The sequence below is a fragment of the Collimonas rhizosphaerae genome (assembly GCF_038896935.1).
GTDB lineage: Bacteria > Pseudomonadota > Gammaproteobacteria > Burkholderiales > Burkholderiaceae_D > Collimonas > Collimonas rhizosphaerae.
The window spans coordinates 339,235-381,341 of record NZ_JBANDC010000004.1 but is presented as its reverse complement, the minus strand read 5'-3'; the positions used below and the strand labels follow the sequence as shown (position 1 = coordinate 381,341).

At 55.6% G+C, this 42,107-nt stretch carries 39 protein-coding genes and 4 tRNA genes (1 of these 43 running past the window's edge); 23 read left to right on the top strand and 20 right to left on the bottom strand.

Going from position 1 to position 42,107, the window contains the following annotated elements; translation table 11 throughout:
- Positions 1–111 precede the first annotated feature (111 nt).
- From V8G57_RS08155 to V8G57_RS08130, 6 genes are all read right to left on the bottom strand, one after another.
- The gene (locus V8G57_RS08155; protein WP_342828928.1) at positions 112–459 is read right to left on the bottom strand and encodes a hypothetical protein; all 348 of its coding nucleotides are present in this window, start codon (positions 457–459) and stop codon (positions 112–114) included.
- A gap of 331 nt (positions 460–790) precedes the next feature.
- Positions 791–1,300 carry a tetratricopeptide repeat protein gene (locus tag V8G57_RS08150; RefSeq protein WP_342828927.1) on the bottom strand — a complete coding sequence of 170 codons (510 nt, stop codon included), beginning with the start codon at positions 1,298–1,300 and terminating at the stop codon, positions 791–793.
- Between the two features lie 322 nt (positions 1,301–1,622).
- The gene (locus tag V8G57_RS08145) at positions 1,623–2,255 is read right to left on the bottom strand and encodes a DUF1444 family protein (RefSeq protein WP_342828926.1); all 633 of its coding nucleotides are present in this window, start codon (positions 2,253–2,255) and stop codon (positions 1,623–1,625) included.
- A gap of 191 nt (positions 2,256–2,446) precedes the next feature.
- Complete coding sequence (locus V8G57_RS08140) at positions 2,447–2,812, bottom strand: hypothetical protein (RefSeq protein WP_342828925.1); 366 nt, start codon at positions 2,810–2,812, stop codon at positions 2,447–2,449.
- A gap of 164 nt (positions 2,813–2,976) precedes the next feature.
- A complete protein-coding gene (locus tag V8G57_RS08135) occupies positions 2,977–3,354 on the bottom strand; it encodes a DUF4272 domain-containing protein (RefSeq protein WP_342828943.1) in 378 nt (125 codons plus the stop codon).
- 191 nt (positions 3,355–3,545) lie between these two features.
- Entirely contained in the window at positions 3,546–3,836 is a 291-nt protein-coding gene (locus V8G57_RS08130) for a toxin-antitoxin system YwqK family antitoxin (protein ID WP_342828924.1), read from the bottom strand.
- A gap of 353 nt (positions 3,837–4,189) precedes the next feature.
- Between V8G57_RS08130 and V8G57_RS08125 the strand changes: the two genes are divergently transcribed.
- Positions 4,190–4,831 carry a hypothetical protein gene (locus V8G57_RS08125; RefSeq protein ID WP_342828923.1) on the top strand — a complete coding sequence of 214 codons (642 nt, stop codon included), beginning with the start codon at positions 4,190–4,192 and terminating at the stop codon, positions 4,829–4,831.
- 487 nt (positions 4,832–5,318) lie between these two features.
- Here V8G57_RS08125 and V8G57_RS08120 read toward each other — a convergent pair whose 3' ends face one another.
- Complete coding sequence (locus tag V8G57_RS08120; RefSeq protein WP_342828922.1) at positions 5,319–6,200, bottom strand: SDR family oxidoreductase; 882 nt, start codon at positions 6,198–6,200, stop codon at positions 5,319–5,321.
- A 93-nt stretch (positions 6,201–6,293) separates the two neighbouring features.
- Here V8G57_RS08120 and V8G57_RS08115 point away from each other — a divergent pair, with 93 nt between their 5' ends.
- Complete coding sequence (locus V8G57_RS08115; RefSeq protein ID WP_342828921.1) at positions 6,294–6,902, top strand: TetR/AcrR family transcriptional regulator; 609 nt, start codon at positions 6,294–6,296, stop codon at positions 6,900–6,902.
- Between the two features lie 129 nt (positions 6,903–7,031).
- On the opposite strand, the gene V8G57_RS08110 is transcribed toward V8G57_RS08115, so the two are convergent.
- The 3 genes from V8G57_RS08110 to glmS all read right to left on the bottom strand — a co-directional run bounded on the left by V8G57_RS08110 (position 7,032) and on the right by glmS (position 10,790).
- Positions 7,032–7,247 (bottom strand): hypothetical protein, encoded by a 216-nt coding sequence (locus tag V8G57_RS08110; RefSeq protein ID WP_342828920.1) that lies wholly within the window; start codon positions 7,245–7,247, stop codon positions 7,032–7,034.
- Between the two features lie 42 nt (positions 7,248–7,289).
- Positions 7,290–8,453 carry a hypothetical protein gene (locus V8G57_RS08105; protein ID WP_342828919.1) on the bottom strand — a complete coding sequence of 388 codons (1,164 nt, stop codon included), beginning with the start codon at positions 8,451–8,453 and terminating at the stop codon, positions 7,290–7,292.
- A 519-nt stretch (positions 8,454–8,972) separates the two neighbouring features.
- Positions 8,973–10,790, bottom strand: a complete 1,818-nt coding sequence (gene glmS, locus V8G57_RS08100; RefSeq protein ID WP_342828918.1) for a glutamine--fructose-6-phosphate transaminase (isomerizing) — start codon at positions 10,788–10,790, stop codon at positions 8,973–8,975.
- Positions 10,791–10,950: 160 nt separating this feature from the next.
- Between glmS and V8G57_RS08095 the strand changes: the two genes are divergently transcribed.
- Positions 10,951–11,415 (top strand): Lrp/AsnC family transcriptional regulator, encoded by a 465-nt coding sequence (locus V8G57_RS08095; RefSeq protein ID WP_342828916.1) that lies wholly within the window; start codon positions 10,951–10,953, stop codon positions 11,413–11,415.
- Positions 11,416–11,452: 37 nt separating this feature from the next.
- On the opposite strand, the gene glmU is transcribed toward V8G57_RS08095, so the two are convergent.
- From glmU to V8G57_RS08065, 6 genes are all read right to left on the bottom strand, one after another.
- Positions 11,453–12,811 (bottom strand): bifunctional UDP-N-acetylglucosamine diphosphorylase/glucosamine-1-phosphate N-acetyltransferase GlmU, encoded by a 1,359-nt coding sequence (gene glmU, locus V8G57_RS08090; RefSeq protein ID WP_342828915.1) that lies wholly within the window; start codon positions 12,809–12,811, stop codon positions 11,453–11,455.
- A gap of 188 nt (positions 12,812–12,999) precedes the next feature.
- Positions 13,000–13,590, bottom strand: a complete 591-nt coding sequence (locus tag V8G57_RS08085; protein ID WP_092394379.1) for a YXWGXW repeat-containing protein — start codon at positions 13,588–13,590, stop codon at positions 13,000–13,002.
- A gap of 104 nt (positions 13,591–13,694) precedes the next feature.
- Positions 13,695–14,027 carry a YegP family protein gene (locus V8G57_RS08080; protein ID WP_092394382.1) on the bottom strand — a complete coding sequence of 111 codons (333 nt, stop codon included), beginning with the start codon at positions 14,025–14,027 and terminating at the stop codon, positions 13,695–13,697.
- Positions 14,028–14,146: 119 nt separating this feature from the next.
- Positions 14,147–15,094, bottom strand: coding sequence for a tRNA 2-thiocytidine(32) synthetase TtcA (gene ttcA / locus V8G57_RS08075; RefSeq protein ID WP_425458248.1), 948 nt, complete (start codon positions 15,092–15,094; stop codon positions 14,147–14,149).
- Positions 15,095–15,137: 43 nt separating this feature from the next.
- A complete protein-coding gene (locus V8G57_RS08070; RefSeq protein WP_144737926.1) occupies positions 15,138–15,536 on the bottom strand; it encodes a dihydroneopterin aldolase in 399 nt (132 codons plus the stop codon).
- Between the two features lie 7 nt (positions 15,537–15,543).
- The gene (locus V8G57_RS08065; protein WP_342828911.1) at positions 15,544–16,302 is read right to left on the bottom strand and encodes an SDR family oxidoreductase; all 759 of its coding nucleotides are present in this window, start codon (positions 16,300–16,302) and stop codon (positions 15,544–15,546) included.
- A gap of 128 nt (positions 16,303–16,430) precedes the next feature.
- Here V8G57_RS08065 and V8G57_RS08060 point away from each other — a divergent pair, with 128 nt between their 5' ends.
- Both V8G57_RS08060 and V8G57_RS08055 read left to right on the top strand, forming a co-directional pair.
- The gene (locus V8G57_RS08060) at positions 16,431–17,615 is read left to right on the top strand and encodes a class I SAM-dependent methyltransferase (protein WP_342828910.1); all 1,185 of its coding nucleotides are present in this window, start codon (positions 16,431–16,433) and stop codon (positions 17,613–17,615) included.
- Between the two features lie 22 nt (positions 17,616–17,637).
- Positions 17,638–17,832, top strand: coding sequence for a DUF2905 domain-containing protein (locus V8G57_RS08055; RefSeq protein WP_092394394.1), 195 nt, complete (start codon positions 17,638–17,640; stop codon positions 17,830–17,832).
- Here V8G57_RS08055 and arsC read toward each other — a convergent pair whose 3' ends face one another.
- From arsC to kefF, 3 genes are read right to left on the bottom strand one after another with little or no spacing between them, the layout of a single operon-like run.
- Positions 17,833–18,189, bottom strand: a complete 357-nt coding sequence (gene arsC / locus V8G57_RS08050; RefSeq protein WP_342828909.1) for an arsenate reductase (glutaredoxin) — start codon at positions 18,187–18,189, stop codon at positions 17,833–17,835. It lies immediately after the preceding gene.
- Positions 18,186–20,030: a glutathione-regulated potassium-efflux system protein KefC gene (gene kefC / locus V8G57_RS08045; protein ID WP_342828908.1), complete on the bottom strand. Its 1,845-nt coding sequence runs from the start codon at positions 20,028–20,030 to the stop codon at positions 18,186–18,188. Before kefC ends, arsC begins: the two co-directional genes overlap by 4 nt.
- 5 nt (positions 20,031–20,035) lie before the next feature.
- The gene (gene kefF / locus V8G57_RS08040; RefSeq protein WP_342828906.1) at positions 20,036–20,623 is read right to left on the bottom strand and encodes a glutathione-regulated potassium-efflux system oxidoreductase KefF; all 588 of its coding nucleotides are present in this window, start codon (positions 20,621–20,623) and stop codon (positions 20,036–20,038) included.
- A gap of 211 nt (positions 20,624–20,834) precedes the next feature.
- Here kefF and V8G57_RS08035 point away from each other — a divergent pair, with 211 nt between their 5' ends.
- From V8G57_RS08035 to rpoC, 14 genes are all read left to right on the top strand, one after another.
- Positions 20,835–21,908, top strand: coding sequence for a gamma-glutamyl-gamma-aminobutyrate hydrolase family protein (locus V8G57_RS08035; protein ID WP_342828904.1), 1,074 nt, complete (start codon positions 20,835–20,837; stop codon positions 21,906–21,908).
- 170 nt (positions 21,909–22,078) lie between these two features.
- Positions 22,079–22,164 (top strand) — tRNA-Tyr (locus V8G57_RS08030).
- Positions 22,165–22,222: 58 nt separating this feature from the next.
- Positions 22,223–22,296 (top strand) — tRNA-Gly (locus V8G57_RS08025).
- Positions 22,297–22,358: 62 nt separating this feature from the next.
- Positions 22,359–22,433: transfer RNA gene (locus V8G57_RS08020), tRNA-Thr, on the top strand.
- 164 nt (positions 22,434–22,597) lie between these two features.
- Positions 22,598–23,791 (top strand): elongation factor Tu, encoded by a 1,194-nt coding sequence (gene tuf, locus V8G57_RS08015; RefSeq protein WP_342828898.1) that lies wholly within the window; start codon positions 22,598–22,600, stop codon positions 23,789–23,791.
- A gap of 126 nt (positions 23,792–23,917) precedes the next feature.
- Positions 23,918–23,993: transfer RNA gene (locus V8G57_RS08010), tRNA-Trp, on the top strand.
- A gap of 36 nt (positions 23,994–24,029) precedes the next feature.
- Complete coding sequence (gene secE / locus V8G57_RS08005) at positions 24,030–24,413, top strand: preprotein translocase subunit SecE (protein ID WP_014004380.1); 384 nt, start codon at positions 24,030–24,032, stop codon at positions 24,411–24,413.
- Entirely contained in the window at positions 24,413–25,024 is a 612-nt protein-coding gene (nusG, locus tag V8G57_RS08000; RefSeq protein ID WP_092402179.1) for a transcription termination/antitermination protein NusG, read from the top strand. Before secE ends, nusG begins: the two co-directional genes overlap by 1 nt.
- A 147-nt stretch (positions 25,025–25,171) precedes the next feature.
- Positions 25,172–25,603: a 50S ribosomal protein L11 gene (gene rplK / locus V8G57_RS07995; RefSeq protein ID WP_038484621.1), complete on the top strand. Its 432-nt coding sequence runs from the start codon at positions 25,172–25,174 to the stop codon at positions 25,601–25,603.
- Positions 25,603–26,298 carry a 50S ribosomal protein L1 gene (gene rplA / locus V8G57_RS07990; protein ID WP_092402176.1) on the top strand — a complete coding sequence of 232 codons (696 nt, stop codon included), beginning with the start codon at positions 25,603–25,605 and terminating at the stop codon, positions 26,296–26,298. Before rplK ends, rplA begins: the two co-directional genes overlap by 1 nt.
- Positions 26,299–26,683: 385 nt before the next feature.
- Positions 26,684–27,181 carry a 50S ribosomal protein L10 gene (rplJ, locus tag V8G57_RS07985; RefSeq protein WP_092402182.1) on the top strand — a complete coding sequence of 166 codons (498 nt, stop codon included), beginning with the start codon at positions 26,684–26,686 and terminating at the stop codon, positions 27,179–27,181.
- Positions 27,182–27,253: 72 nt separating this feature from the next.
- Positions 27,254–27,628 (top strand): 50S ribosomal protein L7/L12, encoded by a 375-nt coding sequence (gene rplL, locus V8G57_RS07980; RefSeq protein ID WP_092402173.1) that lies wholly within the window; start codon positions 27,254–27,256, stop codon positions 27,626–27,628.
- Between the two features lie 268 nt (positions 27,629–27,896).
- Positions 27,897–32,003, top strand: a complete 4,107-nt coding sequence (gene rpoB, locus V8G57_RS07975; RefSeq protein WP_144742755.1) for a DNA-directed RNA polymerase subunit beta — start codon at positions 27,897–27,899, stop codon at positions 32,001–32,003.
- 104 nt (positions 32,004–32,107) lie between these two features.
- A complete protein-coding gene (gene rpoC / locus V8G57_RS07970; RefSeq protein ID WP_342828902.1) occupies positions 32,108–36,343 on the top strand; it encodes a DNA-directed RNA polymerase subunit beta' in 4,236 nt (1,411 codons plus the stop codon).
- A gap of 101 nt (positions 36,344–36,444) precedes the next feature.
- On the opposite strand, the gene V8G57_RS07965 is transcribed toward rpoC, so the two are convergent.
- The gene (locus tag V8G57_RS07965) at positions 36,445–38,238 is read right to left on the bottom strand and encodes a phosphoethanolamine transferase (protein ID WP_342828901.1); all 1,794 of its coding nucleotides are present in this window, start codon (positions 38,236–38,238) and stop codon (positions 36,445–36,447) included.
- A gap of 409 nt (positions 38,239–38,647) precedes the next feature.
- Here V8G57_RS07965 and rpsL point away from each other — a divergent pair, with 409 nt between their 5' ends.
- From rpsL to tuf (V8G57_RS07945), 4 genes are all read left to right on the top strand, one after another.
- The gene (gene rpsL / locus V8G57_RS07960) at positions 38,648–39,031 is read left to right on the top strand and encodes a 30S ribosomal protein S12 (protein ID WP_014004389.1); all 384 of its coding nucleotides are present in this window, start codon (positions 38,648–38,650) and stop codon (positions 39,029–39,031) included.
- Between the two features lie 138 nt (positions 39,032–39,169).
- The gene (gene rpsG, locus V8G57_RS07955; protein WP_061538666.1) at positions 39,170–39,640 is read left to right on the top strand and encodes a 30S ribosomal protein S7; all 471 of its coding nucleotides are present in this window, start codon (positions 39,170–39,172) and stop codon (positions 39,638–39,640) included.
- A 125-nt stretch (positions 39,641–39,765) separates the two neighbouring features.
- The gene (gene fusA, locus V8G57_RS07950) at positions 39,766–41,871 is read left to right on the top strand and encodes an elongation factor G (protein WP_092402163.1); all 2,106 of its coding nucleotides are present in this window, start codon (positions 39,766–39,768) and stop codon (positions 41,869–41,871) included.
- A 94-nt stretch (positions 41,872–41,965) separates the two neighbouring features.
- On the top strand, positions 41,966–42,107 hold the 5' portion of the coding sequence (gene tuf, locus V8G57_RS07945; RefSeq protein WP_342828898.1) for an elongation factor Tu. The gene runs 1,052 nt beyond the window's last position; only the first 142 of its 1,194 coding nucleotides appear in the window; the start codon lies at positions 41,966–41,968; the stop codon falls past the right edge of the window.

Genomic DNA, 42,107 nt, shown 5'->3' with positions numbered 1-42,107 from the left:
TCCTGGGTAAAGTGAGGTTCGCACCATGACTTTATCGCTCGGCGCTTGCCGAGGGAGGACGGCTAGATGATTATCAGCTATTGGCCGATTTGCGCCATTGAGACCTTTGGCCTATGCCCATTCTGTGACCCACGAAAAGCTGATTGTTGGCTTTAATTGTAACGAGAAAAAACCAATACCCGGTTGCTGAAATTTGAGAAATAGGACTTCTCTTTGGGCGTTGCACTCTAGGTTCCAATCGACCACGCCCTTCAAGTTAAAATCTGCACGAAGCGTACCGTTGTGCCACCACCTGAATGATATCTCACCATCATCAGGTGCAATGATGGCGACTATCCGATCACAGTTGCGAACCGACACAAATTTCGCGCCGTAATACCACCCCACTTCAGGATGGAGTATCTCGGGCTCAGCTTCAAAAAAACCTAAGTAGTCAGTTAGTTCAGGACGATCTGACATAGAGTTCTAACGAATATGCAGTAAAGAGGGGGGCGTTCATCGTCTAGCATCATAGCCGCATTAAAGGACTACAATTGGCCGATTGCAGGCAATCGTAAATACTCCTATAGCAGCCCGCATAACTCGTCATCTAGGTACTCTGTAAGGTGTCGGCACATTGTCATAGCTTCACTAGGTAAAATCAAAATTCGAGACTCCCGGCAATCTCGTCATACCAATGAAATAATAGCAATCTATGAGCGCCTTTGTATAAACCGAATAAAATTTTTGATGATTTGGTTCAGCGTTAAGGGAATCTGGCGTTAACTTAGCGGTGTCCTAGTGTCCTGAACTACAAGGGCAAATTCAGTTCTGCCAAAGCCAAATTTCTTTTTGCCTTACGTTTTATTAAGGCCGGGGCATCTGCAAGTTTTATGTAGAATTTAATTGCCTCGGTCATACGGCCTTGATCAAATAGAGAATTCGCTAAGTTGAGTGTGATTGCGAAACGTCTATCTCCCTTATTATCGGTAGTTAGGACGCTTAACGCATGTCGGTAATAGCGTTCAGCGAACTTGGGTTTATTCAATTCATCATAACAATCTCCGATTGCCATCAGTCCTTGCTCATCGTCAGGACGAGTACGAATGCCTCGCTTAAATGCCTTCTTTGCCTCGTCGAACCGCTTCTGTCTATAAAGAATATCTCCTACACAATACCAAGCGTGATTTCTGTCGAATCGAAACGCACTGTTTATCTGCTTTGTATTTGCATCAAGCAGTAAGCCCAATGCAGTAGACAATTTACCCTGTCTCAACAGGGTATGAATTCTTGCAAAGGGGTCCTTAGTAACTATAGCCATATGCCGCTCGTAGGTAAGTCGTCCAATTGATGGCACGCATCCTCTGGCGCCTCACCGAACCATGCTGCGGCGAACTTTCCAGTCGGAAGGCAAGTCGATTTAATGCGATAAATCACCATCGGTGAGAAGCGCTTAATGCAAAAATGAAGGGAGTCGCGAGACGAAACATTTGAGTGACTGCTTTCAGGGGAGTTTATGAATGCCCGCTCCTGGCCGAACTGAGCCATGCACAAAAGGTAGGCTTCGACCCAAAGCGGAAGTTCAGTTTTCTCAAAAGCGGCCATTCGTTTGTGCAGCTATCGTTAACTCAAATGCAGCTAAATCAGTCAGTCGTATAGGGCATCCATTGGCCATTGCGACGAACGAAGATACATTTCGAGAGCGCATATCGATCTTCCGGTAGAACGCGGCTACTTGCTTCCCGCAGGAATGTTTTCGCCCCCTCCCAACCGGAGGCCGACACGAACAATAAATCTCGAGCGGGTACCACTGCAAGCAACTCTCCTGGCATCTCCTGCTCGAATTGGTCCCACATCGAGTCAAAAAGTAAGAGAGTAGCTTCGAAGTTGCCGCCCGCAATGACCATGTATTGGGGTGCTTGCCCATGAAGCTCGATTTTCGGGACCCGATTTGGCAAATTGCGCAGCGCAATTGAGTGAAGCTCTTCCGATGTCAGAGAGGAATTTTTCAGATCCCTGAAGGTAACAAACTGAAAGTGTGTTGGCAGGTCCAACGCATACATGACAATTAAGTCAGCAGAAAACGGCTTGATTACGGGCGAGTCATCGTGAGACAGCGCGACAACGGGTGAGGAATACGTATCGAACTCCGCCACCTTGATTATCGGCACCAGGAGACTCTGGTCAAGAACCTTAGGCGTTTCGCCAGCCACGCGATTTTCTCTATCGGTTATCGGCACGCTTTTCCCTTTGCGCCCCTTTAAAAATCCAAACATCTGCAATCCTCTCCAGTCCGCAATAGGGAATCTGCGGCATTGATTAATGCCTATATCAGATGACCTACATATTCTCTTGAACACCGTCTGCATCTGGCCGTTTTGAGCCAGCCGCCACAGGTCGATTTCGACCCCAAGCGGTCGGTCAGTTTGCTCAAAAGCAGACGGTCAACGCTTATCCGTGCAGAAATTTATATTGTCGTGAAAATCACTTGGGGTTCTCCGCCACAGTCAGCGATTAAAACGAGCGGCCCAGAGCTTTTTGTGATTTCTCTGAGGATTGATACGATTAAACTTTCCCAGCCTTTCTCGAACCAAAGTTTTTGCTGCTCATCGTCACCCGAATATTCTTGAATATTGAGTAAGGTCCACTCACCGCTGTCGCCGCCAGACTTGGAAACGATTGAAGCCTGCCAAGAGGAACCTGTTCCATTGTCATTTATTTTTACATCGAATCCCTGTAAACCAGCAATGACCTCTTTGATTTCACGTCCAGTCGGAAATCGAGATGGTTCTTTCGGATAGTCGACTCCTGTTTCATCAAGCCATGATTTCATCTCATCGTCTAGCGGCCAGACTGTCCAAAGTATTCCCATTTCTGCGCCCCACATTCACATAAAAAAATAATATAGTGTGTAAAACACTGGAACTCAGTCGATATGAAGCGCCGTCAGTTTAGCAGGGACCTTCGACCGCCCCGTATTGGCCGATTGCGGCGCTATTAGCATTGCCAAAGCATCTTTGCCTGATGGGTTCTACAGGTGCATCGATAAACGTATGCACAGCCACCGCCTCCAAAATTCATAGCTGTCGTCCAATCCGGCCCCTGTTCTAATTGAGCCACAAAGGACATAGGATTGTTGCATGAGTCGCAGACGGGAATCCGTTCGACCACAGGCTGCTCCAACCCCTCGCCCTTGACCGCGGCAAGAAGGACACAGAGAGCTCGTTGAGAAATTTCGGCTTTCGAGCGCCGTTTAGTCTCATCTTCAGTTTCAATAACCGGAAGGTATTGGTTAATTGGGACGCCATCTGCCCTCAGTACAGCTTCGGAGCGCGCGCGTCGTTGTACAGCTTCTTGAGAATTTTTTTGATCCATGGACTTAATCTTTTTCCTTCGATCTTCGACCGACGGGGCACAAATTGCCAAAGGTAGTACTCCAAACAGCGCCGCACCAATGACTATCCTTCGCTTTAAACCAGCGTGAGAACTATCAAGCATCCTGCAAATCCCTCCATTTTATTGTTGGTCACCAGCTATACATGTCCACTTCTGGCCGATACTTGCCATTAACCGCACGCGCTGCCGTCGTCGTTCCAATACAGCCAATCACCTACCTCCACGCCGTCTCTGTAAGAACCTTCTGCCGCAAGTTGAGCGTTAGAATGATAGTCACGCCACAAGCCATCCTCTTTACCATTGACGTATGTACCTTCAGACGCAAGTTGACTGTTCTCATGATGTGCTCGATATGGACCATGTCGTATCCATCGCGTGCCATCCTCCGACAGGTAACGCGCATAGCGACATTTTACTTTGCCGGACGGGTATAAGATTTCAGCGATATTAAGGTCGACCATATACTGTAGGTTTCAAAAACTAAAAAATACTTAATCATGGTTATAAGCCATGAATGTGTTTTCAAAATTGTTTAATGGCAGCCCTGGCCGACTATGCCTTTTCAGGCAGGAAAAAGCGGACGTCAAGCGAATGCTTCGTTTCCTTCACTAATATGATGCGCCCGCAATTCTGACATTTAAGCATCATTTCAGCTGTCAATATTATTTCTGATACAAGGGCTTCGGCAGAGGAGTTTGGGCGCTCATCCGCCCAGTAGCAGTCAGTGAGCACGAGCCTATACTTGTTATCTTCTTTGAGCACTAAATGCATTGACCATAACTGGCTAAGTCGCGATTCTTTGTATTCATATCTAATGCAAACCAAAAACTACACATCCGAAAATATCTGTCGCTCTCTGGGAATGGACGGTTTCGCAAACGATAGACACCTTGCGAAGGCAGATGAAGCGGTTCGACTGTTACTAAAACCTTCGTTCCATCCGGAAGTATGTGTGTCGTTCATTCGAAGTGGCTACGACGTTTCCTTATATGTTGAGGCAGCTCGTATGCAAATATGGCAACAGGATTGGCCAACACCTCAACCAACGCCAACAAATACTGCAGCTGGGTTGTGCAGTCTTGAAGATTTTGAGACGCTTGTCGACATGCTTTGCAAAGCTGCTAATCCGAATGCAACTCCACGTTTCTACGTAATTGACGGCATGCTGGCTCATAGCATTTTGCGCCGGGAGCGGGAAGGACTTGTCAACATAAATGCGAATGCCGTCTATGAAACTCAATACATGACGTTCATTGCAAAAGCTATCGGCATCGCATGGTATGGGATAAGTGTCCCTGTAGTGAGAAATGCTCTTCGCCTTGCCGGAGGCTATGTCAATGTCAATTTACCAGAAGAAAACATTCCTCCTTCAAAGCCAGTTATTCGTACGGTTGTTCTTGGATCTAAGGATGTCGGAGCTGAAATTTCAATAGCACTCAAGAAGGTGCACAAATAGCAGGAGCACAGCCTTCGGGAAATTTGACCTATCGCAACCGTCTCAAAACGGCCAAGAGCTGCCTGTCGACAATATCGCCGTTAGCTGTCATTCGTGTTTCTCAGGTTGTCCATTGATTGCCGACAATGCAATCTTCACCTACACTTGGTGCTATATGGACTGGTGCCAAAGGTGTCCGTCTTTCCTGGATTTTTATGTTTCCTGTTAAATCGGCCGATCTGCACGAACGCCAATCCCCTTGCGGCTTTGCCGCCGGTCGGCGTCCGTGCATAAAGGCTCGCCGCTGTGCATAACGGACAGGCCAAGCCTGTTAAATATTCAGTTATGCAGTCCGCGTAGTGGCCATTAGCGCTTAGATCCTCGCTCCTTCAATTTGCGCTGCGCTAATCGGAGCTAAAGAATTGCTACTGGACGCCTCACGGGGAAGAATGCGATTGTGATATGGCTGAAACAGAGGCAAAAAATAGTTTGCCCCTGATACCGAAAATTACGCGTCAACACCACCTAAAATATTGTCTAGTTGCATTTCTTTCAAAACATGGTCTTGAATGGGTTGCTTCGCAGCGTTAATTTCATTAACACCCCAAACCATGCCGACCGTTGTGCGTGTAGGACGTTTGCCAGCAGGCATATCCGCTAGCGCTAAATAAGCATCTACAACCAACTGTGGATCTGGTGCTTGGTCAGTCTGCATAAATTTCGCGAATTCCTCGAACATAGCGGAAGGAATCTTTGCCAATTCACCATAGCTGTCCAGCACGTCAATACGTGTAGGCTCTTGCCCTCCTGCACTTAGACCTGTAGGAAACGGGCCTGGTTGCACTATGGCGACATCAATACCGAAGGGCGCCACTTCGTAACGTAAGCCTTGGACGTAGCCTTCCAAGGCATGCTTGGTGGCGGCGTACGTAGAGAAATAGGGGGCCGAAATCTGGCCAACCATTGATGAGGTGTTAATGATCAGACCGGACTTAGCCTCACGCATAGCGGGCAAGACAGCCTGTATAGTGCGCATAGCGCCATAGTAGTTGGTTTCCATCTGTTCCCTAGCTTGGGCAATGCTAAATGCCTCCGTAATACCAAGGTACATTACGCCTGCATTGTTAATCAAAATATCAATCTTGCCCGCTTTAGCCAGCACACTCTCAATGGCTGTTTTGACGGATTCGTCGCTAGTGACATCCATATCAACGACATGGATATGTTGGCTATGCGCTTGCAGCTCGGTCTTGACTGCGGCGTTCTTGCCTTCTGGACCGCGCATGGTGGCGAACACTCGGTAGCCTTTATCTGCAAAGTCTTTCACTGCTTTTAGGCCAAATCCACTGCTGCTTCCAGTGATAACTACGTTTCTTTTTGCTTCACTCATATCTCTTTCCTATTAGGTTGCGAATTAAATACCAGCTGGTATAATAAGTGGCAATGCATTGCGTGTCAAATTAAAATACCAGGCGGTATAAAAATGAGTTTAAATCCAACCAAACCATCAAGGGGACGGCCTAAGACCCTAGACCGTGATCACGTTTTGGATGTAGCAATGGATGCCTATTGGAAAGAGGACATAGGCAACTTATCCCTTAATGAAATTTGCAGAAGATGTGATATATCGAAGCCAGGTCTTTATCGTGAATTTTTGAATGAAGATGGCTTGATGAAAGCTGTAATTCTTAAGTATCAGGAACAGGTGCTAAATCCTGTACAGCATATGTTAAACAGCGAAACTCCGTTTCGAGAGACACTTGATAACCTAGTGTCATTTGCCACCTCAGTTAGTGATAATCAAGAGGCTCCAAAGGGATGTCTTTTGATAAAAATGCGCGAATCACGAATGCATTTGGGCGAAGCAACACGAGCACAACTCGATTTCATTCAGGAGCAGGCATTAACTGCTTACAAGAATTGGGTGGAGCTCTCAAAGACCAAAGGTGAGTTTTCTGCAGACATGTCATCAGAGTTTGCAGCCACCTATATCGATGCACAACTAAGTAATGCATCGTCACAGCTCGCTCGTGGCGAGGATCCACAAATTGTGAAGAAGATATTATTAGTCGCTTTTTCTATGTTGGGATGAGTATGCCTGTCAGTTCAGTATTTCTGCAGGAAGCAGGCATTTGCTCATCTGGGGTAAAAAAGAGAGCTTATTTAAATTCTGTTTGGTATTTACAGAACAATGCATAACAATCCACTGCACACGGAAATTTTACTCGCTTCGCTCCCAAAATTCCGGTGAGTGGGGCATTGAACGACCGCTTCCCGACTTGCCGAACGGCAGCTTGGGGTCGAAATCGATCTGTCGCGACCGGCTCAAAACGGCCAGAAGCGGATCCATGAACAGAAAAGAAGCCCGCTCGCGCGGGTTTTTTTTGCGCCGTTTTTGGCAAAATATTTCATAGAAAAAATCTTGATTGAGCGACACTTTGGCTTACCTGCCGGCAATGTTCAGAATATATTCAAAGAATTAATATGGATTGCAATGGCCAGCCTTACCACCACCACCACCACCACCACTACAACCTACAAACGGACCGGGAGGCTTGTCCAGTGAAACGATCCTAACCCGAAGCGTTGCAATTATAGGATCAATATTCGCATCTAAAGAGTGGATTCTTGCGTTCAAAATCTTTCCATCGCTTGCAAGAGAGGGCAATATGTCCATTGCATTTGATACCGTTTTTTCTACTGATATTTTATCGTTCTTGTGCTGAACTAATGTTTCAATCGCAGATTCGAGAGCCTGTTTATTATTTCCGATCTGTTGTGCTGCCTTTAAAATAGAATCAAGATTTTCGGCAATCTTTGTAGCATTGTTCATTGCTTCCGTTCCCCTGAATTTTCGCAATTCTGTTTTTATTTTTACTTCATCAGAAATCTCATAGACTTCTCTTAAATTTATTTCATAGGGTAGCGGATTAAAATTTCCCCATGACTGCTTAGGAATTTCAATTTCATCGAGTCTTTTTTTGGGTTCTGACGAGTCGCGAATATCGGCTAGAGAGAGATCTTTACCAACTCGACCTTTCATCAATTGCAAACAACTATGTGCGTCAGCGCAGGACTCATCTTCCAATCGTACCCATGGTCGTATTCTAGTAGTTAGATCAAATCTAATCTTCATTACCTCTTGCTCTGCAATCGGAGTGTCTTTTACTGCGCATGCCACGGTATGCGCATTGTTAAGTAAATCCGCATACGTTATGCGGTACTGTTCTGGAGTGAACTTCCTCTTCACCTTGTCAGGATAGTGCTCAACACTTTTAGCCAAATCACCCACGACAGTGGGCCCATCTTTCCAAGGTTTCAATTTGGCAATAAGTTCTTCAATGGCAGTCTTGGTAACACCGTCGGCGACACATTGCACCTGACTAAGCCGATCCGCCAATATTTGATCTATTCTATTTAAGTATAGGAGAACACTCTGATCAATGAGTGGTTGAGCATCGACCAATAGCTTTTCAATTTGCACACGCACCTCGGCAGGCATTTGCTGAATTAGCGCGCGAGTCTTTTTATCTATGCCGACATCAAAACCTAAATTCAAATCAAGGGCAATTGCTGTTGAACAAAAGAAACCGGCAACAAGCCCTGCAAAGACATGTGCGCTTCGTTTTTTTAGAATGAGCATTTTTCTTCTCCTGGTATGTCATGTTTATTCTTTTACCCGAGAAGAGTTTTGCATAAAAAGGTAAGTTCGGGCACGTAATGTCACATTGAATGTCCCTTATAGAGAAACCCGCATGACCGTTATGGGTCGTGAGCCGCCTGCCAGGTTTATGAAAACCAGCCGTTCGTTGAGAAATTTCTGGCCCCGACCGGTCTACTCGTCTAAGCCGCTCTTCGTTCCAAGATAGAGGAGGAGCGCCTTTTTATAGGACTGTTTGAAGTCACATCGAAGCCCCGTGATCGCAAGTAGTCTGGAGCAGACCTTTGTCGGTATTGCTCGACTGGCTACTGCTGACAGATAGCATGCTTTGCTATGAATGGCGCGTATCTATCCACGACATAACGTCGTATTGAAACCGGTCACCACCTCACAGATGCAGCGAGATATACGTCGCCGAAAAGCGCGTATCGATGTTTTCGACTTTAATGTCTTGTTTTCGACTTTAATTGTAAGGAATACGAACGGCAAACTTATTTTCGCCTATTCGACAGTAACCGACTTGGCCAGGTTACGCGGCTTATCCACATCCGTCCCCCGCGCCAGCGCCGTGTGATACGCCAGCAGCTGCAGCGGCACCACATGCAGGATCGGTGACAACACGCCATAGTTTTCCGGCAGCCGGATCACGTGCACGCCATCGCTCGACCTGATATGCGAATCGGCATCGGCAAAAACGTAAAGCTGGCCGCCGCGGGCGCGCACTTCCTGCATGTTCGATTTGAGTTTCTCGATCAGCGTGTCGTTCGGCGCCACGGTCACCACCGGCATTTCCTCTGTCACCAGCGCCAGCGGGCCGTGCTTGAGTTCGCCGGCGGCGTAGGCTTCGGCGTGGATGTAGGTGATTTCCTTGAGCTTCAGCGCGCCTTCCAGCGCGATCGGATAGTGGATGCCGCGGCCCAGGAACAGGGCGTTTTCCTTGCGGGCGAAGGCTTCGGCCCAGGCTACGATGTGCGGCTCCAGCGCCAGCACGCTTTGCAGCGCTGCAGGCAGGTGGCGCACCGCTTTCAGGTGGGCGGCTTCTGCTTCGTCGCTGAGTCGGCCTTTGCTCTGCGCCAGCGCCAGGGTCAGCAGGAATAGTGCGACCAGCTGGGTGGTGAAGGCCTTGGTCGAGGCGACGCCGACTTCGACGCCGGCGCGGGTGATGTAGGCCAGCGCGCATTCGCGCACCATGGCGCTGGTGGCGACGTTGCAGATGGTCAGCGTATGTTGCATGCCCAGGGCGCGGGCGTGCTTGAGCGCGGCCAGGGTGTCGGCGGTTTCGCCGCTTTGGGTGATGGTGACCACTAGCGAATTTGGGTTCGGCACGCTGTCTCGGTAGCGGTATTCGCTGGCGATTTCGACGTTGACCGGGATCTTGGCGATCGATTCGATCCAGTATTTTGCAGTCAGACCGGCGTAATAGCTGGTGCCGCAGGCCAGGATCAGGACCGAATCGATCTGCTTGAACACTTTGAATGCGCCATCGCCGAACAGTTCCGGCATGATGGCGGTGACGCCTTCGAGGGTGCTGGCGATCGCGCGCGGCTGTTCGAAAATTTCCTTTTGCATGTAGTGCTGGTACGGGCCCAGCTCAACCGCGCTGCTGTAGGCATGCACGGTCTTGACTTCGCGTTCCACCGCTTTGCCGGCGGCGTCGACGATCCAGACGCGCTGCAGCTGCAGGTCGACCACGTCGCCTTCTTCCAGGTAAATGATCTGGTCGGTGGTGCCGGCCAGCGCCATGGCGTCGGAGGCGACGAAGTTCTGGCCTTTGCCGATGCCGACGATCAATGGCGAACCCTGGCGGGCGGCGACTACGCGATGCGGTTCGTCGACGCAGAACACGGCGATCGCATAGGCGCCGGCCAGGCGTTTCACGGCCTGCTGCACGGTGGCGAACAGGTCGCCGTTATACATGTGCTCGACCAGGTGGGCGATGACCTCGGTGTCGGTCTGGCTTTCGAAGTGATAACCGGCGGCTTGCAGTTCGGCGCGCAGTTCGTCGTGGTTTTCGATGATGCCGTTGTGGACCAGGGCGATGCGGTCGCGCGAGAAATGCGGGTGGGCATTGTGGGTGGCCGGCGCGCCGTGGGTTGCCCAGCGCGTGTGCGCGATGCCGGTGAAACCCGACAGGCTGGCTTTCTCGACCTGGAATTCCAGGTCGGCCACGCGTGATGTGCTGCGCGAACGCTGCAATTTTCCATCCATGTGCAAGGCGACGCCGCAAGAGTCGTAACCGCGGTATTCGAGCCGCTTCAATCCTTCCAGCAGGATGGGTGTGACATTAATCTGGGCAACTGCTGCGACGATACCGCACATGGCTTTCCTCGGTGATTGGGTGAATGAATGAATCTTAAGCTAACATTTATGAAATTAGATTCCAAAATTTAGCTATATATGGGTAAATATTTCATCATATAAACGGTGTGAAATATTATTTCATTTATACTTAGATTTATTTAATGAACTGCATATTGTTATGGATATCGTTCTGGACGAACTGGACAAGCGGATTTTGAATGCCTTGCAGGTTGACGCCGCCCAAACCAACCATCAGCTGGCACAGCTGGTGCATGCGTCGGCGCCGACCTGCCTGCGGCGCGTCAAGCGCCTGACCGATGCCGGCATCATCCTGCGCCAGGTGGCGATCGTGGCGCCGGACAAGGTCGGCGCCGGCCTGACCGCGATTGTCGAAGTCACGCTCGATAACCAGGCTGCTGAACGCTTGCAGGAATTTGAAGCACTGGCGGCAAGCGAACCGGCGCTGCTGCAATGCTACCGGGTGTCGCCGGGGCCGGATTTTGTGCTGGTGATGCAGGTGGCTGACATGGCGGCCTACCATGCGCTGGCGCACCAGCTGTTTGCCGCGCAAAAGAATGTGCGCAACGTGCGTACGTATTTCTCGATTCACCGCAGCAAGTTCGATACGCGGCTCGCGGTATAAAAAAACGCCGGTCGAAACCGGCGTTTATTCATCTCGTTTATTTCTTCAGCTTGACCGGCCGTTGCCAGCCGTCGATGGTGATCTGGCGCGCGCGAGAGATGGTCAGCTTGCCTTCCGGCGCGTCCTTGGTCAGCGTGGTGCCGGCGCCCAGCGTGGCGCCTTTGCCGACGCGCACCGGCGCCACCAGCTGAGTGTCGCTGCCGATGAAAGCGTCGTCTTCGATGATGGTGCGCGATTTGTTGGCGCCGTCGTAGTTGCAAGTGATGGTGCCGGCGCCGATATTGACGCGCGATCCTACCGTGGCGTCGCCGATGTAGGCCAAGTGGTTGGCTTTGCTGTGGGCGGCGACCTGGCTGTTTTTCACTTCGACGAAATTGCCGATATGGACGTCTTCGCCTAGCTCGGTGCCAGGACGCAGGCGCGCATAGGGACCGATCTGGGAAGCGGCGCCGACCACCGCGTCTTCGATGTGGCTGAAGGGTTTGATGCTGGCGCCGCGGCCGATGCGGGCATTCTTGACGATGCAATAGGCGCCGACGGTTGCGCCGTCTTCTATGCTGACTTCGCCTTCGAAGACACAGCCGACATCGATGCTGACGTCGCGGCCGCAATCCAGCGTGCCGCGCACGTCCAGCCGGGCCGGATCGAGCAGCGTGACGCCCTGTTCCAGCAAGCGCTCGGCGATGGCGCGCTGGTGGATGCGTTCCAGTTCGGCCAGCTGCAGCTTGCTGTTGACGCCCAGCGTTTCGGCTACGGCCGCCGGCTGGGCCGATACCACCGGCGTGCCGTCGGCGACGGCGCTGGCGACGATATCGGTCAGGTAGTACTCGCCTTGCGCATTATTGTTGGACAGGCCGGCCAGCCATTTCTTGAGCTGCACGGTAGGCGCGACCATGATGCCGGTATTGCATTCGCGGATTGCCCGCTGCTCCGGCGTCGCGTCTTTTTGCTCGACGATGCTGACGATCTTGCCGTGCTCGCGCACGATGCGGCCGTAGCCGGTCGGATCCGGCAGGTCTACCGTCAGCACCGCCAGCTTGTCGTTGCCGGCGCTGTCGACCAGCCGTTGCAGCGTGCTGCTGGCGATCAGCGGCACGTCGCCGTACAGCACCAGCGTAGGCACGGCGTCATCCAGCTGCGCGGCGGCTTGCGCCACCGCATGGCCGGTGCCCAGCTGCGGCTCCTGCCTGACGAAGACCAGGTCGGCGGCTGCCAGCGAACTCGGCACGGCGTCGCCGCCATGGCCGTAGATGATGCACATGGTGGTTGGCGACAGGGTGCGCGCCGCTTTGATCACGTGCGACAGCAGCGGTTTGCCCGCCAGCGGGTGCAATACTTTCGGTAGCGCGGACTGCATGCGCTTGCCCATGCCGGCAGCGAGAATGACAACGTTCATAGTGGACAGAGAAAGAATAGGTGGCAAATTTTATCACGCGCGGCAACCGGAAATTCAGCGCCGACGCTGCCTGCATGACAATGTGATGGGAGTGGCCAGGTTGTTGCGGCGACAAGAAAAATCGCCTCAACACCGCGTCTGCAGCGTTGAGGCGATGTCCTGTTGACAGTGTCGCTCAAAGGCCGGGATTAATAGCGTTGCCAGAATCCGCCCGAGAAAGCCCAGCTGTTGCCGTTGCGGACCCAATGTCCCGGGGCCCAGAAATAACCGTCGCGGCGCGCTTCCCAATGGCCGTTGACCCAGTCGTGGCGGCCGTTGTTCCAGCGCCAGTAGCCGCCGATCCAGACATGGTTGGGGCTAGGCGCCGGTGTCATGACTTCAATCCGAGGCGGCGGCGGGGCGACATTGATCACGACCGGCGGCGCGCTATAGGTATTGTTGATCGCTACCCAGCGACCGCCATGGAATACCCACTGGCCGCCTTCGTTGGCCCAATAGGCATGCTGGTAAACCATGTTCTGGCGCGACTGTTCCCAGTGGCCGTTATTCCAGGCGTAGCGGTTGTTTTCCCACTTCCAGTGGCCGGCGATCCAGTAAGAATCCGGGTAGGGTGCCGGCGGCGCCACTTCCTCCAGCGGCGCCGGCGGCGCTTGCACTACTTTGACTTCGCGGTACTCGACGCGGGTGCGCGGCGGTTCGACCACGCAGCCTGCCAGGGATACGGTGGCGGCTGCCACGGCTGACAATACAAGATAACGTTGAAAACGACGACGGTTCATTTATATCTCCCAGAAAAAGATCCTGGGTATTAAACGACTTGCCGTACGGAACGAATACAGGGCTTACAAATACTTGCAATTTGCTGGCTATCCGGGCCGCCCGTTCAGGCTTCGTCCTTGACGTCGGTGCTGGGACCGTTTTTCTTGACCGCGTCGATGCCGGCGTCGCGGGCGCTGGTGGTGCTGTACATCTGGCTGCTGCCGATGACCTGGTGATTGGCGGCTTTCAGGTTGAAATAGAACTTGCCGTTGGAAGCCTGGTTGCGGCTGTAGCGGTCGTCCTGGGTGCTGTTGCTCTGGACCGAGGCGATGCCGTTCTCGGCGGATGCCTTGGCGACGTACATTTCACTGTTCAGCACGACTTCGCCGTTGCTGGAGTAGAGCAGGAAATAGAACTGTCCATCCACCGACTTCTTGAGTACATAGGACCCTGCCATTGCGCGTCTCCTGATAAGTTGCCGGCCAGGCGGCGCAGTTTCGCTGAATCTGCTCAGCTGGTTGTACTGGTCGCCGCTGGTCCGCTTTGATTATATAGCCGGGCGGGGAAATCGATGGATTAGTCTGCCGGCCGCAACGGAATGACGCTGGCGAAGGTTGTCGGCGTCGAGCAAGGATCGTCGTCAAACGCGATATCGCCGTTGGGATCGGCGATGCCGCTGGCTTTCAGGTCGGCAAAGCCGAACAGGTTGCGGTCCATCAGGTGCGATGGCGCTACCGTCGACAGCGAGGAGAAAATGTTTTCCACCCGGCCCGGGAATTTCTTTTCCCATTCGCGCAGCATGCCCTTGATCTGCTTGCGCTGCAGGTTTTCCTGGCTGCCGCACAGGTCGCAAGGGATGATGGGGAACTGCTTGACCTCGGCATAGCGGCTGAGGTCGGCTTCCTTGACGTAGGCCAGCGGCCGGATCACGATTTGCTTGCCGTCGTCCGATTGCAGCTTGGCCGGCATGCTCTTCAGCTTGCCGCCGAAGAACATGTTCAGGAAGAAGGTTTCCATGATGTCGTCGCGGTGGTGGCCGAGGGCGACCTTGGTCGCGCCCAGTTCGGTGGCGACCCGGTACAGGATGCCGCGCCGCAGGCGCGAGCACAGCGAGCAGGTGGTCTTGCCTTCCGGGATCAGGCGCTTGACGATGCTGTAGGTATCCTGGTTTTCGATATGGTAGGCGACTCCCAGCTTGTCCAGGTAGGCCGGCAGGATGTGGTCCGGGAAATTCGGCTGCTTCTGGTCCAGGTTCACCGCGACGATCTCGAAATTGATCGGCGCCCGTTCGCGCAAGGTCATCAGGATATCCAGCAGGGCGTAGCTGTCCTTGCCGCCGGACAGGCAGACCATTACCTTGTCGCCGTCTTCGATCATGTTGAAATCGCCGATCGCCTGGCCGACCTGGCGGCACAGGCGCTTGTGCAGCTTGTTGTTTTCGTGCGCGATTTTCTCCACGCTGCGGTTGCCGGGAACGTTGGCTGCGGCGTCGGCCGGCGCCACGGCTGTGATGGGGTCTTGCATAAGGACTTCCTGCTTCAATAGGTCATTCATGATGATTGCGCGCTCAGGCTTTCGGTTTGATCCGGAATACCTCGACGCCCACCGAGTGGCAGTCGGAATAGGCATCGGGTTTTTCCGAGGAGACCCGCACTGCGCGCACTTTCGGATGCTGCAGCAAGGCGTTGGCGAGGTCGTCGCACAAGGTTTCCTGCAAATGGATATGGCCTTGCGCCATGCGCTTGGCCACGGTGTTGCGCATGAAATTGTAATCCAGCACCTCATCCATATGGTCTTTGCTGGGCGTCGACAGGGCCAGCGGTACAAACAGGTCGACATTGATCAGCGCGCGCTGCTCGCCTTTTTTTTCAAATTCGTAGACGCCGATATTGATCTGCACTTCGTAGTCGCGCAGGAACAGGCGGCGGCAATCGCTAAGGTCGGGATGGATGAGTGCGGAGGGCATGGTGTTTTCAGTGAGGGTGGGACTGCTGGCTGTGAGCCGCAGCGTGGTCCCGTGGGTGAGGATACAAATGTTGGCCGCCATCGACCAGCAGCGTGCTGCCGGTAATGGCGGAGGAGGCGGCGACGAAACAGACGGTCGCCGCAATGTCTTCTAAAGTCGCAGGTGGCTTCGACGAGCCTCCGGTCGCGGCCAGCGAAGGCGCTATCGCGACCACCCGCAACTGCGGCGCAAAAGCCTGCGCCAGCAAGGCAGTGGCGCTATGCAGCGCCGCCTTGGACAGCGTATACGACAGGAAATCGGGCTGCGGGTTGAACAGCTTCTGGTCCAGCAGGTTGATGACCACCGCCTGCGCGCCGCCGCTCTTGAGCGTCGCCGCATGCAGCGCTTGCGCCAGCAGCAGCGGCGCGGCCAGGTTGCTTTGCATGTGGCGTTCCAGGACCGCCGCGGAAAAACCGGCGGGGCTGTCCTGTTCCACGTGGCTGGCGTTGTTGACGATGCAGCGGACGTTGCCGAGTTCTGCCGCCACGCTTGGCAGCAGCGCATGGATCTCGGTTTCCTTGCTCAACGTGCACCGGATCGTCATCGCCTGCGCTCCCAGCGCCTGGCAATCCGGCAGCAGCGCCGACAGCGCCGCCGGCGCGGCGTCATCCTGGTAATGCAGCGCCAGGTCCCAGCCCTGCCGCGCCAGCGCCAGCGCAACGGCGCGGCCGACCGGACTGGCGGCGTCGGTGACAAGGGCTACGGATCGGATCGGCGTGGTAAGCATGGTTAACTAGTCATTATTGCTGGGCAGGGTTCCTTGGGGCGGCATGGCCGGGTCTTATTTCCCCTGTTTTGCACGGTTTCATCGGCGTTGCTTGCTTTCGCCTGGACGATATCTTCTACAATAGCGCCATGCAACTGCAATTACCCGAAGCTTCGGTCGAAGCACAGCGCGCATCGCGCCTGTTACACAATCTGATCGCCACTGAAATCCGCCGGCAGCATGGCTGGATTTCATTCGCGCGTTATATGGAACTGCTGCTGTACGCGCCCGACCTCGGGTATTACAGCGGCGGCGCGGCAAAATTGGGCAAAGACGGTGATTTTACAACCGCGCCCGAGATTACGCCGCTTTTTGGCGCGACTTTGGCCCATTTGACAACAGAATTGCTGCTTTCTTCGCCAGCGCTGCGGCCACGGATCCTGGAATTCGGCGCCGGCAGCGGGCAACTGGCCCACGACATCCTGACCGAGCTGGCCGCCGGCGGCGATGGCGCCGATCCGTTGCAAGCGTATTACATCGTCGAATTATCGGCCGAATTGCGGGCGCGCCAGCAGCTGAAACTGCGGGCGTTTCCGCAAGTGCAATGGCTGGATCGTTTGCCCGAGGCGTTTTCCGGGGTAGTGATCGGCAACGAAGTGCTGGATGCGATGCCGGTAGAACTGGTGTTGCGCGGTGAGCAAGGCTGGCTGCAGCGCGGGGTTGGCCTGGCTGAAACCGGCGTCGACGGCGAGGATGGCCAATTTGTCTACATTGACCGTCCGGCCGGGCCGGCCCTGGTCGCGCAGATTCCCGATGCCGAGTCGCTGACGGTCGGCCACCTGACCGAAGTGCATCCGGTGGCGATCGGATTCATGCATTCGCTGGGCAGCATGCTGAAGGCGGGGCAGGGCGGGGTCGCGCTATTTTTCGACTATGGTTTCCCGGCCGCGGAATATTATCTGCAGCAGCGCGACCAGGGTACATTGATGTGCCATTACCGGCACCACGCCCATCCCGATCCGTTTTACATGCCGGGTTTGCAGGATGTCACCGCCCACGTCGATTTCACGGCGATGGCGGTGGCGGCTCTTGATAGCGGGCTGGATTTGCTGGGCTACAGCAGCCAGGCGGCTTTCTTGCTGGAAGCCGGCATCGGCAAGTTGCTGCTGCGCACATCGCCTGAGGATGCGTTGGCTTATCTGCCGCAAGCCAACGCCTTGCAAAAGCTGGTGTCGCCGGCCGAGATGGGCGAGTTGTTCAAGGTCCTGGCGGTCGGCATCCACGCCGGATTGCCGGAACGTTTTGCTACCCATGACCGCAGCCACCGGCTATGACCATGCGACCTGAAAGCGCCGCATGATCCGCTGGATGCTGGTGATCTTCATCGCCGTCATCGTGTTCTCCAGCGCCTTGCCCTGGCTGGAAAAGCTCGGGCTCGGCCGCTTGCCCGGCGACTTGCGGTTTACCCTGTTCGGCAAAAAATTTTCCTTGCCGTTTGCCTCGACCATCCTGCTGTCGACGGTGTTGTTCCTGCTAGTGCGGCTGCTCTAGTCAGGTGTCCATCAATTCGTTGAATACGCCGGGCGGCCGCGCGATCATTGCGCGGTCCTGGTAAGTCACGACTGGCCGCTGCAACAGTTTCGGATGGGCGGCGAGCGCTTGCAGCAGTGTGGCGTCGTCGGCCTGGGCCAGGTTGAGCGCCGCATATTCGGCTTCGTTGTCGCGCACCATGGCGCTGACCGGGCCGCCCAGCTGCTTGTGCAGGGTTTTCAGCTGCGCCAGGGTCAGCGGCGTTTTCTGGTAATCGACGACTTCCAGCTTGAGCTGGTGCTCATTGCTGTATTGCTCGGCGAGGGCCAAGGCTTCGCGCGATTTCGAGCAGCGCGGGTTGTGATAGATCTTGATCATGTCGGCTCCTGTGTGGTTTCATCCAGCGGCAGTACTTCATCGTCCCAGCCGCTGGCGGGCATGTCTTCGCGCAAGATGCGGTCGTGCGCAAACATTTCTTCCAGTTCCTCGCGCGCTTTCTTGGCGATCGAGACGATTTCCTGCTGGTTTTTCTGGTGCGGGTACATATCGTGCAGGGTTTGCAGGTTGTGGGCGCGGAATTTCATCGCTGCCTGGCGCGCCCGGTAGGCGCCGAAACCCATCGTGCGCAAGGCCTGCCGTCCGAGCTGCAGGGCCGATTCAAAAGTCTCGCGCTCGATGACGGTCACGCCCAGGTCCATCAAGTCGAAATAGTGCGAAACGTTGCGCGCCCGCGCGATGATCGGCAGGTCGGGAAATACATGGCGTACCGCCGCCACCAGCTTCAGGCTGCCTTCGATGTCGTCCAGCGCCACCACCAGCAGCCGCGCCTTGGCGATGCCGGCGGCGTGCATCAGGTCCATGCGGGTGGCGTCGCCATAGAATACCTTGAAGCCGAATTTGCGCAGCAGGTCGATCTGGTCAGGATCGTGGTCGAGCACGGTCAGGCCGATCTTGTTGGCATGCAGCAGACGGCCGATGATCTGGCCGAAGCGGCCGAAGCCGGCGATGATCACCGGGTTTTCATTGTCGTCGATTTCGTCGTCGGGACGCTTCATCGCATTCAGGAAATACGGTGCGATGAGTTTGTCATAGGCCACCAGCAGCAGCGGCGTGGTCACCATCGACAGCGCCACCACCACCACCAGGATCGACGAAGTTTCCTGGGAAAACACGCGGGCGGTGGCGGCGGCGCCGAACACCACGAAAGCGAATTCGCCGCCTTGCGACAGCAGCGCCGCAAACAGGAACTGCTGGGCGCGGGCGATCTGGAACACCTTGCTGAGCAGGTACAGGACCGCCAGCTTGATCGCCAGGAAACCGGCCACCAAGCCCAGGATCAGCCAGGGCTGGCTGAGCAGCAGGCCGAAATCGACCGACATGCCGACAGCGATGAAGAACAGTCCCAGCAGCAAGCCCTTGAACGGCTCCAGGTCGGTTTCCAGCGCATGCCGGTATTCGGAATCGGCCAGCAGCACGCCGGCCAGGAAGCTGCCCAGCGCCATCGACATGCCGACCGATTCCATCAGCAGGCCGATCGCTATCACCAGCAGCAGCGCAAAAGCAGTGAATATTTCACGCAGTCCGGTGCGGGCAATCATGCGCATCAAGGGCCGCACCAGGTAACGGCCGCCGACGATCAGCGTAGCGATCACCGCCACCACCTTGAGGCCGCCAATCCATCCTTCGCCGCTGCCGTGAGCGGCGGCGACGCCGAGCAGCGGCACGATGGCAATCATGGGAATGGCGGCGATGTCCTGGAACAGCAGGATCGCAAAGCCGGCGCGGCCGGCAGGTGTGCTGTTGATCTTGCGTTCGTTGATGGTAGCCAGGGCGATCGCGGTGGACGACAGCGACATGCCGAGCGCGGCGATCAACGCGGTTTTCCAGTCGACCCCGGCGGCTACGGCGGCGCCGAACAGCGCCAGCGAAACCGTCACCACCTGGGCCGCGCCCCAGCCGAAAATCGAACGCCGCAGCGACCATAGCCGCTTGGGTTCGAGTTCCAGGCCGATCATGAACAGCAGCAGCACCACGCCGAATTCAGAGAAATGCAGGATGTCTTCGACATTGTCGATAAGGCGCAGGCCCCAGGGACCGATCGCCATGCCGGCCAGCAGGTAGCCCAGCACCGCGCCCAGGCCCAGGCGCTTGGCGATCGGCACGGCGGCGACTGCCGCCGCCAGGTAGATCAAGCCGTTGAATAAGAGATTCTGTTCCATGGTGTTTAGCTGCCTGTGAGCGGTATCGATGGATCGGTTGCCAGCAATTCCGGCCAGTTCGGGTAGTTCGCAAGCCGTTTCCGGTAGGCCTCGATGTGCGCGGCCAGGGTTTGCTGGTTGATCTGGTGCGCGCCGAACAGCAGGTGCGGCGGCAGCCAGCGCATGCCGCACAGCTGCGCGGTCTGCTGGTACGGCGGCAGGAATGCCGAGAACGGGAACAGGTTATGGCCTTCCGCCTGGTAAGAGCGCACCGAGCCGCCGGTGGTGGCGACCAGCCAGAAATCCTTGCCGTGCAAGGCGTCGCCGCCCGGGCCATAGGCCCAGCCGGGGGTGAGGACCGAATCGACCCACTGTTTCAGCAGCGCCGGCATGCTATACCACTGGACCGGATGCTGGAACACGATCAGGTCGGCTTGTGCCAGCAGCGCCTGCTCGCGCCGCACCGGGATATGGAAATCGGGATACAGCTCATACAGGTCGTGTACCTGTACGTTGGGCACTTTGGCGGCAACCTGCGCCAGGCGGCGGTTGACGCGCGAGTGGTGCGGCGTCGGGTGCGCATACAGGATCAGGATTTGCGGTGGCTTGGTCATGGGCGGGCAGGGTGCGTTTCGGACGAAATGGTAAAAATGGGTAACTGGGGATGAACTGATATGGAAAACAATGTTCACACAAGATATCAAGTCTATACTTTGGCACTACATAAATGGTCCTCGTCCGCGGTCAGGGCATTCTTTTTGCTTACAGCGGACATGCTAGCAGCACTTCCCCCAATTTTTTTATTTCTGATAATTTCTGACATATATGTCCGACTCTCAATCTAAAGATTCCGTCCCCTCGGTTCCCGATGCGGTTCCAGCCGCGGCTCCTGCAACGGCCGCCGAGGCCAAGCCTGCCGCAGCTCCAGAACCCGTTGCCGCCGAGCCGGCCAAGGCCGAACCGCACGCTGAAGCCAAGCCTGCCGCGGCCAGTGCCCCGCCCAAGGCAGCCGATCCGGTCAATGACTACAGCGCGCCATGGCCGCAAACCTGGAAGCTGATCGCCGCGCGCTTCCGCGCGCTGTCCGACAAGGCCGGCCGCCGCATGATGCAGCGGACCCTGAAGATCGGCATTTCAGCGCGGATATTTCATCCGGAAGAGGGCGCCAAAGGCTTGCGCGGACGCACCTTGCAATACCTGGAGGAGTCGATTGCGCAATGGGTCATGTCGCGCAATGTGCTGGTGTTCATGATTCCTACCGTCAACACCAATGGCTTGGTCCATCCTAGCTCAATCCGGCTGCGCGACTATGCCAAGCACCTGGACGGCCTGGTGCTGCAGGGCGGCGCCGACGTCTCGCCGCAGAGTTACGCGCAAGCCGCGACCCGGCCGGAATGGGGCGGCGACCGCGTGCGCGATATGTACGAACTGGAACTGCTGCACGAGTTTATCGAAGCCGGCAAACCGGTGCTGGGGATATGCCGCGGCTGCCAGCTGATCAATGTGGCCTTTGGCGGCACCTTGTACCAGGACATCGCTACCGATGTCCCGACCTCGATCAAGCACGTGAACGACGAATACGACCGCCTGCACCATGCGATCCAGTTTCCTCATGGTTCCTCGTTGGCAACGTTGTTCAACAGCCAAGGCAGCGAGCAGAACGAATGGGTGGTCAACTCCATCCATCACCAGGCGGTACGCGACCTGGGGCGCGACCTGACGGTGGAGGCGATCTCGGGCAGCGACAATATTGTCGAGGCGATACGTTACCGCAAGGCAGCCTTTGTCATGGGTTTGCAATGGCATCCGGAATTCCACCGCGCCGGCGGTCCGCAATTGCTCGATTGCACGCCGATACTCGATGGCTTTCTAAGAGCTGCACGCGAGACGCGTTTCTGATATTATCTCGCCCCTTGGCCGGTGAAGCGTTTTTTGCGCTTTTTCCCGATTCCGGCCAGGCCCGGCAGCAGTCCGACGGTGAAACTGAAAAAACTAAGAAATATTTAGAAGAAATCGGTTTCCATGGTTGACACTCTAGGGGTGCTTTACTATAATCTGGGGTTCCCTGCGGAGAGGTGGCCGAGTGGTTAATGGCAGCAGACTGTAAATCTGCCCTCTTACGAGTACGCTGGTTCGAATCCAGCCCTCTCCACCATTTAGGGAAGTAGCAACAGGTACAAAATTGTAGCGGTGAAGTGAAAATTCGGTAATTTGCGGGTGTAGCTCAATGGTAGAGCTGAAGCCTTCCAAGCTTATGACGAGGGTTCGATTCCCTTCACCCGCTCCAGTAGTTTTTTGCAGGAACATTAAGTTGGGCGTGTTGTAGTCAAGAAGCACGCGTACAGCATAGCCCTTGTAGCTCAGTGGTAGAGCACTCCCTTGGTAAGGGAGAGGCCACGTGTTCGATCCACGTCAAGGGCACCAGAATTGGTTTGTTGCTGGTGTCCGCATAGGGCACGGCAAGCGCAGTAAAAGCTGGATATCAAATTTTTGATTCGCAAGTTTCTGATTCGATGTCTGTCGAATTCAATCTGTAAGACGGTCGGGCGCGGGCCTGGACATTCTCATCAAATCTTTAGGAGTCTAAGATGGCAAAAGGCAAGTTTGAGCGGACCAAGCCGCACGTCAACGTTGGCACTATCGGCCACGTCGACCACGGCAAGACCACGCTGACAGCAGCGATCGCGACAGTATTGTCGAAGAAGTTTGGCGGCGAAGCCAAAGCATACGATCAGATTGACGCGGCGCCAGAAGAAAAAGCGCGCGGCATCACGATCAACACAGCGCACGTTGAATACGAAACTGCCAACCGCCACTACGCCCACGTTGACTGCCCAGGCCATGCTGACTATGTGAAGAACATGATCACCGGCGCGGCACAGATGGACGGTGCGATCCTGGTTTGCTCGGCAGCTGACGGCCCGATGCCACAGACCCGTGAGCACATCCTGTTGTCGCGTCAAGTTGGCGTGCCATACATCATCGTGTTCCTGAACAAGGCTGACATGGTCGACGACGAAGAGTTGCTCGAGCTGGTCGAAATGGAAGTGCGCGAACTGCTGACCAAGTACGAATTCCCAGGCGACGACCTGCCAATCATCAAGGGTTCGGCGAAACTGGCGCTGGAAGGCGACACTGGTCCTCTGGGCGAGCAAGCGATCATGGCTCTGGCAGAAGCGCTGGACACCTACATCCCGACACCGGAACGTGCTGTTGACGGTACATTCCTGCTGCCAGTGGAAGACGTGTTCTCGATCTCGGGCCGCGGTACTGTTGTGACTGGCCGTGTTGAGCGCGGTATTGTGAAAGTTGGCGAAGAGCTGGAAATCATCGGCATCCGCGACACACAAAAGACGACATGTACTGGCGTTGAAATGTTCCGCAAGCTGCTGGACCAAGGTCAAGCGGGCGACAACGTTGGCGTTCTGCTGCGCGGCACCAAGCGTGAAGACGTAGAGCGGGGCCAAGTGCTGGCCAAGCCAGGTTCGATCAAGCCGCACAAGCATTTCACAGGCGAGATCTATGTTCTGTCGAAAGACGAAGGCGGCCGTCATACACCGTTCTTCAACAACTATCGTCCACAGTTCTACTTCCGTACAACGGACGTGACTGGTTCGATCGAGTTGCCAAAGGACAAAGAAATGGTGATGCCTGGCGATAACGTGTCGATCACAGTAATGCTGATCAACCCGATCGCGATGGAAGAAGGCCTGCGTTTCGCGATCCGCGAAGGTGGCCGTACCGTTGGTGCAGGTGTTGTCGCCAAGATCCTGGCTGACTAAAAGAAGAAAAGCTGTAATCGCCGCGACCCGGGAAATTCCCGCTTCGCGGCGTTGATGTCTGAATGGTATGCGTACTTGTGAAAGCGGGTTGCTGGCCAAGCCATCCAGATAAAGTGTTTTAAGCGTAGGGGTGTAGCTCAATTGGCAGAGCGCCGGTCTCCAAAACCGGAGGTTGGGGGTTCGATGCCCTCCGCCCCTGCCACCGATTCAGGTGTAGGGTACTGAAAGTAAACCGCGTATGTCTAACCACCCTGTGCAAACTGTCGGCGAATCCGGCAGCAAGCTCAAAGTAATTCTGGCAGTTTTGGCTGTCGTTGCCGGCGTTGTCGGCTTTTATTTTTTGTCGGGCCAGTCTGGCCTGGTGCGCGCAGGCGCCCTGGTTGCCGGCTTGGTGGTGGCAATCGCCTTCGCCTGGACATCCACGCAAGGCCGTGAATTCCTCGGTTTCGCCAAAGAAGCCGTGCGTGAGACAAAAAAAGTTGTTTGGCCGACCCGCAAGGAAGCGATGCAGATCACTGCCATCGTTTTTGCATTTGTGCTGGTAATGGCTATTTTCCTGTGGGGCATCGATAAGCTCCTCGAGGTTTTGTTATACGACGTGATTTTGGGCTGGAAACAATAATGAGCGATAGCACACAAGACGACGCGCAAGGCACGCCGCCTGCAGCAACGCCTTCGGCGGCTGCGGGCGCGGTTGTGGGTAAAAAGCGCTGGTATGTCGTGCATGCTTATTCCGGTATGGAAAAGAGCGTGCAACGCGCGCTGACCGAGCGGATCGACCGCGCTGGAATGCAGGAACAGTTCGGCCAGATCCTGGTGCCGACTGAAGAAGTGATTGAAGTCAAGAATGGCCAGAAAGCCGTTACCGAACGTCGTTTCTTCCCGGGCTACGTCCTGGTCGAGATGGAAATGACCGACGAAACCTGGCATCTGGTGAAGAACACGAACAAGGTAACCGGTTTCATCGGCGGCAAATCGAACAAGCCTACCCCGATTCCGCAGCACGAAGTCGACAAGATCATGCAGCAGATGCAAGACGGCATCGAGAAGCCGCGGCCTAAGGTCTTATATGAAGTCGGCGAGCTGGTGCGCATCAAGGAAGGTGCTTTCACCGACTTCAACGGCAATGTCGAAGAAGTGAACTACGAAAAATCGCGCGTGCGCGTGACCGTCACCATCTTCGGCCGCGCCACGCCGGTTGAGCTGGAGTTCGACAAGGTCGAAAAGGTCTGAGCTGAATTTCAGCTGGGCAGAACAGAATTTTCAAGCGCCGTTCGGAGCGTCATGAACTAAACCTCGTGGAATCCGGAGCAGTAAGAGGAGCCCTATTAGGTCGCAAGATCGAACAGGCGCTAATACTCACAACACTTAGGAGCCATCATGGCAAAGAAAATCATTGGTTTTATCAAGCTGCAAGTGCCAGCTGGTAAAGCAAACCCATCCCCACCAATCGGCCCGGCATTGGGTCAGCGCGGTCTGAACATCATGGAATTCTGCAAGGCATTCAATGCCCAGACCCAAGGTGTTGAGCCAGGTCTGCCAATTCCTGTCGTGATCACAGCGTTCGCCGACAAGTCCTTCACTTTCGTGATGAAGACTCCTCCGGCAACGATCCTGATCAAGAAGGCCGCCGGCATCACCAAGGGTTCGGCCAAGCCGCACACCGACAAGGTTGGTTCGATCACCCGCAAGCAAGCAGAAGAAATCGCTACCTTGAAAAAGCCCGATTTGACTGGTGCTGATCTGGAAGCTGGCGTACGTACTATCGCCGGTTCTGCTCGTTCGATGGGCATCACGGTGGAGGGTCTGTAATGGCTAAGTTAACTAAACGCGCAAAAGCGATCAAGGCTAAAGTTGATCGCACCAAGGTATATCCGTTTGACAACGCAGTTGCGTTGATCAAGGAATGCGCTACTGCAAAATTCAACGAATCGATCGACGTATCCGTCCAGCTGGGCGTTGATGCAAAGAAATCGGACCAAGTGGTTCGCGGTTCCGTCGTGCTGCCAGCCGGCACCGGCAAGACCGTTCGCGTTGCAGTATTTGCTTCCGGCGAAAAAGCCGAACAAGCTAAAGCTGCCGGCGCCGACATCGTTGGCATGGAAGACCTGGCTGAGCAGATCAAAGCCGGCAACATGCCTTTCGACATCGTGATCGCATCGCCGGATACCATGCGTATCGTCGGTACCCTGGGCCAGATCCTGGGACCACGCGGCCTGATGCCGAATCCGAAGGTTGGCACCGTGACTGCTGACGTTGCAACTGCCGTCAAGAACGCAAAAGCCGGTCAAGTGCAATACCGTACCGACAAAGCCGGTATCGTCCACGCAACCATCGGCCGCAAATCGTTTAGCGATGCAGAGCTGAAGTCCAACCTGTTGGCACTGATCGACGCATTGAGCAAAGCAAAGCCAGCCACCAGCAAGGGTGTATACCTGCGCAAGATCTCCTTGTCTTCGACAATGGGTGCCGGCGTTCGTGTCGATCAAACGACACTGGCTGCGTAAGCTTAATATAAGTATTGCGGGACAGAGTTAAGCGTAGCCGTACTCTGTCCCCAACTGATTGAGAATAAAGTCCCGGCTGCGCGATGCGCAACCGGGCGAATCTTTGGGCTGGGCCTGTATTGGCGGTAACGATGCAGGTCCAGGCAATCAAAGACCGTTGGGCGGCGTGCAGCAGGTGGTTATCAACTGCGGCACAAAGTTAAATCGCGCAAGCAACCCAACGCAGATGGTGTACCCGAACAAGTTTTGTAGTCTCATCGCTGCGTGTTTTTTAATCATGCGCTAGTTCTGAACTCCTAACTTCGGACGCCGTGTTCGAACCGATGTGAGGCAAGCAGCCACTTGCGGCTGTGTAATGGCCGAGCATCATTTTTGGAGGTTGATCTTGAGTCTCAATCTGAATGACAAAAAGGCCGTAGTCGCCGAAGTCTCTGCAAAAGTAGCAAATGCACAGACCATCGTCGTGGCCGAATATCGTGGCATCCAGGTTGGTCACTTGACCCAACTGCGCGCTAATGCGCGTACCCAGGGTGTGTACTTGCGTGTATTGAAAAATACACTGGCACGTCGCGCCGTTGAAGGTACCGCGTTTGCCGACCTCGCCTCGCAAATGACCGGCCCGCTGATCTATTCGATCTCCGAGGACGCCGTTGCTGCTGCAAAAGTCATCAATGATTTTGCAAAAACCAACGACAAACTGGTCGTCAAGGCAGGTAACTTCGCTGGCAAGCCGCTTGATAAAGCGGCTGTGCAAGCGTTGGCAAACATTCCAAGCCGCGAAGTTCTGCTGGCCCAAGTTGTGGGCATGATGCAGGCTCCGTTGTCTGGATTCGTGCGTGGTTTGGCTGCTCTGGCAGCAAAGAAAGAAGCCGAAGCTGCTTAATTGCAGTTTCCTGGCGCTTTCTTGGCGTTAATACCAATCAGATGTATTCATTGTAAAAATTAGGAGTTTCACATGGCACTTGACAAAGACGCAATCCTGGACGCAGTTGGCGCCCTGACCGTTTTGGAATTGAATGACCTGGTAAAGGCATTTGAAGAGAAGTTCGGCGTTTCCGCAGCTGCAGTTGCAGTTGCCGGCGGCGCAGGCGGCGGCGCAGCTGCTGCAGTTGAAGAGCAAACCGAGTTCACCGTTGTCCTCAAGGGCATCGGCGCTAACAAGGTTGGCGTAATTAAGGCAGTTCGCGAAATCACCGGCCTGGGCTTGAAAGAAGCTAAAGACCTGGTTGACGGCGCACCGAAGCCAGTTAAAGAAGGCATTTCGAAAGCCGACGCTGATGCAGCAGCCAAGAAATTGGTTGAAGCCGGCGCAGAAGCTGAAATCAAGTAATTTCAGCTTTTTAGAGCGCATTTATTGCGCTGGAGTCAAAGTGCAGAACTCTCGAAAAGGAGAGTTCGGCTTTGGCTCCTTTGTCGTTTTTGATTTTGTTTAGCGCTTGTTGTTTTATTAAGCGTCCGTTGCCATCAAGCTCGAAGGGCTGAGACTTGAGGAATTGTCGGGTAAGACAGTTTAACTAGTACAGAAGTTTTGTCTAGTTTTCTGAAAGATCCGGCGAATCCTGAATTCTCTATCCTTCCTGTCACTCACGGAGTGTTCAATGCACTACTCATTTACTGAGAAGAAGCGTATTCGTAAATCTTTTGCGAAACGCGCTAACGTTCACCACGTTCCGTTCCTGCTGGCGACCCAGCTCGAGTCGTATCTTGGCTTTTTGCAAGCAGACAAAGTACCGTCTCAACGTAAGAACGAGGGCCTGCAGTCGGCTTTCACTTCTATTTTCCCTATCGTTTCGCACAATGGTTTTGCGCGTCTCGAATTCTTGTCCTACGTGCTCGGCGATCCGCCGTTCGACGTCAAGGAATGCCAGCAGCGCGGACTGACGTTCGCGTCGCCGTTGCGCGCCAAGGTGCGCCTGGTGATCCTGGACAAGGAATCGCCGACCAAGCCGGTTGTCAAGGAAATGAAAGAGCAGGAAGTCTACATGGGCGAACTGCCGCTCATGACGACTACCGGCTCGTTCGTGATCAACGGCACCGAGCGCGTCATCGTGTCGCAGCTGCATCGCTCGCCAGGCGTGTTCTTTGAACACGACCGCGGCAAGACGCACTCGTCCGGCAAACTGCTGTTCTCGGCCCGTATCATTCCTTACCGTGGTTCATGGCTGGACTTCGAGTTCGACCCGAAAGACATCCTGTTCTTCCGCGTCGACCGTCGCCGCAAGATGCCTGTCACGATCCTGCTGAAAGCGATCGGCATGTCGGTCGAGCAGATCCTGGCCAACTTCTTCGTATTCGACAACTTCGCGTTGCGCAACGAAGGCGCCGAGATGGAATTCGTCGCGGAACGCCTGCGCGGCGAAGTTGCGCGTTTCGACATCACCGACAAGTCGGGCAAGGTTCTGGTCGCTAAAGACAAGCGCATCAATTCCAAGCACGTGCGTGACGTGGAAGCTGCCGGCATCAAGCATATCTCGGTACCGGAAGACTATCTGCTGGGCCGCGTGCTGGCGCGCAACATCGTTGACGGCGACACCGGCGAAGTAGTCGCCAACGCCAACGACGAGCTGACCGAAGAATTGCTGGCCAAGCTGCGTGAAGCTGACATCAGCGACATCCAGACCCTGTACACCAACGACCTGGACCAAGGTAGCTACATCTCGCAAACCCTGCGTAGCGATGACACCAACGACCAGATGGCTGCCCGCGTTGCGATCTACCGCATGATGCGCCCTGGCGAACCGCCAACCGAAGATTCGGTCGAGGCGCTGTTCAACGGCCTGTTCTACAACGCTGACCGTTACGATCTGTCGGCTGTCGGCCGCATGAAGTTCAACCGCCGCATCGGCCGCGATGAACTGACTGGCGCCATGACGCTGTCGAACGATGACGTGCTGGCCGTGATCAAGATCCTGGTTGAATTGCGTAACGGCCGCGGCGAAGTGGACGATATCGATCACCTGGGCAACCGCCGCGTGCGTTGCGTCGGCGAACTGGCAGAGAACCAGTTCCGCGCAGGCCTGGTGCGTGTCGAGCGCGCAGTCAAGGAACGTCTCGGCCAAGCCGAAGCGGACAACCTGATGCCGCATGACCTGATCAATTCCAAGCCGATTTCGGCTGCTATCCGTGAATTCTTCGGTTCGTCGCAGTTGTCGCAGTTTATGGACCAGACCAATCCGTTGTCGGAAATCACCCACAAGCGCCGTGTATCGGCACTTGGACCGGGCGGTTTGACGCGTGAGCGCGCCGGCTTTGAAGTGCGCGACGTGCATCCGACCCACTACGGCCGCGTATGCCCGATCGAAACACCGGAAGGTCCGAACATCGGCCTGATCAACTCGCTGGCTTTGTATGCTCGCTTGAACGAATACGGTTTCCTCGAGACACCGTACCGCAAGGTTGAGGACAGCAAGGTTACCGACCAGATCGATTATCTGTCGGCAATTGAAGAAGGCCGCTACATCATCGCCCAGGCGAATGCGACCATCGACAAGTCCCTGAAGCTGTCGGATGAACTGGTTTCCGCGCGTGAAGCCGGCGAAACCATCCTGGTGTCGCCGGAACGCGTCCAGTACATGGACGTGGCGCCAGGCCAGGTGGTTTCGGTTGCAGCTTCGCTGATCCCGTTCCTCGAACACGATGATGCGAACCGTGCGTTGATGGGCGCCAACATGCAGCGTCAGGCAGTTCCTTGCCTGCGTCCGGAAAAGGCATTGGTCGGTACCGGTATCGAACGTACCGTGGCAGTTGACTCGGGTACCACCGTGCAGGCACTGCGTGGCGGTATCGTTGATTACGTCGATGCAGGCCGTGTCGTTATTCGTGTGAATGACGAAGAAGCGACTGCCGGCGAAGTCGGTGTCGATATCTACAACCTGATCAAGTACACACGTTCGAACCAGAACACCAACATCAACCAGCGGCCAATCGTGCAAGTTGGCGACCGCGTCGCCAAGCATGACGTGATCGCCGATGGCGCATCGACCGACCTGGGCGAGCTGGCCCTGGGCCAGAACATGCTGGTGGCGTTCATGCCGTGGAACGGCTACAACTTCGAAGATTCGATTTTGATCTCCGAAAAAGTCGTGGCTGACGATCGCTACACTTCGATCCATATCGAAGAGCTGTCGGTGGTTGCACGCGACACCAAGCTGGGCGCTGAAGAAATCACCCGCGACATCTCCAACCTGGCCGAAAACCAGCTGGCGCGTCTGGATGAATCGGGCATCGTCTACATCGGTGCTGAAGTCGAAGCCGGCGATACGCTGGTCGGTAAGGTGACGCCTAAGGGTGAAACCCAGCTGACGCCAGAAGAAAAGCTGCTGCGCGCGATCTTCGGTGAAAAAGCATCGGACGTAAAAGATACGTCGCTGCGCGTGCCTTCGGGCATGGTCGGCACCGTGATCGACGTCCAGGTGTTTACCCGCGAAGGCATCCAGCGCGACAAGCGTGCACAGCAGATCATCGACGATGAACTGCAACGCTATCGCCTGGACCTGAACGACCAGTTGCGGATTGTTGAAGGCGATGCCTTCGAACGTCTGGAACGCATGCTGATCGGCAAGGTAGTCAACGGCGGTCCGAAGAAACTGGCCAAGGGCGCCAAGCTGACCAAGGAATACCTGGCAGACCTGGACAAATACCACTGGTTCGATATCCGCCCTGCGGACGACGATGCAGCGGTAGCGCTGGAAGCGATCAAGGAATCGATCGCCGAGAAGCGCCACCAGTTCGACCTGGCATTCGAAGAAAAGCGCAAGAAGCTGACCCAAGGCGATGAGCTGCAGCCTGGCGTGCAAAAGATGGTCAAGGTTTACCTGGCTGTGAAACGCCGCCTGCAGCCTGGCGACAAGATGGCCGGCCGTCACGGTAACAAGGGTGTGGTTTCGCGCATCCTGCCGATCGAAGACATGCCGCACATGGCCGACGGTACGCCGGCAGACATCGTGCTGAACCCGCTGGGCGTTCCTTCGCGTATGAACATCGGTCAGGTTCTGGAAGTCCACTTGGGCTGGGCTGCCAAGGGTCTGGGCCTGCGTATCGGCGAAATGCTGAAGGCGCAAACCAAGATTGCAGAATTGCGCAAGTTCCTGACGACTATCTACAACGAATCCGGTAAATCGGAAGACCTGGATAGCCTGACGGACGACGAAATCCTGCACCTGGCCAGCAACCTGAAAGCCGGCGTGCCGTTCGCAACGCCAGTGTTCGACGGTGCGCACGAAGATGAAATCCGCCGCATGCTGGACCTGGCCTATCCGGACGCCATCGCCAAGCAGCTGGGCATGACGCCTTCGAAGAACCAGGTAACGATGTATGACGGCCGTACCGGCGAAGCTTTCGAGCGCAGTGTCACGGTCGGCTACATGCACTACCTGAAACTGCACCATCTGGTCGACGACAAGATGCATGCACGTTCTACCGGTCCTTACTCGCTGGTTACACAGCAGCCTCTGGGCGGTAAGGCTCAGTTCGGCGGCCAGCGTTTCGGTGAGATGGAAGTCTGGGCATTGGAAGCTTACGGTGCGTCGTACGTGCTGCAGGAAATGCTGACAGTGAAGTCGGATGACGTGAACGGTCGTACCAAGGTCTATGAAAACCTGGTCAAGGGTGACCATGTGATCGATGCAGGGATGCCGGAATCCTTCAACGTGCTGTTGAAGGAAATCCGCTCGCTGGGGATAGACATGGACCTCGACCGCGAGTAATCCGTCGGACTGGTGCAGTACAGAGCAGTAGGGCGGGCAGAGTTGCCCGCCCTACGCAGCAATAGTAAAGAATCTTAGTTTCTTCACGCCAACTGGAGTGATACATGAAAGCACTGCTCGATTTATTCAAGCAAGTTCAGCAAAATGAACAGTTCGACTCGATCAAGATTGGTCTGGCGTCGCCCGAAAAAATTCGTTCGTGGTCTTATGGCGAAGTAAAAAAGCCTGAAACCATCAACTACCGTACCTTCAAGCCAGAGCGCGACGGCCTGTTCTGCGCCAAGATCTTTGGCCCGATCAAAGACTACGAATGCCTCTGCGGCAAGTACAAGCGCCTGAAGCACCGCGGCGTCATCTGCGAAAAATGCGGCGTTGAAGTCACGCTGGCCAAGGTGCGCCGTGAGCGCATGGGCCATATCGAGCTGGCTTCGCCGACTGCGCATATCTGGTTCCTGAAATCGCTGCCGTCGCGTCTGGGCATGGTCCTCGACATGACCCTGCGGGATATCGAACGCGTATTGTATTTTGAAGCCTACGTCATCACCGATCCAGGCATGACCCCGCTGAAAAAATGCCAGATCATGTCGGAAGACGACTACGCCGCCAAGTACGAAGAGTACGGCGACGACTTCACCGCATTCATGGGCGCCGAAGGCATCCGTGAGTTGCTGCGCGCGATCGATATCGACCGTGATGCGGAAACCCTGCGCCAGGAATTGAAAGAGTCCAAGTCCGAAGCCAAGATCAAGAAATACGCCAAGCGCCTGAAGGTGCTGGAAGCGTTCCAGCGTTCGGGCATCAAGCCTGACTGGATGATCATGGAAGTGCTGCCGGTGCTGCCGCCTGAGCTGCGTCCGCTGGTGCCGCTGGATGGCGGCCGTTTCGCCACCTCCGACCTGAACGACCTGTATCGCCGCGTCATCAACCGTAACAATCGCCTGAAGCGCCTGATGGAATTGCGCGCTCCGGAAATCATCACCCGCAACGAAAAGCGGATGCTGCAGGAAGCGGTTGACTCGCTGCTGGACAACGGCCGTCGCGGCAAGGCAATGACTGGCGCCAACAAGCGTCCGCTGAAATCCCTGGCAGAAATGATCAAGGGCAAGGGCGGCCGTTTCCGTCAGAACTTGCTGGGCAAGCGCGTCGACTATTCCGGCCGTTCGGTTATCGTGGTGGGTCCACAACTGAAACTGCATCAGTGCGGCTTGCCGAAGCTGATGGCGCTGGAACTGTTCAAGCCGTTCATTTTCCACAAGCTGGAAGTGATGGGCATCGCCAGCACGATCAAGGCAGCCAAGAAGGAAGTTGAAAACCAGACTTCCGTGGTGTGGGACATCCTGGAAGACGTGATCCGCGAACATCCGGTCATGTTGAACCGTGCGCCTACATTGCACCGCCTGGGCATCCAGGCGTTTGAGCCGGTCCTGATCGAAGGCAAGGCAATCCAATTGCACCCGCTGGTCTGCGCCGCATTCAACGCCGACTTTGACGGCGACCAGATGGCGGTCCACGTTCCACTGTCGATCGAAGCACAGATGGAAGCACGCACATTGATGCTGGCTTCCAACAACATCCTGTTCCCATCGAACGGCGAACCGTCGATCGTGCCGTCGCAAGATATCGTGCTGGGCCTGTACTACGCCACCCGTGAGCAAATCAACGGCAAGGGCGAAGGCATGATGTTCCCTGACGTGTCGGAAGCCATCCGCGCCTACGACAACAAGGAAGTCGAGCTGACTACCCGCGTCACCGTCCGTATTACCGAGTATCCGAAGGATCCGGTCACAGGCGAGTTCGTCAAGACCATCAAGCGTTACGAAACGACTGTCGGCCGTGCGATCCTGTCGGAAATCCTGCCTAAGGGCTTGCCATTCACCGTGCTGAACCGCGCGTTGAAGAAGAAGGAAATCTCGAAGCTGATCAACACGGCATTCCGTAAGTGCGGCCTGCGCGCTACGGTGGTGTTCGCCGACCAGCTGATGCAGTCCGGTTTCCGCCTGGCGACCCGCGCCGGCATCTCGATCTGCGTGGACGACATGCTGGTACCGCCACAAAAGGCAACCATCATCGCTACCGCAGAACAAGAAGTGAAGCAGATCGAACAGCAGTACTCGTCCGGTCTGGTGACTGCAGGCGAACGCTACAACAAGGTTGTGGACATCTGGGGCAAGGCCGGCGACGACGTCGGCAAGGCCATGATGGAACAGCTCAAGGTAGAAGACGTGATCCGCCGCGACGGCACCAAGGGCACCCAGGAATCGTTCAACGCCATTTACATGATGGCCGACTCCGGCGCGCGCGGTTCCGCAGCGCAGATTCGCCAGCTGGCCGGTATGCGTGGCCTGATGGCGAAACCGGATGGTTCGATTATCGAAACGCCGATCACCGCGAACTTCCGCGAAGGTCTGAACGTTTTGCAGTACTTCATTTCGACCCACGGTGCACGTAAAGGTCTGGCCGATACCGCGCTGAAGACAGCGAACTCGGGTTACCTGACACGTCGCCTGGTTGACGTGACCCAGGATCTGGTCGTGATCGAAGACGATTGCGGCACGTCCAACGGCGCCTCGATGAAGGCGATGGTTGAAGGCGGTGAAGTGATCGAAGCGCTGCGCGACCGTATCCTCGGCCGTGTTGCCGCCAACGATATCGTCAATCCGGAAACCCAGAGCACCCTGTACGAAGCCGGCACCTTGCTGGATGAAGATGCAGTGGAAGAAATCGAACGCCTGGGCATCGATGAAGTCAAGGTCCGCACGCCGCTGACTTGCGACACACGCTACGGCCTGTGCGCGCAATGTTATGGCCGCGACCTGGGCCGCGGCACGCTGGTCAACAACGGTGAGGCAGTCGGCGTGGTTGCTGCACAGTCGATCGGTGAGCCTGGTACCCAGCTGACCATGCGTACCTTCCACATCGGTGGCGCGGCGTCGCGTTCGGCAGTGGCATCCAGTGTTGAAGCCAAGTCCAACGGCACGGTCCGCTTCACGGCGACCATGCGTTACGTGACTAACGGCAAGGGCGAGCTGATCGTGATTTCCCGTTCCGGCGAAGTCCTGATCACCGACGACCATGGCCGTGAGCGTGAGCGTCATAAAGTACCTTACGGTGCGACCTTGATCGTCAAGGATGGCTTGACCATCAAGGCCGGTACCGCACTGGCGACATGGGATCCGCTGACCCGTCCGATCATTACCGAGTACACCGGTACTGTCCGCTTCGAGAACGTCGAAGAAGGTTCGACCGTTGCCCGTCAGATCGATGAAGTTACCGGCCTGTCGACATTGGTGGTTATCGATGCGAAGCGTCGTGGTTCGGTTACCAAGACAGTCCGTCCACAAGTCAAGCTGCTGAACGAGCAAGGCGAAGAAGTCAAGATCGCCGGCACTGAACACGCTGTGACGATCGGCTTCCAGGTCGGCGCGCTGATTACTGTGAAAGACGGTCAGCAAGTGCACGTTGGTGAAGTGCTGGCGCGTATCCCGACCGAATCGCAAAAGACACGCGATATTACCGGTGGTCTGCCGCGCGTTGCCGAGCTGTTCGAAGCACGTTCGCCGAAGGATGCGGGCATGCTGGCTGAAGTCACCGGTACTGTGGCCTTCGGCAAGGAAACCAAGGGCAAGCAGCGTCTGGAAATCACGGACATGGACGGCAACAAGCACGAGTTCCTGATTACCAAGGACAAGCAAGTGCTGGTGCATGACGGCCAGGTCGTGAACAAGGGCGAAATGATTGTCGACGGCCCAGCCGATCCGCAAGACATCCTGCGCCTGCTGGGTATCGAAGCGCTGGCACGCTACATCGTCGACGAAGTCCAGGACGTGTACCGCTTGCAAGGCGTGAAGATTAACGACAAGCACATCGAAGTGATCGTGCGCCAGATGTTGCGCCGCGTTCAGATCGTTGATGCCGGCGATGCTTCTTACATCACTGGCGAGCAGGTCGAGCGTTCGGAGCTGCTGGACGAAAACGATCGTGTGATTGCAACGGGCAAGATTCCTGCAACCTACGAAAACGTATTGCTGGGTATTACCAAGGCATCGCTGTCGACCGATTCGTTCATCTCGGCCGCATCGTTCCAGGAAACCACCCGGGTGTTGACCGAAGCCGCAATCATGGGCAAGAAAGACACTCTGCGCGGCCTGAAGGAAAACGTTATCGTCGGCCGCCTGATCCCAGCCGGCACCGGTCTCGCATTCCACCGTGCACGCAAGGAAAAAGACAGCTGGGAAGCGGAAGAACGCACAGCGCTGTTGCAATCCGAGCAGGCAGCCCGCCTGGCGGCTGCCGAGGCACGCGCAGCTGAAGAGCTGGGTGCGCAGGGCGGAGAGGCTTAATCCGCTAAACCGGATCAGCAAGTCAAAACGGCAGTGGATGAAAATCCACTGCCGTTTTTTTATGTCTCGCGGGATAGCCCGGTTTCAGGCCGGCGCCGTCCTTAATCGCGCTGTTGCCTGATCGGCTTGCCGTTGTCGATCACTTCCCTGCAGTCGCCCTTGAAGGTGGAGTTGTCGTAGTCACTCCAGCCGTAGCTGTCGACGTAGCGCCTGTGGGGGCGCAGCTTGCTGCTCAGGAAGCTCCATTCCAGGCGTTCGTCCGGGTAACGGATGTCGGCCAGGTCGAGCAGGGAATGGAACACGTTCTCGGTGCTCATCCGGGCGCGTTTGTGGCGCAGCAGCTGTTCCACCTTGTCCGGATAGGTTTTCTGGTAGAGGTCGGAATACCACATCAGGGCCGGTATGTGGAATTCGAACTGGGTGTTGTGGCCGTGGAAGGCGATCTTGCAGCTGCCGTCGTACAAGGTCTGGCCATGATCGGAGAAGTACATCATGGCGCTCAGTTGCCGGGAGTCCTTGAGCGTGGCAATGACTTGCGACAAGAACCAGTCGACATACAGTATCGAGCTGTCATAACTGTTGCTGATCGCTGGCTTGTTCGCCAGGTTGGTATAGGCGGGGCGCTCGATGCCGAACAGCGAAGGCTGCCATTTGTCGAATTGCTGGGGATAACGGTGGCTGTAGTTCCAGTGGTTGCCCAGGGTATGCAGCACGATCAGCTTCTTGGCCGCCGGATCGCCCATCGCCTTTTGCAGCTGCGGCAGCAGGATGGCGTCCAGGTTAGAGGTGTCGGTGAAGCCGCCGAGGTTGAGGAACTGCACCACGTCCGCTTCGTTGGCGAACACGGAAACAGGCGTGTCGAATTTGCCGTATGACATCTGGTTCGAAATCCAGTAAGTCTTGAACCCGGCTTCCTTGTAGGCGGTGATGAAGGATTTCTCGGCGAAACCGGCTTTCAGGCTCTCGGTCGCCGGCTTGCGCGACACCATGACCGGCACCGACAGGCGGGTTGCGGAAACCGAGGTAATGACATCGGTAAAGCTGACCAGGTTGCTCTCCTTGCTGAGCAAGGGGTTGGTGTCGCGCTGATAGCCGTTAAGGCTCCAGCGGTCGTAGCGTGAAGATTCGCCGATCACCATCACCACGATCTGGGGTGTGTTTTGCTGGCTGGCCTGGTGTGCGCCGAAGTGGAACTGGCTGTTCTTGTGTTCCAGGTCGTCCAGGTATTCCCGTTCTTTCCAGAAATCGTAGCCGCGTACCGCCAGCCCGAAAGGCCAGGTGCGGCTGACCGGATCCGCTTCCAGCGGCGTTGCGGCCCATTTAGGAAGCTTGCCTAGATGCATGCCCTGGCTTTCGGAGGCAACCGGCTTGCTGTTTGCTGAGGCTACCGACACTGCCTGGACGCCGATCTCCTGTCCATACAGCCAGATGCATAAACCGACAGTGAGCACTAACCAGCCAAGCCAGCGCGACGGCCCCTCCAGGTCCAGGTCGCGAGTGCGGCTGGCCGCCAGCCAGCTAAGCGCCCACCACAGCACAACCACGGCCAGGATCAGCGCCATCCACCAGATCTTGTCGCCCAGGAATTCCATCGCTTCGCGCGGACTGGTTTCAGTGATGATCCCAAGGTGGTGGGTGGTAATGCCTTGTCCGTAAAACTTGCGCAGGTAGATCTCGGTAGGCAGCGCGAAAAAGGCAGGGAACAGCAGCCAGTGAAACCAGGCGGGGCGCTTGAAGATGGACCAGATCACCAGCCATAGTCCGATTTCAGTGATGATGATGCGGAGCGGATGATCTATCGTCTGGCCGAACAGGAGGGGTACGAAGGGAACCAGGGTCAGGGCCAGGTAGGTAACCAGCACGAACAGGTTATTACGGCGAAGCAAGGCAGGCATCATCAGCGGGAAAAATAGTCGAGTCCCATTATCCCGCAAAGCCACCGGCGGTAACCGTTGCGCATGAGATAAACACTGGCGCCGGCAGTCATTTCCATGCTCAAAAAGGCAATTGCTTCGCAAGGCGGCCTGGATTGCCGTGATCTGTTGCGTTTACGGGGCGGGCATCCCAGACGGCGGTTGACTGCAAGGCATCATAGGGATATACTCGCGGGTTCTCGATTGTAGGCTCTATGGGCCGAACGTTCTTTGGTCTGCTTCCGCTTTCTATGGCGCGTTTCTCCTCTGTTGCTGAATCGAATTGTGCGCGAATTGTATGATTTTTTCTAGCGCAAGTATCTGTCCAATCCCGGACAACCGATTTCGGGATTGTTGTTATTAACGTCGTAATTTTGTTGGATATATAACGATGCCAACCATCAATCAATTGATTCGCCAGCCGCGCGTTTCTGCGGTCGTAAAGAGCAAATCACCAGCGCTGGAAAACAGCCCGCAAAAACGCGGCGTCTGCACCCGCGTTTATACGACAACTCCAAAGAAGCCAAACTCGGCTCTGCGTAAAGTTGCCAAAGTTCGCCTGACCAACGGTTTCGAAGTCATTTCGTACATCGGCGGTGAAGGCCATAACCTGCAAGAACATAGTGTCGTGCTGTTGCGCGGCGGCCGTGTGAAGGACTTGCCGGGTGTGCGTTACCACATGGTTCGCGGTGCACTGGATACCCAGGGCGTCAAGGATCGTAAGCAAGCACGTTCGAAGTACGGTGCAAAACGTGCCAAGGCTGCAAAGAAATAATAGTTTTCGCCAGGCGCAAGCCAAACGAATAAGTGTCGGTCCCCAATGGGCCGAGTAAGTGGGGGGCTATGATGGCCGTCCGCGAGTGTGCAGGAACAAAAGGTCTGCGCGCTCAACTGAAGATTGAAAGGAATCGAAATGCCACGTCGTCGTGAAGTTCCCAAGCGGGAGATTCTGCCGGATCCGAAATTCGGCAATGTTGATGTTGCGAAGTTCGTCAACGTCCTGATGTTGTCCGGTAAGAAATCGGTCGCAGAAAACATCATTTACGGTGCCTTCGAGCACATTCAAACCAAATCCGGCAAAGATCCGCTGGAAGTGTTTGCACTTGCCATCGGCAACTGCAAGCCGCTGGTTGAAGTCAAGTCGCGTCGCGTTGGTGGTGCAAACTACCAGGTGCCAGTTGAAGTCCGTCCTGTCCGTCGTATGGCGTTGTCGATGCGCTGGTTGCGTGAAGCAGCCAACAAGCGCAGCGAAAAATCGATGCCGCAACGCCTGGGCGGCGAATTGCTGGAAGCCGCAGAAGGCCGCGGCGGCGCAATGAAAAAGCGTGACGAAGTTCACCGTATGGCAGAAGCGAACAAGGCGTTCTCGCACTTCCGCTTCTAATAGACTGGACAGCCGCCTCCCTGAATCGAGACGTCTGTCCGCATCTGAAATTTGTTCGAGCCGAGCGCATATTTTTATTAAAAATGGCGCTCGGTTTCGTGCATTAAAAGACTTAGGAATAAATCATGGCTCGCAAGACCCCCATTGAGCGCTATCGCAATATCGGTATCTCCGCTCACATCGATGCAGGTAAAACCACGACTACAGAACGCGTTCTGTTTTATACCGGTGTGAATCACAAAATCGGTGAAGTGCATGATGGCGCCGCCACCATGGACTGGATGGAACAAGAGCAAGAGCGCGGCATCACCATCACTTCCGCTGCCACGACCTGCTTCTGGAAGGGTATGGCGGGTAATTTCGCTGAGCACCACATCAACATCATCGACACCCCGGGCCACGTTGACTTCACGATTGAAGTTGAGCGCTCGATGCGTGTTCTGGATGGCGCCTGCATGGTTTACTGTGCGGTCGGCGGCGTGCAGCCGCAATCGGAAACAGTTTGGCGTCAAGCCAACAAGTACAAGGTTCCACGCCTGGCGTTCGTCAACAAGATGGACCGTACCGGCGCGAACTTCTTCAAGGTTTTCGAGCAGATGCGTGCTCGCCTGAAGGCTAACCCTGTGCCAATGCAAGTGCCTATCGGCGCTGAAGACAAGTTTGAAGGCGTGATCGACCTGGTCAAGATGAAGGCTATCTACTGGGACGACGCTAGCCAAGGCATGAAGTTCGACTACCGCGACATTCCTGCCGAACTGGCTGCGGACGCTGCCAAATGGCGTGAAAACATGGTTGAAGCCGCTGCCGAAGCATCGGAAGAGCTGATGAACAAGTACCTGGAAGAAGGCGACCTGACCGAAGCCGAAATCAAGGCTGCGATTCGTCAACGTACCCTGGCCAGCGAAATCGTGCCAATGATGTGCGGCACCGCGTTCAAGAACAAGGGCGTGCAAGCCATGCTGGACGGCGTCGTCGACTACCTGCCGTCGCCAGTGGATGTGCCGCCGGTCCCAGGCCTGGATGAAGATGATGCGCCGATCTCGCGTAAAGCGGAAGACGACGAAAAGTTTTCCGGCCTGGCGTTCAAGATCGCAACCGATCCGTTCGTTGGTCAGATCTGCTTCATGCGCTGCTATTCGGGCACCCTGAATTCGGGCGACACCGTGTTGAACTCGATCAAGGGCAAGAAAGAGCGTATCGGCCGTATCGTGCAGATGCACGCGAACCAGCGCGAAGAAATCAAGGAAATCCTGGCTGGCGACATCGCGGCGCTGATCGGGATGAAGGATACGACTACCGGCGACACACTGTGCGACGCCAATGCATTCATCATTCTGGAACGCATGGTATTCCCTGAGCCGGTGATTTCGCAGGCAGTCGAGCCTAAGACCAAGCAAGACCAGGAAAAAATGGGCTTGGCTCTGAATCGTCTGGCTGCTGAAGATCCATCGTTCCGCGTGCGTACTGACGAAGAATCGGGTCAAACCATCATCGCCGGTATGGGCGAGCTGCATCTGGATATTATCGTCGACCGCATGAAGCGCGAATTTGGCGTTGAAGCGACCGTCGGCAAGCCACAGGTTGCATATCGCGAAACCATCCGCAAGACTTGCGAAGAAATCGAAGGCAAGTTCGTCAAGCAATCGGGTGGTCGTGGTCAATACGGTCACGTGGTTCTGAAGATCGAGCCGCAAGAACCAGGCAAGGGCTTTGAGTTCGTCGACGCGATCAAGGGCGGTACCGTTCCACGCGAATACATCCCTGCAGTTGAAAAGGGTGTGCGCGAAACACTGAACACCGGCGTATTGGCCGGCTACCCAGTGGTTGATGTCAAGGTAACCCTGTTCTTCGGTTCTTACCATGATGTCGACTCGAACGAAAATGCGTTCCGCATGGCCGCTTCGATGGCGTTCAAGGATGGCTGCCGTAAAGCCAGCCCGGTTATTCTGGAGCCGATGATGGCTGTTGAAGTTGAAACTCCGGAAGACTACGCCGGTACCGTGATGGGCGACCTGTCGTCGCGTCGCGGCATGGTTCAAGGCATGGATGAAATCGCCGGCGGTGGCGGCAAGATCATCAAGGCCGAAGTGCCTCTGTCGGAAATGTTCGGTTACTCGACTTCGCTGCGTTCGGCTACCCAAGGCCGCGCAACTTACTCGATGGAATTCAAGCATTACTCCGAAGCGCCTAAGAACGTTATCGACGCAATCGTAACTTCCAAGGCCAAGTAATCAGGTAAGCAACCCTTGCCCGCCACGAGCGGGCAAGGGTTGAAATGTTTCACTCATTGTTTAACGACATCGTTCTTTTTGAAGGAAGAATAAAATGGCAAAAGGTAAATTCGAGCGGACCAAGCCGCACGTCAACGTTGGCACTATCGGCCACGTCGACCACGGCAAGACCACGCTGACAGCAGCGATCGCGACAGTATTGTCGAAGAAGTTTGGCGGCGAAGCCAAAGCATACG

Coding starts and splice junctions, on each gene's coding strand:
- V8G57_RS08155 (WP_342828928.1), bottom strand. CDS start 459: ATGTCAGATCGTCCTGAACTAACTGACTACTTAGGTTTTTTTGAAGCT.
- V8G57_RS08150 (WP_342828927.1), bottom strand. CDS start 1,300: ATGGCTATAGTTACTAAGGACCCCTTTGCAAGAATTCATACCCTGTTG.
- V8G57_RS08145 (WP_342828926.1), bottom strand. CDS start 2,255: ATGTTTGGATTTTTAAAGGGGCGCAAAGGGAAAAGCGTGCCGATAACC.
- V8G57_RS08140 (WP_342828925.1), bottom strand. CDS start 2,812: ATGAAATCATGGCTTGATGAAACAGGAGTCGACTATCCGAAAGAACCA.
- V8G57_RS08135 (WP_342828943.1), bottom strand. CDS start 3,354: ATGGATCAAAAAAATTCTCAAGAAGCTGTACAACGACGCGCGCGCTCC.
- V8G57_RS08130 (WP_342828924.1), bottom strand. CDS start 3,836: ATGGTCGACCTTAATATCGCTGAAATCTTATACCCGTCCGGCAAAGTA.
- V8G57_RS08125 (WP_342828923.1), top strand. CDS start 4,190: ATGCAAACCAAAAACTACACATCCGAAAATATCTGTCGCTCTCTGGGA.
- V8G57_RS08120 (WP_342828922.1), bottom strand. CDS start 6,200: ATGAGTGAAGCAAAAAGAAACGTAGTTATCACTGGAAGCAGCAGTGGA.
- V8G57_RS08115 (WP_342828921.1), top strand. CDS start 6,294: ATGAGTTTAAATCCAACCAAACCATCAAGGGGACGGCCTAAGACCCTA.
- V8G57_RS08105 (WP_342828919.1), bottom strand. CDS start 8,453: ATGCTCATTCTAAAAAAACGAAGCGCACATGTCTTTGCAGGGCTTGTT.
- glmS (WP_342828918.1), bottom strand. CDS start 10,790: ATGTGCGGTATCGTCGCAGCAGTTGCCCAGATTAATGTCACACCCATC.
- V8G57_RS08095 (WP_342828916.1), top strand. CDS start 10,951: ATGGATATCGTTCTGGACGAACTGGACAAGCGGATTTTGAATGCCTTG.
- glmU (WP_342828915.1), bottom strand. CDS start 12,811: ATGAACGTTGTCATTCTCGCTGCCGGCATGGGCAAGCGCATGCAGTCC.
- V8G57_RS08085 (WP_092394379.1), bottom strand. CDS start 13,590: ATGAACCGTCGTCGTTTTCAACGTTATCTTGTATTGTCAGCCGTGGCA.
- V8G57_RS08080 (WP_092394382.1), bottom strand. CDS start 14,027: ATGGCAGGGTCCTATGTACTCAAGAAGTCGGTGGATGGACAGTTCTAT.
- ttcA (WP_425458248.1), bottom strand. CDS start 15,094: ATGCAAGACCCCATCACAGCCGTGGCGCCGGCCGACGCCGCAGCCAAC.
- V8G57_RS08070 (WP_144737926.1), bottom strand. CDS start 15,536: ATGCCCTCCGCACTCATCCATCCCGACCTTAGCGATTGCCGCCGCCTG.
- V8G57_RS08065 (WP_342828911.1), bottom strand. CDS start 16,302: ATGCTTACCACGCCGATCCGATCCGTAGCCCTTGTCACCGACGCCGCC.
- V8G57_RS08060 (WP_342828910.1), top strand. CDS start 16,431: ATGCAACTGCAATTACCCGAAGCTTCGGTCGAAGCACAGCGCGCATCG.
- V8G57_RS08055 (WP_092394394.1), top strand. CDS start 17,638: ATGATCCGCTGGATGCTGGTGATCTTCATCGCCGTCATCGTGTTCTCC.
- arsC (WP_342828909.1), bottom strand. CDS start 18,189: ATGATCAAGATCTATCACAACCCGCGCTGCTCGAAATCGCGCGAAGCC.
- kefC (WP_342828908.1), bottom strand. CDS start 20,030: ATGGAACAGAATCTCTTATTCAACGGCTTGATCTACCTGGCGGCGGCA.
- kefF (WP_342828906.1), bottom strand. CDS start 20,623: ATGACCAAGCCACCGCAAATCCTGATCCTGTATGCGCACCCGACGCCG.
- V8G57_RS08035 (WP_342828904.1), top strand. CDS start 20,835: ATGTCCGACTCTCAATCTAAAGATTCCGTCCCCTCGGTTCCCGATGCG.
- tuf (WP_342828898.1), top strand. CDS start 22,598: ATGGCAAAAGGCAAGTTTGAGCGGACCAAGCCGCACGTCAACGTTGGC.
- secE (WP_014004380.1), top strand. CDS start 24,030: ATGTCTAACCACCCTGTGCAAACTGTCGGCGAATCCGGCAGCAAGCTC.
- nusG (WP_092402179.1), top strand. CDS start 24,413: ATGAGCGATAGCACACAAGACGACGCGCAAGGCACGCCGCCTGCAGCA.
- rplK (WP_038484621.1), top strand. CDS start 25,172: ATGGCAAAGAAAATCATTGGTTTTATCAAGCTGCAAGTGCCAGCTGGT.
- rplA (WP_092402176.1), top strand. CDS start 25,603: ATGGCTAAGTTAACTAAACGCGCAAAAGCGATCAAGGCTAAAGTTGAT.
- rplL (WP_092402173.1), top strand. CDS start 27,254: ATGGCACTTGACAAAGACGCAATCCTGGACGCAGTTGGCGCCCTGACC.
- rpoB (WP_144742755.1), top strand. CDS start 27,897: ATGCACTACTCATTTACTGAGAAGAAGCGTATTCGTAAATCTTTTGCG.
- rpoC (WP_342828902.1), top strand. CDS start 32,108: ATGAAAGCACTGCTCGATTTATTCAAGCAAGTTCAGCAAAATGAACAG.
- V8G57_RS07965 (WP_342828901.1), bottom strand. CDS start 38,238: ATGCCTGCCTTGCTTCGCCGTAATAACCTGTTCGTGCTGGTTACCTAC.
- rpsL (WP_014004389.1), top strand. CDS start 38,648: ATGCCAACCATCAATCAATTGATTCGCCAGCCGCGCGTTTCTGCGGTC.
- rpsG (WP_061538666.1), top strand. CDS start 39,170: ATGCCACGTCGTCGTGAAGTTCCCAAGCGGGAGATTCTGCCGGATCCG.
- fusA (WP_092402163.1), top strand. CDS start 39,766: ATGGCTCGCAAGACCCCCATTGAGCGCTATCGCAATATCGGTATCTCC.